Source organism: Kitasatospora sp. NPDC023176, assembly GCF_055560495.1.
In genome coordinates this window covers 20,873-78,161 of record NZ_JBVHIP010000013.1, presented here as the reverse complement: position 1 = coordinate 78,161, position 57,289 = coordinate 20,873, and the positions used below count along the sequence as shown (strand labels likewise).

General features: G+C 74.4%; 49 protein-coding genes (1 of these 49 only partly in view). 29 read left to right on the top strand and 20 right to left on the bottom strand.

Going from position 1 to position 57,289, the window contains the following annotated elements; translation table 11 throughout:
• A protein-coding gene (folP, locus tag ACZ3YL_RS19665) for a dihydropteroate synthase (RefSeq protein ID WP_465658817.1) crosses the window boundary here: on the bottom strand, window positions 1–401 show its 5' end (the start). Its footprint begins 412 nt before the window's first position; only the first 401 of its 813 coding nucleotides appear in the window; its start codon is at window positions 399–401; its stop codon lies beyond the left edge, outside the window.
• 180 nt (window positions 402–581) lie between these two features.
• Between folP and ACZ3YL_RS19660 the strand changes: the two genes are divergently transcribed.
• Together ACZ3YL_RS19660 and ACZ3YL_RS19655 are read left to right on the top strand one after the other, a co-directional pair.
• Complete coding sequence (locus ACZ3YL_RS19660; protein ID WP_188303541.1) at window positions 582–1,010, top strand: DivIVA domain-containing protein; 429 nt, start codon at window positions 582–584, stop codon at window positions 1,008–1,010.
• Window positions 1,007–1,606: a DNA-3-methyladenine glycosylase I gene (locus tag ACZ3YL_RS19655; protein WP_317620946.1), complete on the top strand. Its 600-nt coding sequence runs from the start codon at window positions 1,007–1,009 to the stop codon at window positions 1,604–1,606. The genes ACZ3YL_RS19660 and ACZ3YL_RS19655 overlap by 4 nt, the downstream gene beginning before the upstream one ends.
• A 2-nt stretch (window positions 1,607–1,608) precedes the next feature.
• On the opposite strand, the gene ACZ3YL_RS19650 is transcribed toward ACZ3YL_RS19655, so the two are convergent.
• On the bottom strand, window positions 1,609–2,409 hold the full coding sequence (locus ACZ3YL_RS19650) for an enoyl-CoA hydratase-related protein (RefSeq protein ID WP_380457860.1): 801 nt from the start codon (window positions 2,407–2,409) through the stop codon (window positions 1,609–1,611).
• A gap of 296 nt (window positions 2,410–2,705) precedes the next feature.
• On the opposite strand from ACZ3YL_RS19650, the gene ACZ3YL_RS19645 reads away from it, so the two are divergent.
• Window positions 2,706–2,873, top strand: coding sequence for a DUF3117 domain-containing protein (locus ACZ3YL_RS19645; protein ID WP_188303543.1), 168 nt, complete (start codon window positions 2,706–2,708; stop codon window positions 2,871–2,873).
• A 132-nt stretch (window positions 2,874–3,005) separates the two neighbouring features.
• On the opposite strand, the gene ACZ3YL_RS19640 is transcribed toward ACZ3YL_RS19645, so the two are convergent.
• On the bottom strand, window positions 3,006–3,638 hold the full coding sequence (locus ACZ3YL_RS19640) for an O-methyltransferase (protein WP_188303549.1): 633 nt from the start codon (window positions 3,636–3,638) through the stop codon (window positions 3,006–3,008).
• Between the two features lie 288 nt (window positions 3,639–3,926).
• Here ACZ3YL_RS19640 and sigE point away from each other — a divergent pair, with 288 nt between their 5' ends.
• The 4 genes from sigE to ACZ3YL_RS19620 all read left to right on the top strand — a co-directional run bounded on the left by sigE (window position 3,927) and on the right by ACZ3YL_RS19620 (window position 7,124).
• A complete protein-coding gene (gene sigE / locus ACZ3YL_RS19635; protein ID WP_188303550.1) occupies window positions 3,927–4,655 on the top strand; it encodes an RNA polymerase sigma factor SigE in 729 nt (242 codons plus the stop codon).
• On the top strand, window positions 4,652–5,686 hold the full coding sequence (locus ACZ3YL_RS19630) for an anti-sigma factor family protein (RefSeq protein WP_465658723.1): 1,035 nt from the start codon (window positions 4,652–4,654) through the stop codon (window positions 5,684–5,686). The genes sigE and ACZ3YL_RS19630 overlap by 4 nt, the downstream gene beginning before the upstream one ends.
• 124 nt (window positions 5,687–5,810) lie before the next feature.
• Window positions 5,811–6,245, top strand: a complete 435-nt coding sequence (locus tag ACZ3YL_RS19625; protein ID WP_188305308.1) for a sec-independent translocase — start codon at window positions 5,811–5,813, stop codon at window positions 6,243–6,245.
• A gap of 201 nt (window positions 6,246–6,446) precedes the next feature.
• On the top strand, window positions 6,447–7,124 hold the full coding sequence (locus tag ACZ3YL_RS19620; RefSeq protein WP_188305307.1) for a hypothetical protein: 678 nt from the start codon (window positions 6,447–6,449) through the stop codon (window positions 7,122–7,124).
• Between the two features lie 235 nt (window positions 7,125–7,359).
• On the opposite strand, the gene ACZ3YL_RS19615 is transcribed toward ACZ3YL_RS19620, so the two are convergent.
• From ACZ3YL_RS19615 to ACZ3YL_RS19600, 4 genes are all read right to left on the bottom strand, one after another.
• Window positions 7,360–8,520 carry an Mrp/NBP35 family ATP-binding protein gene (locus ACZ3YL_RS19615; RefSeq protein WP_465658721.1) on the bottom strand — a complete coding sequence of 387 codons (1,161 nt, stop codon included), beginning with the start codon at window positions 8,518–8,520 and terminating at the stop codon, window positions 7,360–7,362.
• A gap of 56 nt (window positions 8,521–8,576) precedes the next feature.
• Window positions 8,577–9,212, bottom strand: a complete 636-nt coding sequence (locus tag ACZ3YL_RS19610) for a DUF1003 domain-containing protein (RefSeq protein WP_188305305.1) — start codon at window positions 9,210–9,212, stop codon at window positions 8,577–8,579.
• The gene (locus ACZ3YL_RS19605) at window positions 9,202–10,506 is read right to left on the bottom strand and encodes a magnesium transporter MgtE N-terminal domain-containing protein (protein WP_188305304.1); all 1,305 of its coding nucleotides are present in this window, start codon (window positions 10,504–10,506) and stop codon (window positions 9,202–9,204) included. Before ACZ3YL_RS19605 ends, ACZ3YL_RS19610 begins: the two co-directional genes overlap by 11 nt.
• 138 nt (window positions 10,507–10,644) lie before the next feature.
• The gene (locus ACZ3YL_RS19600; RefSeq protein WP_188305303.1) at window positions 10,645–11,184 is read right to left on the bottom strand and encodes a hypothetical protein; all 540 of its coding nucleotides are present in this window, start codon (window positions 11,182–11,184) and stop codon (window positions 10,645–10,647) included.
• A gap of 218 nt (window positions 11,185–11,402) precedes the next feature.
• Here ACZ3YL_RS19600 and ACZ3YL_RS19595 point away from each other — a divergent pair, with 218 nt between their 5' ends.
• Window positions 11,403–12,329 (top strand): DMT family transporter, encoded by a 927-nt coding sequence (locus ACZ3YL_RS19595; RefSeq protein ID WP_188305302.1) that lies wholly within the window; start codon window positions 11,403–11,405, stop codon window positions 12,327–12,329.
• A gap of 15 nt (window positions 12,330–12,344) precedes the next feature.
• Here ACZ3YL_RS19595 and corA read toward each other — a convergent pair whose 3' ends face one another.
• On the bottom strand, window positions 12,345–13,466 hold the full coding sequence (corA, locus tag ACZ3YL_RS19590; protein ID WP_188305301.1) for a magnesium/cobalt transporter CorA: 1,122 nt from the start codon (window positions 13,464–13,466) through the stop codon (window positions 12,345–12,347).
• Window positions 13,467–13,894: 428 nt separating this feature from the next.
• Between corA and ACZ3YL_RS19585 the strand changes: the two genes are divergently transcribed.
• Window positions 13,895–14,536 (top strand): suppressor of fused domain protein, encoded by a 642-nt coding sequence (locus ACZ3YL_RS19585; protein ID WP_188305300.1) that lies wholly within the window; start codon window positions 13,895–13,897, stop codon window positions 14,534–14,536.
• Window positions 14,537–14,584: 48 nt separating this feature from the next.
• On the opposite strand, the gene ACZ3YL_RS19580 is transcribed toward ACZ3YL_RS19585, so the two are convergent.
• The 5 genes from ACZ3YL_RS19580 to ACZ3YL_RS19560 all read right to left on the bottom strand — a co-directional run bounded on the left by ACZ3YL_RS19580 (window position 14,585) and on the right by ACZ3YL_RS19560 (window position 20,104).
• Window positions 14,585–15,445 (bottom strand): PHP domain-containing protein, encoded by an 861-nt coding sequence (locus ACZ3YL_RS19580; protein ID WP_465658718.1) that lies wholly within the window; start codon window positions 15,443–15,445, stop codon window positions 14,585–14,587.
• 57 nt (window positions 15,446–15,502) lie between these two features.
• Entirely contained in the window at window positions 15,503–16,141 is a 639-nt protein-coding gene (locus tag ACZ3YL_RS19575) for a DUF6758 family protein (RefSeq protein ID WP_188305298.1), read from the bottom strand.
• Window positions 16,142–16,456: 315 nt separating this feature from the next.
• Window positions 16,457–16,615 (bottom strand): hypothetical protein, encoded by a 159-nt coding sequence (locus tag ACZ3YL_RS19570; RefSeq protein WP_188305309.1) that lies wholly within the window; start codon window positions 16,613–16,615, stop codon window positions 16,457–16,459.
• Between the two features lie 378 nt (window positions 16,616–16,993).
• Entirely contained in the window at window positions 16,994–17,872 is an 879-nt protein-coding gene (locus ACZ3YL_RS19565) for an alpha/beta fold hydrolase (RefSeq protein ID WP_465658716.1), read from the bottom strand.
• Between the two features lie 186 nt (window positions 17,873–18,058).
• Window positions 18,059–20,104, bottom strand: coding sequence for a DEAD/DEAH box helicase (locus ACZ3YL_RS19560; protein ID WP_465658714.1), 2,046 nt, complete (start codon window positions 20,102–20,104; stop codon window positions 18,059–18,061).
• Between the two features lie 699 nt (window positions 20,105–20,803).
• Between ACZ3YL_RS19560 and ACZ3YL_RS19555 the strand changes: the two genes are divergently transcribed.
• The gene (locus tag ACZ3YL_RS19555; protein ID WP_188303934.1) at window positions 20,804–21,532 is read left to right on the top strand and encodes a ferritin-like fold-containing protein; all 729 of its coding nucleotides are present in this window, start codon (window positions 20,804–20,806) and stop codon (window positions 21,530–21,532) included.
• Between the two features lie 9 nt (window positions 21,533–21,541).
• Here ACZ3YL_RS19555 and ACZ3YL_RS19550 read toward each other — a convergent pair whose 3' ends face one another.
• The 3 genes from ACZ3YL_RS19550 to ACZ3YL_RS19540 form a co-directional block, all read right to left on the bottom strand.
• A complete protein-coding gene (locus ACZ3YL_RS19550; RefSeq protein WP_188303933.1) occupies window positions 21,542–21,865 on the bottom strand; it encodes a hypothetical protein in 324 nt (107 codons plus the stop codon).
• 143 nt (window positions 21,866–22,008) lie between these two features.
• Window positions 22,009–22,236 (bottom strand): DUF3107 domain-containing protein, encoded by a 228-nt coding sequence (locus ACZ3YL_RS19545; RefSeq protein ID WP_188303932.1) that lies wholly within the window; start codon window positions 22,234–22,236, stop codon window positions 22,009–22,011.
• Window positions 22,237–22,370: 134 nt separating this feature from the next.
• Window positions 22,371–23,030 carry a TetR/AcrR family transcriptional regulator gene (locus tag ACZ3YL_RS19540; RefSeq protein WP_188303931.1) on the bottom strand — a complete coding sequence of 220 codons (660 nt, stop codon included), beginning with the start codon at window positions 23,028–23,030 and terminating at the stop codon, window positions 22,371–22,373.
• 218 nt (window positions 23,031–23,248) lie between these two features.
• On the opposite strand from ACZ3YL_RS19540, the gene ACZ3YL_RS19535 reads away from it, so the two are divergent.
• The 5 genes from ACZ3YL_RS19535 to moeZ all read left to right on the top strand — a co-directional run bounded on the left by ACZ3YL_RS19535 (window position 23,249) and on the right by moeZ (window position 29,970).
• A complete protein-coding gene (locus ACZ3YL_RS19535; RefSeq protein ID WP_223242027.1) occupies window positions 23,249–24,166 on the top strand; it encodes an alpha/beta fold hydrolase in 918 nt (305 codons plus the stop codon).
• Between the two features lie 307 nt (window positions 24,167–24,473).
• Entirely contained in the window at window positions 24,474–26,357 is a 1,884-nt protein-coding gene (locus ACZ3YL_RS19530; protein WP_465658712.1) for a DUF3492 domain-containing protein, read from the top strand.
• Window positions 26,357–27,460 (top strand): hypothetical protein, encoded by a 1,104-nt coding sequence (locus ACZ3YL_RS19525; RefSeq protein ID WP_465658710.1) that lies wholly within the window; start codon window positions 26,357–26,359, stop codon window positions 27,458–27,460. Before ACZ3YL_RS19530 ends, ACZ3YL_RS19525 begins: the two co-directional genes overlap by 1 nt.
• 113 nt (window positions 27,461–27,573) lie before the next feature.
• The gene (locus ACZ3YL_RS19520; protein ID WP_188306613.1) at window positions 27,574–28,563 is read left to right on the top strand and encodes an NAD-dependent epimerase/dehydratase family protein; all 990 of its coding nucleotides are present in this window, start codon (window positions 27,574–27,576) and stop codon (window positions 28,561–28,563) included.
• Window positions 28,564–28,791: 228 nt separating this feature from the next.
• Entirely contained in the window at window positions 28,792–29,970 is a 1,179-nt protein-coding gene (moeZ, locus tag ACZ3YL_RS19515) for an adenylyltransferase/sulfurtransferase MoeZ (protein WP_188306612.1), read from the top strand.
• Between the two features lie 94 nt (window positions 29,971–30,064).
• Here moeZ and ACZ3YL_RS19510 read toward each other — a convergent pair whose 3' ends face one another.
• A complete protein-coding gene (locus ACZ3YL_RS19510) occupies window positions 30,065–32,794 on the bottom strand; it encodes a lysylphosphatidylglycerol synthase transmembrane domain-containing protein (RefSeq protein ID WP_223242699.1) in 2,730 nt (909 codons plus the stop codon).
• A 134-nt stretch (window positions 32,795–32,928) separates the two neighbouring features.
• Here ACZ3YL_RS19510 and ACZ3YL_RS19505 point away from each other — a divergent pair, with 134 nt between their 5' ends.
• The 4 genes from ACZ3YL_RS19505 to ACZ3YL_RS19490 all read left to right on the top strand — a co-directional run bounded on the left by ACZ3YL_RS19505 (window position 32,929) and on the right by ACZ3YL_RS19490 (window position 41,669).
• On the top strand, window positions 32,929–33,306 hold the full coding sequence (locus ACZ3YL_RS19505; protein WP_465658707.1) for an MGMT family protein: 378 nt from the start codon (window positions 32,929–32,931) through the stop codon (window positions 33,304–33,306).
• A gap of 268 nt (window positions 33,307–33,574) precedes the next feature.
• The gene (locus ACZ3YL_RS19500; RefSeq protein WP_465658705.1) at window positions 33,575–36,976 is read left to right on the top strand and encodes an ATP-dependent helicase; all 3,402 of its coding nucleotides are present in this window, start codon (window positions 33,575–33,577) and stop codon (window positions 36,974–36,976) included.
• A gap of 82 nt (window positions 36,977–37,058) precedes the next feature.
• Window positions 37,059–40,292, top strand: coding sequence for a UvrD-helicase domain-containing protein (locus ACZ3YL_RS19495; protein ID WP_465658703.1), 3,234 nt, complete (start codon window positions 37,059–37,061; stop codon window positions 40,290–40,292).
• Window positions 40,293–40,484: 192 nt separating this feature from the next.
• Window positions 40,485–41,669 (top strand): PP2C family protein-serine/threonine phosphatase, encoded by a 1,185-nt coding sequence (locus ACZ3YL_RS19490; protein ID WP_188308018.1) that lies wholly within the window; start codon window positions 40,485–40,487, stop codon window positions 41,667–41,669.
• A 4-nt stretch (window positions 41,670–41,673) separates the two neighbouring features.
• Here ACZ3YL_RS19490 and ACZ3YL_RS19485 read toward each other — a convergent pair whose 3' ends face one another.
• A complete protein-coding gene (locus ACZ3YL_RS19485) occupies window positions 41,674–42,645 on the bottom strand; it encodes an endonuclease/exonuclease/phosphatase family protein (RefSeq protein WP_465658701.1) in 972 nt (323 codons plus the stop codon).
• 67 nt (window positions 42,646–42,712) lie between these two features.
• On the opposite strand from ACZ3YL_RS19485, the gene ACZ3YL_RS19480 reads away from it, so the two are divergent.
• From ACZ3YL_RS19480 to ACZ3YL_RS19455, 6 genes are all read left to right on the top strand, one after another.
• The gene (locus ACZ3YL_RS19480) at window positions 42,713–43,342 is read left to right on the top strand and encodes a PadR family transcriptional regulator (protein WP_188304947.1); all 630 of its coding nucleotides are present in this window, start codon (window positions 42,713–42,715) and stop codon (window positions 43,340–43,342) included.
• Between the two features lie 190 nt (window positions 43,343–43,532).
• Window positions 43,533–44,297 (top strand): ABC transporter ATP-binding protein, encoded by a 765-nt coding sequence (locus ACZ3YL_RS19475; RefSeq protein ID WP_465658698.1) that lies wholly within the window; start codon window positions 43,533–43,535, stop codon window positions 44,295–44,297.
• Window positions 44,294–47,194 carry an FtsX-like permease family protein gene (locus ACZ3YL_RS19470; RefSeq protein ID WP_465658696.1) on the top strand — a complete coding sequence of 967 codons (2,901 nt, stop codon included), beginning with the start codon at window positions 44,294–44,296 and terminating at the stop codon, window positions 47,192–47,194. Before ACZ3YL_RS19475 ends, ACZ3YL_RS19470 begins: the two co-directional genes overlap by 4 nt.
• Window positions 47,195–47,327: 133 nt before the next feature.
• Window positions 47,328–48,731 (top strand): dipeptidase, encoded by a 1,404-nt coding sequence (locus tag ACZ3YL_RS19465; protein ID WP_188304949.1) that lies wholly within the window; start codon window positions 47,328–47,330, stop codon window positions 48,729–48,731.
• 79 nt (window positions 48,732–48,810) lie between these two features.
• Window positions 48,811–49,752, top strand: a complete 942-nt coding sequence (nudC, locus tag ACZ3YL_RS19460) for an NAD(+) diphosphatase (protein WP_188304950.1) — start codon at window positions 48,811–48,813, stop codon at window positions 49,750–49,752.
• Window positions 49,753–50,002: 250 nt separating this feature from the next.
• A complete protein-coding gene (locus ACZ3YL_RS19455) occupies window positions 50,003–50,842 on the top strand; it encodes a GntR family transcriptional regulator (RefSeq protein ID WP_465658691.1) in 840 nt (279 codons plus the stop codon).
• Between the two features lie 45 nt (window positions 50,843–50,887).
• Here the strand turns inward: ACZ3YL_RS19455 and ACZ3YL_RS19450 are convergent, their stop codons facing one another.
• Complete coding sequence (locus tag ACZ3YL_RS19450) at window positions 50,888–51,145, bottom strand: mycoredoxin (protein ID WP_188304952.1); 258 nt, start codon at window positions 51,143–51,145, stop codon at window positions 50,888–50,890.
• 245 nt (window positions 51,146–51,390) lie between these two features.
• On the opposite strand from ACZ3YL_RS19450, the gene ACZ3YL_RS19445 reads away from it, so the two are divergent.
• From ACZ3YL_RS19445 to ACZ3YL_RS19430, 4 genes are all read left to right on the top strand, one after another.
• The gene (locus tag ACZ3YL_RS19445) at window positions 51,391–53,658 is read left to right on the top strand and encodes an ATP-dependent DNA helicase UvrD2 (RefSeq protein ID WP_465658688.1); all 2,268 of its coding nucleotides are present in this window, start codon (window positions 51,391–51,393) and stop codon (window positions 53,656–53,658) included.
• 283 nt (window positions 53,659–53,941) lie between these two features.
• Entirely contained in the window at window positions 53,942–54,400 is a 459-nt protein-coding gene (locus ACZ3YL_RS19440) for a hypothetical protein (RefSeq protein ID WP_188304954.1), read from the top strand.
• Window positions 54,401–54,568: 168 nt separating this feature from the next.
• Complete coding sequence (locus ACZ3YL_RS19435; protein ID WP_411292958.1) at window positions 54,569–54,937, top strand: WhiB family transcriptional regulator; 369 nt, start codon at window positions 54,569–54,571, stop codon at window positions 54,935–54,937.
• A gap of 77 nt (window positions 54,938–55,014) precedes the next feature.
• Window positions 55,015–55,335, top strand: a complete 321-nt coding sequence (locus ACZ3YL_RS19430; protein WP_188304955.1) for a hypothetical protein — start codon at window positions 55,015–55,017, stop codon at window positions 55,333–55,335.
• 174 nt (window positions 55,336–55,509) lie between these two features.
• Here ACZ3YL_RS19430 and ACZ3YL_RS19425 read toward each other — a convergent pair whose 3' ends face one another.
• Window positions 55,510–56,928, bottom strand: a complete 1,419-nt coding sequence (locus tag ACZ3YL_RS19425) for an ABC1 kinase family protein (RefSeq protein ID WP_465658685.1) — start codon at window positions 56,926–56,928, stop codon at window positions 55,510–55,512.
• Window positions 56,929–57,289: the final 361 nt, after the last annotated feature.

Here is a 57,289-nt window from a genome sequence, read left to right as displayed (position 1 = left end):
TGCGGCCGGGTGCGGGGCTCGGCGCCGCCCGCGTGGGTGCAGACCAGCCCGGCGTCGTACCGGGCGGCCACCTCGGCGAGCTCGGGGTCGACCCCGCCCCAGGCGTCGTTCAGCAGGTCCGCGCCCACCTCGCAGACCGCCTCGCCGACCTCGTGCCGCCAGGTGTCCACGCTGATCACCGCCTCGGGGTGGCGCTTGCGCAGCTCGGCCACGAACGGCACGGTGCGCCGCAGCTCCTCCTCGACCGTGACCTCGTCGCCCGGGCCGGCCTTCACCCCGCCGATGTCCAGGATCGCCGCGCCCTGGGCCATCGCGCGGTCGGCGGCGGCGAAGGCGGCCTCGTCGGCGAAGGTCGCGCCCTTGTCGAAGAACGAGTCCGGGGTCCGGTTCACGATGGCCATGATCACCAGCTCGTCGTCACCGAATTCGCGCGGTCCCAGGCGCAGTGCCACCGATGTCTCCTCCACAGCTCCTGCGGGTGCGATGATGGCCCCCGGCCTCACTAGGGACCATGCTGTCATGATCAGCCCGGTTCCCTGGCACCTCGGAGGAGGCCGACCGGGAGTTCGGGAGGACAGCTCGTGTTCTGGGTGATCGTGGTCGCCATGGCCGTCGTGGTCGGCGGCGCCGCGCTGGTGGCGCTCGGCGGGGGCGGCTCGATGCCGGAGGCGGTGCCGGACCGCATCGCCGCGCGGCTTCCGCAGGACCGACCGCTGAGCAAGACGGACGTGGACGAGCTGCGCCTGCCGATGGCCGTGCGCGGCTACCGGATGGACGAGGTGGACGACGTCCTGGACCGCCTCGGCGCCGAACTCGCCTACCGCGACTCGCGGATCGCCGAGCTGGAGGCCGCCGCCCACCTGCGCGGCGCGGTCGAGGCCGCCACCGCCCCCGACCCGGCCGCCGAACCGCTGCCCGGCCTGGAGCAGTTCGCCACGGTGGTCGAGCCCGCCGTGGCGCTCACCAAGGGGCAGGCCCCCGAGGACGCGAAGCCGGTGCAGGAGCGGTGACCGGGGCGGGCGACGGCGCCGTCCTCGGCGCGGACGGCCTGCGCCGCTGCGGCTGGGGCGACTCCACCGACGACTACCGCGTCTACCACGACACCGAGTGGGGCCGCCCGGTGCACGGCGACGACGCCCTGTTCGAACGGGTCTGCCTGGAGGCCTTCCAGTCCGGCCTGTCCTGGCTGACCATCCTGCGCCGCCGGGAGGGCTTCCGGGCCGCGTTCGCCGGCTTCGAGATCGGCAAGGTCGCCGAGTTCGGCGAGGCCGACAAGGAGCGGCTGCTCGCCGACGCCGGCATCATCCGCAACCGGGCCAAGATCGAGGCGGCGATCGCCAACGCCCGGGTCGCCCGCGACCTGGACGGCGGCCTGGACGCGCTGATCTGGCAGTTCGCCGCCGGCCCGGACCGGCCGGCCCCCCGCACGCTGGGCGAGGTGCCGGCCGTCACCCCCGAGTCGACGGCACTGGCGAAGACGCTGAAGAAGGCGGGCTTCCGCTTCGTCGGCCCAACCACCGCCTACGCCCTGATGCAGGCCTGCGGCCTGGTCGACGACCACCTGGCGGACTGCCACGTCCGCACCGGCGGGACGACGACGAAGTAGACCTAGCGGCCCACGTACTCGGGCTTCTCCTTGGCGATGAAGGCGCGCACCGCGATCCGGTGGTCCTCGCTCTCCCCGGCCAGGGTCTGCAACTCGTCCTCCTTGTCGAGCAGTTCGTCCAGGGAGTGGGAGGCGCCGTACGCCAGCGACTCCTTGATGGCGCCGTAGGCCACCGTCGGACCCGCGGCCAGCTCGCGGGCGAAGACCCGCGCGGTGGCGGCGAGTTCGTCGGCCGGCACGACCTTGGTGGCCAGGCCCAGCTCCATCGCCTCGGCGGCCTTGACCGTCCGGGGCAGCATCAGCAGCTCGGTGGCCTTGGCGTGCCCGACCAGCCGGGGCAGCGTCCAGGACGCGCCGGAGTCGGCGGTCAGGCCGATCCCGGCGAAGGCGGTGTTGAAGCCGGCCCGGTCGGAGAGGATCCGGAAGTCGCAGGCGAAGGCGAGCGAGGCACCCGCACCGGCCGCCACCCCACCGACCGCGGCGACGGTCGGCTTGCGCATCCCGGCGAGCGCGCGGGTCAGCGGGTTGTAGTGCTCGGCGACGGTCCGCAGCGCGCCCTCGCCGGTCTCCTCGAACCGCTTCAGCAGCGCCAGGTGCTCGTTCAGGTCCTGTCCGACGCAGAACGCCCGCTCACCGGCCCCGGTCAGCAGCACCGCCCGCACCGCCGGACTGCCGGCGGCCTCGGTCACGGCGTCGCGCAGCGCGACCTTGGTGGCGACGTCCAGGGCGTTCATCGCCTCCGGGCGGTTGATGGTGATGACGGCCAGGCCGCCGTCCAGCTCGTACAGCACGGAATCGGACATGGGCGAGGGCTCCCTAAACGATCGTTGCGTCGGTGGTCGTGCCAGGATGCCGGAGCGGAGGGCAGCCTGGGGAGTGTGAGGTATCGCACCTTCCGGTGGGGCCCGCACCGCCGCCGCGCCGGGGCTTATGACGCCAATTGCGGCGGTTCCGGCCGGTCCGGCCGTGGTTGCACCGAGAGTGATGTTGGTCATCAGGCCGTGGCATGCGGGATAATGGCTTCCGATCAATGCGTTCGATACCGGCGGTGGACGGACTGCCGGTGCGTAGCTGAGCGGTTGCAGGAAGGGGAACGAGCATGGCGGCCATGAAGCCGCGGACGGGTGACGGCCCGCTCGAAGTCACCAAAGAGGGGCGGGGCATCATCATGCGCGTTCCGCTCGAAGGCGGCGGACGCCTCGTGGTGGAGCTCACGCCTGACGAGGCCGACGCCCTGGGCGATGCCCTGAAGAAGGTCACCGGCTGACCGCAGCGGGTGCTCGTCGTCTCCTGGAGACGTACTGCCGGGCCCGGGTACGACATCACGTCGGCCCGGGCCCGTGCGTTCCCCTGGCGCCCGGCGCCCGGCGCTGTACGGGGGCCCGGCGTCGCACCGCGGTCAGCGCTTGACGGCGCAGAGCAGCCCGTCCGAGACCGGCAGCAGCGCGGGCAGCAGCGCGTCGCTCTCCCGGACGTCCCGGACGAGGTCCCGCACCGCGCCGGTCTGCGGGTCCTGCAGTTCCGGCTCGGCGAGCCGGCCCTCCTGGAAGACCCCCTCGAAGCAGACCATCCCGCCCGGCCGCAGCAGTCGCAGCGACTCCAGCAGGTACTCGCGGGACTCGGCCGGGTCGCCGTCGCAGAACACCAGGTCGTACTGGCCGTCGGCGAGCCGGGGCAGTACGTCCAGGGCCCGGCCCGGTATGAACCGCGAGCGGTTGGCCGCGAAGCCGGCCGCCTGGTAGGCCTCGCGGGCCAGCTGCTGGCGCACCGGCTCGGAGTCGACCGTGGTGAGCACGCCGTCCGGCCGCATCCCGCGCAGCAGGTAGACGCCGGACACCCCGGTGCCGGTGCCGATCTCGGCCACCGCCTTGGCGTCCAGCGCCGCGGCCAGCAGGCGCAGGCAGGCCCCGCCGCTCGGCCCGATGGCCCGTATCCCGGTCCGCGCGGACTGGGCCCGGGCGTAGGTCAGCACGGCGTCCTCGCCCACGTAGGTGTCGGCGAGGGCCGCGCGCGCGGGCCCGAACTCGCTGATGGCTGCCTCTTTCGGAGCCCCGGGTGGCGGCCCGGTGCCGGAGGATGTCGATATTTCCTGCCACAGATTACTGGCCGGGCGGGAACCGCGTACGGCGGCGGGCCGTTGTGACTGACGACCGGGTGCGCAAGACCGCGCGGGCACTTTTATCCGGGCTTGACGGGTGAGGTGGATATGGTGGTGGCCCTGCTGGGCAGAAGAGCCGACCGAGGAGGTGTGGCCGAGGGCGACGTCCCTGTGCGGCGGCACTCCCGCGGCACCGCGTCGGCCCGTACGCCGAAGCCCGTGATGAACCAGCCTGCGCACACCGACCTGGACCAGCCCGCCGCCGAGACGCCGGCCGCCGGTACCACCGAGGCCCCTGTTCTCGCGACCTTCGCCGAAGGTCCCGACGCGCAGACCTGGACTCCTCCCACGTGGGAGGAGATCGTCGAGGCCCACAGCGCCCGCGTCTACCGCCTGGCCTACCGCCTGACGGGCAACCAGCACGACGCCGAGGACCTCACCCAGGAGGTCTTCGTCCGGGTGTTCCGTTCGCTGTCGACCTACACCCCCGGCACGTTCGAGGGCTGGCTGCACCGGATCACCACCAACCTGTTCCTGGACATGGTCCGCCGCCGCCAGCGCATCCGCTTCGACGCGCTCGGCGAGGACGCGGCCGAGCGGCTCGCCTCCCGCGAGCCCAGCCCGGCCCAGCACTTCAGCGACACCCACTTCGACGCCGACGTGCAGCAGGCCCTGGACACCCTCGCCCCGGAGTTCCGCGCCGCCGTGGTGCTCTGCGACATCGAGGGCCTCTCCTACGAGGAGATCGCCGCCACGCTGGGCGTCAAGCTCGGTACCGTCCGCAGCCGCATCCACCGCGGTCGCTCCCACCTGCGCGCCGCGCTCAAGCACCGCGCCCCCGGCTCGGCCCCGGGCCGCGAGCGCCGCGGCGGCTCGGAGGAGCCGGTGCCGGTCGGTGTCGCCGCCGAGGTCGCGACTGCGCCCGGCGGGCGCGGACGGAGGCGATCGTGAGCGGAACCAGCTGGTCCGGCCCGGACCGTTCGGACGCATCCGAACGATCCTCGGCCTGGCGGAGCTGGGCACTGCCGGGCCGTCGCGGAGCCGCGGACCCGGTGATCGGCGAACCCGGCGAGCCCCTGCTGCCCGCCCTCCCGCTGCCCGCCGACACGGCACTGCGCGCGGTGCCCGTACGGCCCACCGAACCCGCGGCCGAGGAACACCACCTCGGCGACCGGCTGTCCGCCTTCCTGGACGGCGAACTCGGCCACGACTCCCGCGAGCGGGTCCTGGCCCACCTGGCGACCTGCCCGCAGTGCAAGGCCGAGGCCGACGAGGGTCGGTCCGTCAAGCACCTGCTGACCCGCACCGACAACCCCGGCCCCTCCTCCGCGCTGATGGCCCGGCTGATGGCCGTCGGCAGCCTCCCGGAGGACGCCCCGGCGGACGCCGGCCGGCCGCGCGGCCGAGGCCGCGACGACGACGACCTGCCCGGTGGCGGAATGGGCGCCACCGGGACGCTCGGCGGCAGCCGGCTCAACGGCGGCTCCTTCGGCCGCGGCGCCGGCGCCTCCTTCGGTGCGGGCGCGCTCGGCGCCGGCGCCCCCATCCCCGGGGTCGACCCGCGGGCCTTCGGCCGCGGCTCGGTGCTGCGACCGCTGATGGGGCGGCGCACCGACCGACCGGAGGCCGCCGCCCGGCCCGACCGCACCGCCGCCCGTCCCCAGCCCGCCGCGGCCGCCGTACGCCCCTCCGCGGCCCGTGGCCGCCGACTGGTGTTCGCCGCCGCCGGCGCCTTCTCGGTCGCCGCGGTCACCCTCGGCGGCGTCGGGGGCCTCACCCAGGGCGAAGAGCAGCACGGCACCACCGTCAGCCCGGTCGGCGGCAGCGGCACCAGCGGCCGCACCGGCCTGGTCCCGATGAACGCGCAGGTCCCGGTGGACTTCCCGGGCCGCCCGGTGGCCGCCACCCGCGGGGCCGAGCCGTCCTCGTCCCCGGAGCGCTACCCCGGCAGCATCGCCGCCCTGCGCCAGCAGATCCGTTAGCGCACCCTTCGCCTGCCCCGGCCACCGGCTGGTCTTTACCACGGGTTCATCACGCCGTGGACCAGGGACCCGCCGGTGGCCATTACCCTGTAGGAACCGTCGTCCGACGAGCTAGGGAGCAAAGGTGTTCAGCGACGTAGGTGGGCTGGAGATCCTGACCCTGATCGTGATGGCGATCATCATCTTCGGCCCCGACAAGCTGCCGAAGCTGATCCAGGACACCATGGGCTTCATCCGGAAGATCCGTTCCTTCGCCGACACCGCGAAGGAGGACATCCGCAGCGAGCTCGGGCCCGAGTTCAAGGACTTCGAGTTCGATGACCTCAACCCCAAGACCTTCGTCCGCAAGCAGCTCATGGGCGACCAGCAGGACCCGCTGGGGCTGAAGGACATGAAGGAGTCGCTCGACATCCGCTCCGTCCTGGACGACAAGCCGGCCGCGCCGGTGAACGGCCGGGCGGGCAGCGTGAGTTTCGAGAAGGCCGCCGCGGCGCCCGCCTCCACCGGCGCCCCGCTGCAGCCCGGCGAGCGGCCCCCGTTCGACCCCGACGCCACCTAGCAGCACCGACGCCACCGCCCCGCCCGGCCGCCGGACTGAGCGGGGCGGCGGCGTGCGCGCCGCTATTGTGCTGATTGTTCCCGCTGAGCCGTCCGTCACATCCGCGTCCGCGCGGACCAGGAACGGCCCCCGGGAACGCCGAGGTACGCCACCATGGGAGCGCGCCACGGCAGGCACACGTGCGTTTGAGGAGGCCCGGGGATGGACGCGACGAGTCAGGCGGGAGGGGCGACGGTCACGGCCGGCGGCCCGGTGGTCGGCGGGCAGGCAGGCCCGGCGGACCCGCTGGTGCCCTACCTGTCCGCCGACTTCCCCTGGTACGGCCTGGACGACGGCTGGACCGGCCGCCGCTTCCTGATGCAGGCCGGCGCCGGCGGCCCCCGCGGCGGGGCGGCGGGCAGCGTCGACTACGGCACCCTCGGCCACGGCGACGAGCCCGCCAAGCAGTTCGAGCCGCGCGACGTGCGGAAGTTCGCCGTCGTGGTCACCGTGGCCCGCCGGGACAGCCGCCGCAGCGCCGACAACACCGGCACGCTGGAGGCGACCTCCGCCTCCTCCGCCGCCTGGCTGGCCGGCTCCGGCCTGCTCGCCGCGACCTGGCCCGGCCAGCTGGACCGCATGCTGCGCCAGGACTGGCTGGACCAGCAGAGCAACCTGGCCTGGGACCTCGCCGACGACCTGGCCGGCCCCGGCTGGTCCACCCTGAGCCTGCCGGTCAACGGCCTGCCGCAGCCGTTCCGGTACCGCGAGTCGGAGTACGGCTGGGTGCTGGCGGGCGAGGCCCCCGGCGTGCTGCTCGGCGCCTTCGGCCGGGGCGTCAGCGCGTACGGCATCGGCTTCGCCACCGTCCCCGACCTGGGCGGCTACGCCCGCCCGTAGGGCCCGTGGAGACGCCGAGGGCCCGGGTGGACGTCCACCCGGGCCCTCAGCTGTTACTCGCCCGTGTTACTCGCCCGCTCGCCTCCGGGGCGCTCGGGTCCGGTGCCGACGGTCGGCGCTCCGGCGCTCGTACCTCGCTGGTCGCTTCTCCCTTTCGGCACCGGCGCGCCCCTTCGGCTCGGGGCGGGGGCTCGCCCGCTCGCCTGTTCGCCCGCTCGGGGCGGGTGTCACAGCCTCAGAACTTGTTCTTGGGCGTCAGGCCCAGCGACATGCCGGACAGGCCGCGCTGGCGGCCGCCGAGCTTGCCGGCCACGGCGCGCAGGGCGGCGCCGGCCGGGGAGTCGGGGGCGGCGAGCACGACCGGGCGGCCGTCGTCACCGCCCTCGCGCAGCCGGACGTCGATCGGGATCGAGCCGAGCACCGGGACGGTCGCGCCGACGGTGCGGGTGAGCGCGTCCGCGACGGTCTGGCCGCCGCCGGTGCCGAAGACGTCGATCATCTCGTCGCAGTGCGGGCACGGCATGCCGGACATGTTCTCGATCACGCCGACGATCTTCTGGTGGGTCTGCACCGCGATGGTGCCGGCCCGCTCGGCCACCTCGGCGGCGGCCATCTGCGGGGTGGTGACGATCAGGATCTCCGCGTTGGGGACCAGCTGGGCCACCGAGATCGCGATGTCGCCGGTGCCGGGCGGCAGGTCCAGCAGCAGCACGTCCAGGTCGCCCCAGTACACGTCGGCGAGGAACTGCTGGAGCGCCCGGTGCAGCATCGGGCCGCGCCAGACCACCGGGGCGTTGCCCGGGGTGAACATGCCGATCGAGATGACCTTCACGCCGTTCGCCTGCGGCGGCATGATCATGTCCTGGACCTGGGTCGGGCGGCCCTCGACGCCCAGCATGCGCGGCACGCTGTGGCCGTAGATGTCGGCGTCCACCACGGCGACCTTCAGCCCGTCCGCAGCCATCGCGGCGGCCAGGTTGACCGTCACCGAGGACTTGCCGACCCCGCCCTTGCCGGAGGCGACGGCGTAGACGCGGGTCAGCGTGCCGGGCTTGGCGAACGGGATCTCCCGCTCGGGGGCGCCGCCGCGCAGCAGCTGGGAGAGCTCCTTGCGCTGCTCGTCGCTCATCACGTCCAGCTCGACCTCGACGCCGGTCACGCCGGGCACCCTGCCGACCGCCTCGCGGACCCGGGTGGTGATGGTGTCGCGCATCGGACAGCCGGAGACGGTCAGGTAGACCGCGACGCTCACCACGCCGTCCTCGGCGATCCCGACCGATTTCACCATGCCGATTTCGGTGATCGGGCGGTTGATCTCCGGGTCGTTGACGGTCGCCAGCGCCTGGCGTACGGACTCCTCCGTGACGCCGGCCGCGACCTCTGTCTCGTTGGCCATGCCTTGATGGTACGGCGCCCGGCGAACCGCTTAACCGGCCGGTAGCGTGCCGAGGGTCACAACGGCTCGGCCGCGCCCCGTCGTTCGTCGATGTCCTTGAGCAGCGACTGGAGCTCGGAGCGGATGAAGTCCCGGGTGGCCACCTCGCCGAGCCCGTGCCGCAGGGCGGCGACCTCGCGGGCCAGGTACTCGGTGTCGGCGATGTTGCGGTCGCTGCGAGCCCGGTCCTGCTCCATGTTGACGCGGTCCCGGTTGTCCTGCCGGTTCTGCGCCAGCAGGATCAGCGGCGCCGCGTACGAGGCCTGCAGCGACAGCGCCAGGGTGAGGAAGATGAAGGGGTACTCGTCGAAGCGCACACCGGCCGGCAGCAGGGTGTTCCACCCTATCCACACCACGACGAACACCGTCATCCAGACGATGAACCGCCCGGTGCCGAGGAAGCGGGCGATCCGCTCCGACAGCACGCCGAAGGCCTCGGGGTCGTAGGACGGCAGGGTCAGCAGGCCCGGCCGGGCCGTGCGCGGCTGGTCGAGGCGGGCGCGGTTGGAGCCGGTGATGGGGGAGGTCTCCAGGCGATCCCGGCTGCTGCCCTCGCGGGTGCGCAGTTCGCGCAGCTGGCGCAGTTCCCGCAGTTCGCCCTGCAGGCGTCGGCGCGCGGAGTCGCCGGGTCGTCCGGTGCGGTCACCGTCCATCGGTCATCTCCTCCCTCTCGTCGTGCCGGGTGTCCTCGTCGTCCCGGGCGTGCAGCGCGGCGTCACGCCAGTCCTCGGGCAGCAGGTGGTCGAGCACGTCGTCGACGGTCACCGCGCCGAGCAGGTGGTCCGCCTCGTCCACGACCGGCGCGGCCACCAGGTTGTACGTCGCCAGGTAGCTGGTGACCAGCGGCAGCGGGGTGTCCGGCGGCAGCGCGTCCAGGTCGTCGTCCACCAGCGAGCCGACCAGGACGTACGGGGGCTCGCGCAGCAGCCGCTGGAAGTGCACCGCGCCCAGGTACTTGCCGGTCGGGGTCTCGTTCGGCGGCCGGCAGACGTACACCTGGGCGGCCAGTGCGGGCTTGTGGTCGCGGATCCGGATCCGGGCCAGCGCCTCGGCGACCGTCGCGTCCGGCTCCAGGACGATCGGCTCGGTGGTCATCAGACCGCCGGCGGTGTCCTCCTCGTACGACAGCAGGCGCCGGACCGGCTCGGCCTCCTCCGGCTCCATCAGCCCGAGCAGCCGCTCGGCCTCGTCGCCGGGCAGTTCGGAGAGCAGGTCGGCGGCGTCGTCCGGGTCCATCGCCTCCAGGACGTCGGCCGCCCGCTCCCCCTGGAGCTTGCCGATGATCTCGACCTGGTCGTCCTCGGGCAGCTCCTCCAGGACGTCCGCGAGCCGCTCGTCGGGCAGTGCGGCGGCCACCTCGGCGCGGCGCTTGGCGGACAGGTGGTGCATCACGCTGGCGAGGTCGGCCGGGCGCAGCTGTTCGAAGGTGGCGAGCAGGTTGGCCGCGCCCTGGTCCTGCTCGGGCAGCGCGAAGCCGGTGACGTCCTGCCAGTCCAGGGTGAGCCGCTCGCCCTTGCCCTTGCGCAGCCGGGAGGTCCGGCCGACCTGGACGAAGACCTTGCTGACCTCCCACTCGCGCAGCCTGGTCTGCACCATGCCGACGTCCAGCACGGTGACGTCCTCACCGGTCTTGGACCAGGTGACGGTGCGGTCCAGCAGCTCGGCGAGCACCAGGGTCTCGGACGGGCGCTGCTCGAAGCGGCGCAGGTTGATCAGGCCGGTGGTGAGCACCTGGCCGGACTCCAGGCTGGTCACCCTGGTCATCGGCAGGAAGATCCGGCGCCGGGCGACGACCTCGACCACCAGGCCGAGCACCAGCGGCGGGCGCCCGCCCAGACGCAGCGAGACGACCACGTCCCGGACCCGTCCGACCTGGTCGCCGTTCGGGTCGAAGACCGCGATGGCGGAGAGATGGGAGATGAAGACCCGGGTACCTGGCCCTGCCATGAACTCCCTCGACTCGCTCGACCTGCTCGACGCCGTACGGTGCGCGCCGCGGCGCACGTTCGGCCAAGGCTACCCGTGCGGCGTACGCCCGGCCCGGTGAGGCACCGTAGCGACCCGAGGAGTCCTGGGCGTGAACCTTTAACGGCGCTTGAACAGCAGTTTGGGCAGACCGGCCGGGATCGGGCGGCGGGTGGTGGCCGGGGTGGGCATCGGCTGGGCGGCGAGCGAGCCGTCCGGCATGGCGCCCGGGCGCTCGGTCAATGCGCCGGACGGCCGCAGCCGCAGCACCCGGCACTCGCGTGCCCAGCGCTCGGCGATGGTGTCGGTGTCGGGCGCGTTCAGCCGCTTGCCCTTGAGCTCCTCGACGGCGCCCAGCCAGGCCTCGCCGTTCGGCGCCAGCTCCACCACCTCGGCGTTCCAGCCGGTCAGCCGGCCGCCCTTGTCCTTGCTGCGCACGGTGATCACGGCGCCGGCGCCCGCGGTCAGGCCGTGCAGCGGCTGCTCGCCGCCGTCGCCGACCACCACCACCGCGCCGTCGTGCCAGGCGTGCCACAGCGGGCGGGACTGCGTCTCGCCGTCCGCGCGCACCCAGAGCAGCCCGGACTTCTTCGCGGCCTCCTCCAGCAGGGCCTGGTCGAGGAAGTCGTCGGCGGTGGGGGCGGCGGAGTTGCGGTCCATGGCGCACAGCGTACGGGCTTCCGGCCTGCCCCGGTCGGCCGGAGGTGCGCGGTGGTGACACCGGAGGTGCGCGGTGGTCACGCCGGACGCGCGCGGTGGTCGCGTCGGACGCGCGCGCTCCTTCCGGGGACGTCTCAGCTCCCGGGCGACAGTTCCATTACCGGGCCAAGGGCCTTACCGTATGAGCGCCCCACCCCTGTGACCAGCGAAGGAGCGCCGTGCCCGCCGCCCGGCCCGCGACCGCCCCCGCCCAAGCCGCCGCCGACCCGCGGCCCGCGCACCCGCTCCCCACCGTCGACCTGCTGCTGCTCGCCGTCTCGATCGGCGGCATCTCCTTCTCCGGCCCGCTGATCTCCGCCACCGCCGCGCCCGCGCTGGCCATCGCCTTCTGGCGCAACGTCATGTCGGTGGGCGCCCTGGGCCCGTACGCGCTGCTGCGCCACCGGGCCGAACTGCGCGGCATCGGGCGACGGGCGCTGCTGCTGGCGGTCGCCGCCGGGGCGCTGCTCGCGGTGCACTTCGCGCTCTGGATGCCCAGCCTGCGGATGACCTCGGTGGCCTCCGCCACCGCGCTGGTCACCACCACCCCGCTGTGGACGATCCTGCTGATGCGGCTGTTCGGCGTCCGCGCGCCCCGGATGGTCTGGCTCGGTACCGTCGTCGCCTTCGCCGGCGTGCTGGTGCTGACCGGCGTGGACCTCTCGATGTCCCCGCGGGCCCTGCTCGGTGACGCCCTGGCGCTCGCCGCCGGGCTGGCCGCGGCCGGGTACATGCTGCTCGGCGCCGAGGTCCGCAAGACCGTCAGCACCACCGCGTACACCCTGGTCTGCTACGCCACCACGGCGGTCGGCCTGCTGGTGATCTGCCTGGTCACCGGGACCGGGCTGTCCGGCTGGTCGGCCGGGGCCTGGTGGCAGATCGTGCTGCTGATGGTCACCGCGCAGTTGCTCGGGCACTCGCTGAGCAACCGGGTGGTGCGCACCCTCGGCCCGTCGGTCACCTCCACCGCGATCCTGCTGGAGACCCCGGGCGCGACCCTGATCGCCGCCCTGTGGCTGGGCCAGTGGCCCCCGGCGGCCGCCTACCCGGCGGTGGTGCTGATCCTGCTCGGTCTGGTCCTGGTGGCCCGCGGCGGGCGGCGCTGATCCCCTTGGGAGGGGCTACAGCCAGCCGTTGCGGCGGAAGCCCCGGTACATCCCGACGCAGATCAGCGTGATCGCGCCGAGCACCATCGGATAGCCGTACGCGTGGTGCAGTTCGGGCATGTAGTCGAAGTTCATCCCGTACACGCCAGTGATCATGGTGGGCACCGCGAAGATCGCCGCCCAGGCGGTGATCTTGCGCATGTCCTCGTTCTGCGCCACCGACACCTGCGCCAGGTTCGCCTGCAGCAGCGAGTTCAGCAGCTCGTCGAAGCCGTGCACCTGCTCGGTGACCCGGGCCAGGTGGTCGGCGACATCCCGGAAGTACTTCTGGATGTCCGGGTCCACCAGGCGCTGCAGCGGCTCGGACAGCTGCTGCATCGGGCGCAGCAGCGGCGCCACCGCGCGCTTGAACTCCAGTACCTCGCGCTTGAGTTGGTACACCCGGCCGACGTCCGCGGTGCGCGCGCCCTTGGCCGAGAAGACGCCGTACTCGATCTCGTCCACGTCGTTCTGCAGCCGCTCGGCGACCAGCAGGTAGTTGTCCACCACGTGGTCGGCGATCGCGTGCAGCACCGCGGCCGGGCCCTTGGCGAGCAGCCCGGCCTCGTCCGCGTCCGCCTCCAGCCGGTGCCGCAGCTCCTGGAGCGAGCCGTGGCCGCCGTGCCGCACGGTGATCACGAAGTCCCGCCCGGCGAAGACCATCAGCTCGCCGGTCTCCACCACCTCGCTGGTGGGCGTGAGTTGGTCGTGCTCGACGTAGCGGATGGTCTTGAAGACGGCGAACAGCACGTCGTCGTAGCGCTCCACCTTGGGCCGCTGGTGGGCGTGCACCGCGTCCTCCACCGCGAGCGGGTGCAGGCCGAACCGCTGGGCGATGCCCTCGAACTCGTCGCCGGTCGGCTCGTGCAGCCCGATCCAGCTGAACGACCCTGCGGTGTCCGTGAGTTGGTGTGCCGCCTTGACCCGGCGGGCGGCCTCGCGCGGGCTGCAGGCCTCACCGTTGCGCCGGCCGTGCTGATAGACGGCGCAGTCCACGACCGCCGAGCCGCTGCCCTCGGGCACGGCGTCGTACGCCCCGGTGACACCCCGACGGCGGTTGGTGCGGACGGCGGCGCGCAGGCTGTTGATCATCGACATGGCAGGCTCCCTGAGGCAGGAGCCGTCGCACGGCGGCGCGGAAGGGCCGCAAGCAGGGCCGTGGTGCGACGGCGAGGAACACCGGTGAAGGGGATGAGGGGTGCTCTCCCGGCCGGTCCGTCCGCCGCCGATCCGCGCCCGGGCCACTACGGCTGGATCAGCCGGTACGGCCTACGAGGCGAGGGATGCGGGGAAGTCGGGGCCGGGCAGAGCTGCCGGTACTGCATGGTCGGCCGGTATCCACCGCAACCACCTCCTTCGCGCCGCCGCCCCGGGACGTTCGATCCCGGTGGCCAGTCGCTCACCCTAACAGCTGGCCGGACATCGGCGCCCCGGAGTTTCCCCGCCCGTTGCCCGCGGAGTTTCCCCGCCCGGTGCCCGTACGCCCCCGCGCGGACCGGAAAGCGGCCCGGGTTACGCTCACCGGCATGGCGCACGACTTCCCGTCCTTCGGCGACCCCCACGGCGGCAGCTCCCCGGAACTCACCCGGGAGGCGGTGCTGGCCGCCGTCGAGGCCCGGCTGATCTCGACCTTCGGCGAGCCGAGCGGCCGCGCCGCCGTCACCTTCCTCGGCACCGACCGGATCGAGGTGCTGCGCTTCGGCCCGGACGACGAGGCACTGGTCCGCTACGCGACGCTCGGGATGTCCGCCGCCCCGATGGCCGACCCGACCGCGCCGGTCGCCGACCAGCTGCGCGGCCCGCGCGTCGAACTGGTGCTGACGGTGCGCGGCGGGCGCGACGGCGTGCTGCGCAGCCTCGCCACCTTCGCCGCGACCCCGCAGGTCGAGGGCCTGGTGGTGGCCCCGGGCGGCTCGCTGGACCTCGGCGCCCCGCTCTGGGACGGCGCCCCCTTCACCTCGGTGCTGGCCGCCGAGCCGGGCGGCCTGGTCGAGGACCTGGAACTGGCCGAGCCCGCCGAGCCGGTGCGCTTCCTGCCGCTGCTGCCGATGACGCCCAACGAGGCCGGCTGGAAGCGGGTGCACGGCGCGGCCGCGCTGCAGGAGCGCTGGCTGAACCAGGGCACCGACCTGCGCGACCCCCAGCGCCGCGGCGTCACGCTCGACTGAGCCCCGGCGAAGGCGGGGGCACCCGCGCCCGCCCGCCCCGCCGCGCGGTCAGCGCTCGATCGGCTTCGCCCCGGTGGCCTGGGCGAGCAGCGCCTCGTACACCTCGGGGTCGGTGGTGTGCTCGCCGAGCCGGACGGTCTTGCGGCTGCCGTGGTAGTCGCTGGAGCCGGTGACCAGCAGGCCGAGGTCGCCGGCCAGGCCGCGCAGCCGCTGCCTGGTCTCCTCGTCGTGGTCGGTGTGGTCGACCTCCAGCGCGGCCAGTCCGGCCGCCGCGAGGTCGGCGATCACCTGGTCCGGGACGGTCCGGCCGCGCTTGACCGCGCCGGGGTGGGCGAACACCGGTACCCCGCCGGCCGCCCGGACCAGCCGGACCGCCCGCACCGGGTCGGTCTCGTGCTTGCGGACGTCCGCCCGGGCGCCGTTGGCCAGCCACTCGGGGGTGAAGGCGTCCGAGACGGTGGCCACCACGCCCGCCTCGACCAGTGCGCTGGCGATGTGCGGCCGCCCGACCGAGCCGGCCCCGGCGATCCGCTGCACCTGCTCCCAGCTGATGTCCGCGCCGAGTTCCCGGCAGCGTTCGACGACCGCCCGCCCGCGCCGGAAGCGGTCGGTGCGCACCAGCTCCCGCTCGCGCGCGAACTCCGGCTCCTCGGGGTCGAACAGGTACGCCAGCAGGTGCATGCTGACGCCGTCCACCACGCAGGACAGCTCGGCGCCCGGGACGACGGTCAGCCGGGCGCCGTCCGGCAGCGCGTGCACCGCCCCGGCGGCCTCGGCGTGGCCGGCGACGGTGTCGTGGTCGGTGAGCGCGACCACGTCGAGGCCGGCGGCGACCGCCGCCGCGACCAGCTCGGCCGGGCTGTCGGTGCCGTCGGAGGCGTTGCTGTGGGCGTGCAGGTCGATGCGCACGGGGCGGACTCCTGGGGGCTCGTGGGTGCCGCCCAGGATAGGCCGTTCAGGGGTCGGTCAGCCGAGGAGCTGGGGGGACAGCGCCCCGCAGGGCAGCAGGTCCAGTTCGGCGCCGGCCTCGCGCAGGTCGGTGAGCACCAGTTCGTCGTACATCACCAGGGCGGACTGCTCGGGCCACGCGACCGCCCAGAGCCAGAGCCCGCGGGCCTCGCCGACGAACACCGCGCGGTCGGCCGGGGCGTCCGGGACGTGGAACATCGGGGTGGGCCGACCGGCGGCCATCAGCTTGGCGTCGGCGGGCTTGTAGAGGCCGACCGAGTCGCCCGGGTCGGGGCCGGGCAGTCCGGCGTAGCGGGCGCCGAGGCCGACCCCCAGTTCCTCGGCGACCAGCACCAGTTCGCCGAAGCCGCCGAGCGGGGCGGGACCGGAGCAGGCGACGGCGGTGGCCCGGGCGCCGGAGACGTCGTCGCCGACGTGGGCGATGCCGGTGTACAGCCAGCCGACCGGGAGCGGCCAGGGCAGCCAGACGGGGACCTGCGAGCGGGCGACGGCGACTCCGAGGGCTTCCACACTCGGGGGCAGCACCGGCTGCATCGGGTGCACGGCTCCGTGCCGGCCGCATTGCCAGGTGTCCGAAAAAAGACCGGGGGCGCGGACCCGACCGGCGCACCTCGGGCAGCTAGGCTCGCCCCTCATAGCCGACAACGCTCCTCCCTCCGGACCGCCGCGTCAAGGATGATCACCCGTACGGACGGCTCGGCGGCACCTGTCGGTGGTGACGCCCGGCCGGCGCGGGGCGCGGGCGGTTCCCGTTGGGGGATGTCCCGTGGCGGGCGGTGGCAAACGTTCCGGGGGGCTGGGCCGGGGCCGGGGCTGGGGCCGGACGCACTGACGCCCCGTCAACGGCGATCGCGGTGACGGGGCGTCAGTCGGGTATCGGCACGTCCGGATCGGACGCTCCCGGCTCGTCGGCGGCGGGTGGGGCCTCCCGGTCGGAGGCGCCGCGCAGGGTCAGACGGTCGGGCACGGGCGGATGAGCAGGCGTTCGCCGGTGCGGGCGGCGTCCTGGACGAGTTCGCGGACGGTCTCGGCATCGGCTATCACGCGGTCGGTCGCGGAGCCGTTGGCGTCGTCCAGTCGAAGGATCTCGAAGCGCATGGGCTTGGTCATGGGCGTCTCCTTTCCGGGCCCCGACGGGCGGGGCGATTGCGGCTGAGTCGGTATCAGCCCTTTCGGGGTCCTACGGATCCGGCGCTGCGGCCGGATCGGGCGGGGCGTACGTGCGGCGGTCTGCTGCGGCAAGGGCTCCCCCTGCTTGCCTGGTGCGTCCAGTGCCTCGTGAACCACGGTGCCGTGGTGGTGCTACCGGGCCGTTGCCCGTCCGTAACGTCCAGGTTTCGACTGAAAGGCACCCCGGTGGGGGTCGTCGATGATTCCCGGACAGAATCAAAGATTACCGTAACTAACGACTTTTGTCCTGCGCTGAGCCCGGTCGAACCTCCGAAAGTGGTTCAGACCACTCCAAGCGGGGCGCCGGTCAGGGGCCGCTCAGGCCCAGAACGCGGCCAGCGCGTCGGCCGTGGCGGCCGGCCGCTCGGCGTTGGGGGAGTGGGCCGCACCCGCGACGACCACCCGGCGGGCGCCCAGCCGCTCCGCCATCGCGGTCTGCTCCGGCACCGGCCAGGCGTAGTCCCGCTCCCCGGACAGCACCAGCACCGGCAGCGCCCCGGCCGCCACCGCGGCCAGCTCGTCCACCCGGTCCGGCGCGGCCACCAGGTGCCCGCCCGTGACGGCCAGCGAGCGCGGCACGTTCGCCACCCAACGGCGGTGCAGGAACTCCGCGACGTCCGGCGCCAGGACGGGCTTCGGCTCCTCGCTGCTCTCGTCCATCTGCCGCATGACCTGCCAGATCTCCTCCAGGCCCATGACCGGCAGGACGTCCAGCAGCAGCTTGGTCCGGGCCGCCTCGGCCGGGTCGATCGCCCCCGGCCCGGTGGCCATCAGGGTCAGCGAACGCCACGGCAGCGGGCCCTCGGTGGCGGCCGCGAGCACCGCCTCCCGGACCACCTGGCCGCCGAAGGAGTGCCCCAGCAGGTGCACCGGCCCGCCCTCCGCGGCCAGCACCCCGGTCAGCGCCCGGACGTCGGCGCCCAGCTCCGCCACGGCGTACGCCGCCGCGTCGTCCGGCCCGCCGGTCTCGTACTGGCCGCGCTGGTCCACGGCCGTCACCCGGTACCCGGCGGCCGCGAGCGGTTCGAGCAGCGCGATGAAGTCCTCCTTGCTGCCGGTGAACCCCGGCACCAGCAGCGCCGACCCGCGCACCGGCCCGACCGGCTCCGCCCGCAGCGCCGCGAACTCCCCGCGCGCGGTCGGCACGCGCTCCGCTCGGGCACAGCCGGGCAGGGTCAGGAACGGCGGAGTACTCATGAGCGGTTTCCCTCCCGGGGCAGGCGACGCCCCGAGCCTATGCCGTCCCGGCGCCCCTTCCACGAGCCGGGACATCCGGGAACGCCCGGGGCGGCGGGAGGGCGGGGCGCCGGCTCGTCGGACCGGAACGCCCGAGGGGGCGGCCGGACCGTGATGGTCCGGCCGCCCCCTCGGGGGTGGGGCGGGTCAGCCTTCCGGAGTGGCTTCCGGGGCGGCCGCGGCCTTGCGGGTGCGGGTCCGCTTGCGCGGGGCCGGCACCTCGGTCGCCGGAGCCTCGGTCGCCGGGGCCTCGGCGACCGGAGCCTCCGGGGCGGTCTCGGCGACGGCCTTGGGCTTGCGGGTCCGGGTGCGGGCCGGCTTCTCCACGGCCGGAGCCTCGGTCGCCGGAGCCTCGGCGGCTTCGACGGTCTCGGTGACCTCGGCCTTGGGCTTGCGGGTCCGGGTGCGGGCCGGCTTCTTCTCGGCCGGGGCCTCGGCCGGGGCCTCGGTCACCGCGGCCGCCTCGACGGTCTCGGCGACCTCGACCGTCTCCGCCTTGGGCTTGCGGGTCCGGGTGCGGGCCGGCTTCTTCTCGGCCGGGGCCTCGGCCGGAGCCTCGGTCACCGCGGTGGCCTCCACGACCTCGGCGACCTCGACCGTCTCCGCCTTCGGCTTGCGGGCACGGGTCCGCCGCGGCTTCTCCTCGGCCACCGGCTCGGCCGCGACCACCGCGGCCTCGACGACCGCGGCAGCCTCGGCCACGACCTCGGCCGCGGCCACCGGGGTGACCTCGCCCGCGGCGGAGCCACCGCGCGAACGGCGGCGACGGCGGCGCGGAGCGGCCTCGCCCTCGGCACCCTCGACGGCCGGGGCCGCCTCGGTCACCGCGGCGGTGACGGCCGCCTCGCCCTCGGCGCCGAGCTCCGAGCCACGGCGGGTGCGACGGCGCTCACGGGTGCGGCGCGGCTTCTCCTCCTCCGCCGGGGCCTCGACGGCCGGGCGGCCCGAGTCGCTCCGCCCACCACGGCCACCGGCGCGCCCGGAGCGGGCGCCCCGCCCGCCGGTCTCGCCGAGGTCCTCGATCTCCTCCGCGCCGAGCCCGGCCCGGGTGCGCTCCGAGCGCGGCAGGACACCCTTGGTGCCCGGCGCGATCTTCAGCAGCTCGTACAGGTGCGGCGAGGTGGAGTAGGTCTCCTCCGGCTCGTTGAACGGCAGGTCCAGCGCCTTGTTGATCAGCTGCCAGCGCGGGATGTCGTCCCAGTCCACCAGGGTGACGGCGGTGCCGGAGGCGCCGGCCCGGCCGGTGCGGCCGATCCGGTGGAGGTAGGTCTTCTCGTCCTCGGGGCACTGGTAGTTGATGACGTGGGTGACGCCCTCGACGTCGATGCCGCGGGCGGCCACGTCGGTGCAGACCAGGACGTCGACCTTGCCGTTGCGGAAGGCGCGCAGCGCCTGCTCGCGGGCGCCCTGGCCGAGGTCGCCGTGGACGGCGCCGGCCGCGAAGCCGCGCTGGGTCAGCTGGTCGGCGACGTCGGCGGCGGTGCGCTTGGTGCGGCAGAAGATCATCGCCAGCCCGCGGCCGTCGGCCTGCAGGATGCGCGAGACCGTCTCGACCTTGTCCAGGGAGTGGGCACGGAAGATGTGCTGCTCGGTGTTGGCGACGGTGGCGCCGGTGTCGTCCGGGGCGGCGGCCCGGATGTGCGTGGGCTGGCTCATGTACCGGCGGGCGAGGTTGATGACCTGGCCCGGCATGGTGGCCGAGAACAGCAGGGTCTGCCGCTTGGCCGGCAGCATGGTGATGATCTTCTCGACGTCGGGCAGGAAGCCCAGGTCGAGCATCTCGTCGGCCTCGTCGAGGACCAGCGCGCGGACCTTGGACAGGTTCAGCTTCTTCTGGCCGGCGAGGTCCAGCAGTCGGCCCGGGGTGCCGACCACGATGTCGACGCCCTTGTTGAGCGCCTCGACCTGCGGCTCGTACGCCCGGCCGCCGTAGACCGCGAGCACGCGGACGTTGCGGACCTTGCCGGCGGTCTGCAGGTCGTTGGTGACCTGGGTGCAGAGCTCACGCGTCGGGACGACGATCAGCGCCTGCGGGAAGTCGGAGAGCTGCTCCTCGGTGGCCCGGCCGGCGTCCACGTCGGCGCGCACGATGGCCCGCTCGATCAGCGGGAGGCCGAAACCGAGGGTCTTGCCGGTGCCGGTCTTGGCCTGGCCGATGACGTCGTGGCCGGTCAGCGCGACCGGGAGGGTCATCTCCTGGATGGGGAAGGGATGGACGATGCCGACGGACTCGAGGGCCTCGGCGGTCTCCGGGAGGATCCCCAGGTCCCGGAACGTCGTCTTGATGGGTTCAGCGGTGGTGGACAGGGTGCTGCCTCTTCCGTTTTCGGAGGGGCCGAGAGCGAGCGGCGGGCGGGCAGCCGCGCGGCTGCGTACGGGCCTGGGCGGCCCTGATGACAGCTGCGCGGACGCACAACCGCGCCGGTCCCTGCGGCCGGCCGGTGCGCGCGGCCCGATGACGGGGCGCGTCGCCGGCGGCGTCGGGGAAATTCCCGTGAGGGACCTGCGCGGGACCTCCGCCAGGTGGGCGTGGTCTCGGCGGCCCTCGCTCGGCCACTGATGCGGTGCCAAGGCTTGAAGTCCAAGCCATGGTCGGAGCCGATCGGCTCTCCGACCGGGCATCCGCGTACGTGAGTACCCGTGCCTCCGGTGCGGACACGTCCGAGGGACGCGCTGCCGCTAGGGAGCGGGCTCGTGCGGGCCACCGAGACGGCGGTGACACCGTGCGAACACGACGGGGCTCCGTACCACCATACAGTCAGCCGACGACTCGAACACGTGACGCGTCTGACATTGCCCCCGGCGACCGGCCCCTGATCGGCCGATCCGGCAGGTCACCCGGGTGCGGTCGGTGGTGGGGCGGCCGCTCCCCCGGGACTAAGGTGGCGGGTCATGGAGACCCAAGGTGAGACGCAGGACGGCACGGGCGGCTCGATCGGCGACTGGGCCACGTGTTCGGCCGAGCCGGGCTACCGCGCGGCGGTACTGGACCTGCTCGGCGCGCTCGCGTACGGCGAGCTGAGCGCCTTCGAGCGGCTCGCCGAGGACGCCAAACTGGCGCCCGACCTCGCCGACAAGGCGGCCCTGGCCCGGATGGCCTCCGCCGAGTTCCAGCACTACCAGCGGCTGCACGACCGGCTCGCCGAGATCGGCGCCGACCCGCAGGAGGCCATGCGCCCCTTCGTCGAGCCGCTGGAGCTGTTCCACCGGATGACGGCGCCCTCGGACTGGCTGGAGGGCCTGGTCAAGGCCTACGTCGGGGACGCCATCGCGACCGACTTCTACCGCGAGGTGGCCGTCCGGCTGGACGACGACACCCGCGACCTGGTGCTCGGCGTCATGTCCGACACCGGCCACGGCCAGTTCGCCGTCGACAAGGTCCGCCAGGCCATCGAGGCCGACCCGCGGGCCGGCGGACGCCTCGCCCTCTGGGGCCGGCGGCTGATGGGCGAGGCGCTCAGCCAGGCCCAGCGGGTCGTCGCCGAGCGGGACGCGCTGTCCAACCTGCTGGTCGGCGGCGTCCAGGTGCAGGGCTTCGACCTGGTCGAGGTCGGCAAGATGTTCAACCGGATCACCGAGGCGCACACCCGGCGGATGGCCGCCCTCGGCCTGGCCAGTTAGCTCCCCGCGTCACACCGGCCGGTGCCGCCGCGCGCGGTGGGCGCCGGCCCGGTGCGGGTGGTGCCGGTGCGCCGGGGCCCGCCCGGCGGCGAGGTCAGGCCGGGCCAGCAGCGAGGTGAGCACCCCGGCGGCCAGCGCCGAGAACGCCACCGCGACCACCGGGTGGCGCCCGTCCAGGCAGAAGTGCGCGAGTACCCCGCCGAGCAGCGCCGCGGCCGTCGCCGTCCCCGCCACCAACGGGCGGGAGGCCCGGAAGTACCCCGGCAGGCCGAGCAGCGCGGCCGCGGCCGCGACCAGGCCGACCAGGGCGAAGACGATCGATTCGACCAGCAAGGCGGCCTCCCCGGGGGACGGACGTGCGGCACCGGCGCCGCACCTGTCGCCGTACCCAGGCCGACCTGGCCGTACACGCGACGGTGCCCCGCTCCCGGGGAGGGAACGGGGCACCGGTTCGGACCCTTTTCGCGGGCGGCGCCTCAGGCGGTGCCGAAACCGACCTTGCGGACGGCCTGCTCGCCGATCTCCACGTACGCCAGGCGCTCGGCCGGGACGATGACGCGGCGGCCGTGCTCGTCGGTGAGCGAGAAGAGCTTGGTGGAGCCCTCCAGCGCCTTCGCGACCGCGCTCTCGACCTCATCGGCAGTCTGCGAGCTCTCGATCACGATCTCGCGGGGCGCGTTCTGCACGCCGATCTTGACCTCCACGGCTTCCGTCCCTCCGGGGTTGCAGCCTCCACGCGCGGTCATCGGAGCGCCTGGGACAAGCGACCGCGGCGACCGCGCCGTACGGCTTCACCATAGAGCACCCGATCACCGCCCAGGCGAAGGTCAGCGGATCGTCAGCGCTGAGCGGAACCCTCCGGGGCGAGGTCGCCCGGGTGCATCGGGAAGCCCTTCAGGCCCCGCCAGGCCAGGCTGGCGACCAGCCGCACCGCCTCGTCGCGCGGGATCTCCAGCCCCTGCGACAGCCAGTACCGGGCGGTGATCTGGGCCAGGCCGCAGACCCCGGCGGCCAGCAGCTTGGACTCCGCCTCCGGCAGGTCGGTGTCCTCCTGGATGACCTTGCTGACCAGCGTCGCGCTCGCCTCGGAGGCCCGCTCCACCCGCTCGCGCACGGCCGGCTCGTTGGTCAGGTCCGACTCGAAGACCAGCCGGAAGGCACCGGACTCGCTGGAGACGTAGTTGAAGTACGCCTCCATCGTCGCGGCCACCCGCAGCTTGTTGTCGGTGGTGGTGCCCAGCGCCTCGCGGGTCGACTCGACCAGGGCGTCGCAGTGCTTGTCCAACAGCGCCAGGTAGAGGTCCAGCTTCCCGGGGAAGTGCTGGTAGAGCACCGGCTTGCTCACCCCGGCACGGTCGGCGATGTCGTCCATGGCGGCCGCGTGGTAACCCTGCGCGACGAACACCTCCTGGGCGGCACCGAGCAGTTGTTCACGGCGGGCGCTTCGCGGCAGGCGGGCACCGCGCGGGCGCTCCTGCGCCTCTTGGATGGCCGTCACGGCGCTCCTCACTTCGGGGTTGATCGGGGCTGGCAAGAGGGCCGATTCTACTTTTCGGTAACCGCGTCGGCCCTTGGTGAACGCGAGAAAAGCTGCCCGCCCGCTTGTCAGGAGCCCACAATACGGCGCTGACCTCGGCGTCGGCAGTGGTGTGACGAGGGATGGGACGGCCGGACCGCCCCGCCGCCCCTGGCCGGGGCTCACTACCATCGTCCACCATGAGCAGCGCTGAGCAGCAGGTACGTACGGTCGAGGTCCCCGGTGCGGTGCTCGCGGTGCACCGGCCCGCCGGGGCGGCCCGGATGCCGGGGGGCGGCACCGACGGGCGCGAGCCCGGGCTCTTCGTGCACGGCCTGGGCGGCTCGGCCGGCAACTGGAACGACCTGATGGACCGGCTCGACGGCCTCGTCGACGGCGAGGCCGTCGACCTGCCCGGCTTCGGCCGCTCCGGTCCGCCCGCCGACGGCAACCTCAGCCTCTCCGGCCACGTCCGCGCCGTCATCGGCTACCTGGAGGCCTCCGGCCGCGGCCCCGTCCACCTCTTCGGCAACTCGCTCGGCGGCGCCGTCGCCGTCCGGCTCGCCGCCCTGCGCCCCGACCTCGTCCGCAGCCTCACCCTGGTCTCGCCCGCCCTGCCCGAACTGCCCCCGCAGCGCTCCGCCTGGCCCACCGGCCTGCTCGCCGTGCCCGGCCTGCCCGCCCTGCTGCGCCGGCTGCCGGCCGGCCGGCGCGACGCCGAGGCCGCCACCGAGGACCTGCTGCGCCTGGTCTACGGCGACCCGGCCGGACTGAGCCCGGCCGCCCGGGCCGAGGCGGTGGCCGAGTACCGGCACCGGCTGGAGCTGCCGCACGCGATGCCGGCGCTGGTCGGTTCGGCCCGCGGCATCGTCTCCGCGTACACCGAGCGCGGCGACCAGGCGCTGTGGCGGCAGGCCGAGCAGGTGGAGGCGCCGGTGCTGCTGGTGTACGGGCTGCGCGACCGGCTGGTCGCCTACCGCTCGGCCCGCCGGGCCTGCGCGGCCTTCGCCGACGCCCGGCTGCTGGTGCTGCCGGAGTCCGGGCACGTGGCGATGATGGAGCACCCCGACGCGGTCGCCCGGGCCGTGCGCGAGCTGATCGCGGCCGCCGCCCGCTGAGCGGACCGGACCCTACGGCGCGGCCCCTCACCCGTCGACGGGTGAGGGGCCGCGCCGTATAGCGCGCGTCAACGGCCCGGTCCGGGCCGAGGTCACGGGGGTTCACTCGTTCAGGTGGCAGCCAGGCATGTGACCGATGGGCGGCCGGAAGCCGGTCCTACCGTTCTGCTGCCGGACCGAACAGGTGTGGGGGAGAGCCGCAGACACCGGGCCACTGGGTGGGTGACAAGCGACAGCAAGGGTCCCGGCGTTCGGCCCCGCGGCTCCGGTCGCCCCTGGGAGGGGCAGCAACCCTAGGAGGTCTCCCGTGCGCGTCGCCCTGCTCACCGAGGGTGCCCGTCCGCATCCCGACCGTGGCGCCGGACCGTGGTGCGACCGGCTCGCCGAGGGCCTGCCGGAGCACGAGTTCGAGCTGTACCTGCTCACCGGCCCGGACGGCCCGGGCGGTGTCGCCCGGCTCCCGGCCGCCCGGCACGGCGCCCGCTACCTGCCGGCGCCGGGGCGCCGGCCGCGCGGCCGGGCGCCCGGGGCGCTGCGCGGACGCCACTACGCCCAGGCGTACGAGGAACTGGTGCGGGCGCTGGTGCTGCCGGGGGAGCGGGCCGGCTTCGGGGCCGGGCTGTACCGGCTGGCGGCGCTGGCCCGGGAGGACGCGGGCACGCTGCCCGCGTTCCTCGCCTCCGTCCACGCCCGCCGGGTGCTGGAACGGGCCTGGCGGCTGCCCGGCGCGGACACCTCGGCCGGACAGCCGCTGGTGCGCGACGTGCTGGTCGCCGCGGACCTGCTGGAGCAGTGCCTGCGCCCGCTGTCCGCGCCCTGGTACGGCACCGGGCCCGGCGGCCTCGGCGGCGCCGACCTGTGCCACGTGGTCGGCGGCGGCCCGGCCGCGCTGCCCGCCCTGGTGGCCCGGCAGCTGCACGGGGTGCCGTTCGTGGTCACCGAGCACGGCCTGCACCTGCGCGAGCAGTACCTCGGCTGCCCGCCCCGAGCCGAAGGGCACGCGGGTGCCGAACGGGTGGGCCCCTCCTGCCCGCCGGCGGGCAAGGAGGGCGAGCGACAGGCGAGCGACGCGCGCCGGAGCCCGGGGGCACCTCCCAGCCGCCAGACCGGGGGAGACCGTCGGCATCGGCTTCGAGCGCCCGGAGGCGGGCGGGCGGGTCACGAGGCGCCCTCCCTCCCCCAGCCCTCGGCCGGGGGCACCCGCACGCCGGTCCGGGCGCTGCTGCTGTCCTTCTTCCGGGCGCTCACCGAGGAGACCTACCGGCAGGCCGCGATACTCACCCCGGGCAGCGCCCACGACCAGCAGTGGCAGCGCCGCTGCGGGGCCGATCCGGCGCGCACCCGGGTGGTGTACGAGGGCATCCCGGGGGTGGACCGCCCGGCCGCCGGGCCGGAGCCCCGGCGGCCCACCCTGGTCTGGGCCGGCGCGCTGGAGCCGGGCCGGGACACCGAACTGATGCTGCACGCCTTCGCCCGGGTGCGCACCGAACTGCCCGCGGCCCGGCTGGTGGTGCACGGCGAGGAGGCGGCCCTCGGCTACCGGGCGCACTGCGCGGCGGTCGCCGAGCGGCTGGGGGTGGCCGGCGCGGTGGACTTCGCCGGGCGGCCCGGCTCGCTCGCCGAGGCCTGGCAGGGCGGCACGGTGGCCGTCTTCTCCGCGCTCTCCCAGCGCAGCCCTCGGCTACTCGCCGACGCCATGCTCAGCGGCCGGGCCGTGGTCTCCACCGACGTCGGGGTGGCCCGCGAGGTGGTCGGCCCGACCGGGCTGCTGGTGCCCGCCCGCGACCCGGGCGCGCTGGCCGGGGCCTGCCTGGCGCTGCTGCGCGACGAGGAGCGGCGCTCCCGGCTGGGCCTGGCCGGGCGGCTGCGGGCGCAGGAACGCTTCGCCGTCGAGCCGGTGATCAGCGCCTTCCGGGAGATCTACCTGGAGCTGGTCTCGCAGTACCCGGCCTTCCCCGGGGGCGGCGCCGAGGACGGCCGGGCGCCGCGCCCGTTCGCCCGCCCCGCCGAGTACTGGCTCAGCGACGGCCCGCGCGGTGACCGGGACGACCGGGACGAGGCCGGGGACGGGGGCGGGGACGGGGTCGGGACGGCCGGGGAGGACGGTGGCGAGGCCGTCGGGCCGGGCCCGCGCCGGCTCCGCCCCGATCCGGCGAGACCCGCCGGGCCGGCCCTCGCGGAGGCCGTCTGATGTCCGGCCCGGTCCGGGCCCGTCCGCGGACTCCCGGCGGCGCCGCGCCCGCGGGCGGGGGCCCGAGCGCCGACCCGGTGCGTGAGGTGATGGCCGAGCACCGGGAGCTGTGCGAGCGCGCCGTCGACCCGCTGGAGATCGCCGCCGGGCTGGAGGAGGCCGGTTACGGCCCGGACGCCGTCGCCCGCTGCCGGCACGCCGACCTGTTCTCGCTGGCCGAGGAGCTGTACGCCCGGGTGCCCCGCCGGCCGCCCGCGCCGGAGCCGGCCGGGCCCCGGGAGTGCGGGGCCGCCGCCCGGGCGGCGCTGACCGCCGCCGCGCTGGCCGCGCTGCCCTGCGCCGGGGTGGTGGCGCTCGGCACCCGCTGGCCGGTGCTGCTGACCGCCGCCGTCCCGCTGGTGCTGCTGCCCGCGCTGACCACCCCGGACCCGGCCGCGCCCGGCCCACCGCCGTACGGCCCGGCCCGTACGCCGCCCCGGCCGGCGGGCTCCGGCCCGCGCCCGGCCGCCTTCGGGCAGGGGCTGGGCCTGGCCGCGCTGCTGCTGCTCCCGCTGGCGGCGCCGGGCGGGGACCGGCCGCTGGCCGCCGCGCTGGTGCTGGCCGCCGCGGTGTCGGCGGGCTCGGCCGAGCGGGCGGCCCGATGGTACCGGCAGGTCGGCCGGGGGCATTTCGGGGCGGCCCGCACGCTGGCCGGGTTCCGGGCCCGGATGCGGCCGGTGCTGCCGGTCGCGGTCGCCCTGCACCTGGCGGTGCTCGGGGTGCTGACCTACGCCGCGCTGGCCGTCCTGGCCGTCGTCGCGCCGCGCCCAGGGCCCGGCCACGGCGGCGGGCTGCTGCACCTGGCCGCCGAGCGGGCCGGCCCCGCCGCGTGGGCGGCGCAGGGCGTGCTGGGCCTGCTGCTGGTGCTGCCCGCGCTGCTGGCCCGCTGCGGCCGGGCGGCGGTCGCCGCGCTGGGCGCCGTGGCCGGGCCCGCCGCCGCGGCGGTGCCGCTCGCCCTGGGCCGTTCCTGGCCGTCGGCCGTGCTGCTGGGCGGCGGTGCGGTCGCGGCGGTGCTGCTGGCCCACGGCTGGGCGGTGCTCGGCCGGGCGGGCTCGCACCGCTGAGCCCGCCCGATGGACCTCCGCCCGATGAGTTCCTGTCAGATCTCGTTCGCTGTTCTCGCTGTTTTCAGTCCGCCAGGTCGTCCTCGACCTCGCTTCATGGAAGGACGCCCCCGATGAGGGTGCTGCTGCTGGGCGCCGACGGCTTCATCGGCCGCCGGGTGACCGATCGTCTGCTGATGGACCAGGAGTTGCAGGTGACGGTGCTCGGCCGGCGCGACTCGGCCGACATCCGCTTCGACCTGACCACCGGGAGTCCGGGCGCGCTGGCCCGCTTCCTGGACGCGGTCGCGCCGCAGGTGGTGATCAACTGCGCGGGCGCCACCTACGGCAGCTCGCGGACCCTGATCCGGTCGAACACGCTGGCCGTCGCGACGGTCTGCGAGGCGATCCGGCGCAGCCGGGAGCCGGCCCGGCTGGTGCACGTCGGCTCGGCCGCCGAGTACGGGCCGGTGCCCGGCGGGGTGCCGGTGTCCGAGCAGGCCGAGCCGCGGCCGGTCGGCCCGTACGGGGTGTCCAAGCTGGCCGGGACGGAGCTGGTGCTGGCCTCCGGGCTGGACGCGGCGGTGCTGCGGGTGTTCGACGTGGTGGGCCCGGGGGCGCCGACCGCCTCGCTGTTCGGGCGGCTGGCCGAGGGCCTGCGGCGGGCGCTGGAGCGGGACGAGAGCCAGGTGCGGATGCCGGACCTGTCCGGATACCGGGATTTCGTGGACGTGCGGGACGTCGCCCGGGCGATCCAGATGGCGGCGGTCTCGGCCGCCACCGGGGTGATCAACGTCGGCAGCGGGCACGCCGTACGGGCCCGGGACGCGGCCCAGCTGCTGGTCCGGGCGTCGGGCTTCGAGGGGTCGATCGTGGAGGAGAACCGGCAGGTCCTGCTGCCCGCGCAGGTGGGCGGACCGGGCGGCGACCACCTGCCCGGCCACCACCTGCCGGGCCACCGCGCGGAGGGCCACCGGCCGGAGGGCCGCCCCGCCCCGGGCGAGCCGGTGCCGTGGCGGCAGGCGGACGTGCGCACCGCCCGGGACCGTCTCGGCTGGCGGACACAGGTGCCGCTGGAGGAGTCGCTCGGGGACGTCTGGCTGGAGACGGCCTGTCGGGTCTGAGGCCGGCGCGGGGGTGCCCCGGGCCCGTCACCACGGGCCAGGGGCACTTTCGGGGGGCCGGCGGGCGGTTCCACGATCCGGCGCGGGCCGTCTCGCCCATCGGACGAGCTGTCTCGGAATACCGGTGGGGCGTGACACTGTTGGCCTAGAGAGCCACCTGAGTGGCGGTGCAACAACCCCGTCCGAGGCTGGCCCCGGCCGCCTGAACAAGACCCCATCGGAGTCCCCGTGTCGTTGCCACCCCTGGTCGAGCCGGCTGCCGAGCTCACCGTTGACGAGGTCCGCAGGTACTCCCGCCACCTGATCATCCCGGATGTCGGGATGGCCGGGCAGAAGCGGCTGAAGAACGCCAAGGTGCTGTGCGTCGGCGCCGGCGGCCTGGGCTCGCCCGCGCTGATGTACCTGGCCGCGGCCGGTGTCGGCACGCTGGGCATCGTCGAGTTCGACGTGGTCGACGAGTCGAACCTGCAGCGCCAGATCATCCACGGCCAGGCCGACATCGGGCGCTCCAAGGCGGAGTCGGCGCGCGACTCGGTCCAGGAGATCAACCCCTACGTCGAGGTGGTCCTGCACGAGGAGCGCCTCGACAACTCCAACGTGATGGAGATCTTCGCCGGCTACGACCTGATCGTGGACGGCACCGACAACTTCGCCACCCGGTACCTGGTGAACGACGCCGCGGTGCTGCTCGGCAAGCCGTACGTGTGGGGCTCGATCTACCGCTTCGACGGCCAGGCCAGCGTGTTCTGGGCCGAGCACGGGCCCTGCTACCGCTGCCTCTACCCGGAGGCCCCGCCGCCGGGCATGGTGCCGTCCTGCGCCGAGGGCGGCGTGCTGGGCGTGCTGTGCGCCTCCATCGGCTCGATCCAGGTGAACGAGGCGATCAAGCTGCTGGCCGGCATCGGGGACCCGCTGGTCGGCCGGCTGATGATCTACGACGCCCTGGAGATGAACTACCGCCAGGTGAAGGTCCGCAAGGACCCGGACTGCGCCGTCTGCGGGGAGAACCCGACGGTCACCGAGCTGATCGACTACGAGGCCTTCTGCGGCGTCGTGTCGGAGGAGGCGCAGGCCGCCGCCGCCGGGTCGACCATCACCTCCAAGCAGCTCAAGCAGTGGCAGGACGACGAGGAGGACATCTACCTCATCGACGTCCGCGAGCCCGGTGAGTACGAGATCGTCAACATCCCCGGCGCGGTGCTGATCCCGAAGAACGAGTTCCTCATGGGCGACGCCCTGGAGAAGCTGCCGCAGGACCGGAAGATCGTGCTGCACTGCAAGTCGGGCGTGCGCTCGGCCGAGGTGCTGGCCGTGGTCAAGGCCGCGGGCTTCGCCAACGCCGTCCACCTGGGCGGCGGGGTGCTCGGCTGGGTGAACCAGATCGAGCCGCACAAGCCCGTCTACTAGAACGACGGATGCGTAGAGGGGCCCGCTGCTCGGCGGGCCCCTCTACGCATCTCCGTCCGCTCGGACGGTCCGTCCGTCCGGACCGTCCGTACGCTCAGAGCGCCTGCTTGCGCTGCAGCACGTTGTAGGCGATCCAGCCCGGCAGCACCGGCAGCCAGAAGGTCAGCGCCCGGAAGAGGAACACCGCCGGGGTGGCGACCGCGGGGGAGACGTCCGCGACGGTCAGCGCACCGATCAGGGCGACCTCGACCGGGCCGATGCCGCCCGGGGTGGGGATCGCCGAGCCGGCCGCGTTGGCGGTCAGGAAGACCACCGCGACGGCCGAGAAGCTGACGTCGCCGCCGAAGGCCTGCACCGAGAAGTCCAGGCAGGCGGTGAAGCACAGGGTCAGCAGCAGGATGCCGCCGAAGCCGGTGACCAGCTTGCTGGGCGTCTGCATCAGGTCGAGCATCCGCGGCACCACGCCGAAGAACAGCGAGCGCAGCCGGCCCAGCACGAAGCGGCGCAGCGGCGCGACCGCGGCCACCACCAGGGCGAGCACCGCGGCGGTCAGCACCCCGATGATCACGGCCCGGGAGGCGGAGAGGTCGCCGTTGGTCTGGCTGCCGGTGATCAGGCCGAAGCTGAACAGCAGCAGCAGGTGCCCGGCCAGGCCCGCCAGCTGGGAGGCGCCGACCGAGGCGACCGCCTGGCCGGGGCGGATGCCGGCCTTCTGCAGGTAGCGGGTGTTGAGCGCGATGCCGCCGATCGCGGCGGGGGCGACCAGCTTCACGAAGGAGCCGGCCAGCTGGGCCGCGACGGTGCGCCGGAACGGCAGCCGCTCGGGGACGAAGCCGGTCAGGCTCATCGCGGCGGCGACGTAGCTGAACGCGGCCGCCAGCAGGGCCGCCGCCGCCCAGGCCCAGTTCATCTGGGAGAGCTTGAGCTGGGCGGGCTTGATGGTGGTCAGCGCCAGGTAGGCGGCGAAGGTGAGCGCGATCACCATGATCAGGCTCTTCGGCTTCAGCCGTTCCAGCTTGGCCGGCTCCATCGGCGCCTCGGGGGCGATCTGCAGGATCTGGCCGCGGATGCGGCTGAGCAGGTCCTCGCCGGCCGCCGCGATGTCCTCCTCGGCCTGCTCCTGGGTGCGCTCGCCGGCCGCGACCTGCTCCAGGGCCTTGGCCCGGGCGGCGGCCTTGCGCTCCTTGGTGAGCTTGGCGAGGTCGACCCGGGTGGAGCGGCTCATCCCGACCGGCTGGAGCAGCGGCAGCGCCTGGGCGACCCGGTCCGCGCCGAGCACCGCGTTGGCGGTGGCGACGGCCCGCTCGGGGCCGATCCGCAGGGCGAAGGTGGTGAGCAGCTGGGCGACGTCGATGCGCAGGGTCAGGTCGGTGGCGGCGATGTCGCCGCCGGACAGGTTGACCAGGCAGGCGGCCTTCCCGTCCACCACCAGCAGCGATTCGCCGGTCAGCCGGCGGTGGGCGATCCGGCGCTCGTGCAGGGCGGCCACCGACTGCCACAGCGAGGCCATCACCCGGTCGGTGACCTCCTCGTCGGCGAGCTCGTCCAGGGTGCGGCCCTCGACGTTCTCGTACACCAGGATCGCGGCGTCCGGGCCCAGCTCGGAGGTGGCCACCAGCTGTGGCGCCCGGGCGCCCGAGGCGGCCGCGGCGTACGCGATCAAGGCCTCCTGCTCCAGCGCCTGGCGCAGCGACTGGGGGCTGCGCCGCACGGCCACCGAGCGCAGCCGCAGCCGCCGCCAGGCCCGGTAGAAGAAGCCGGAGGCCTGCTGCTCGCGGTCGATGATGTGGACGTCCAGCGGCGGGCCGTCCTGCTGGGTGACGTAGTAGCGGCGGGTGCCGCCGGGGGCGTCCGGGGCGCGGTGGGCGCCGTCCGGGGTGAAGCCGACCTTGCGCAGGCCGATCATCAGGTGCTGCCCGGTGGGCCGGATGTTGGGGGAGCCGATCGCGTACAGCGTGCCGTAGGCGACGGACCAGCCGATCAGCACGGTGAGCATCAGCGACAGGGGGGTGGTGTAGCCGCCGAGCAGCTCGGTGACCCCGCTGAAGACGACCACCACCCACAGGGCCACCCGCCAGCGCGGTCGGCTCGACATGCCGACGGCGGTCATGTAGGCGATCACCGGGGCGAGGTAGCCGTGCACCGGGTCGGTGAGGCTGCCGTTGCTGTCCAGCGGCAGCCGGGTCAGCGCCGTCCTGATGTGCTCGGAGGCGCCCTCGGCCACCCACCAGTCGATGCCCAGCGAGACGCCGTACGCGAGCACCGAGGCGAGCACGCCGTCGGCGACCCGCAGGCCGTCGCGTTTGATCAGCCGCTCGACGGCGAAGGCCAGCGGCACGGCCAGTACCGCGACGCTGGAGATCAGCCCGGTGATGGTGGACAGCACCGCGGAGAAGTGCGGCGCGTTGGTGGCGATGTCCTGCTCGATGCCGGTGGTCGTCGAGGTCGCGATGCCGGCCAGGACGAAGACGGCGACTATCCCGAAGACCCCGGTCAGGAAGCGGATCAGGTCGGACGGGCGGTGCGCGCGGGCGGCGAGCAGCGGCTCGTCGACGTCCAGGTGCGGGGCCTCGTCCAGCGGGTCGTGGTACTCGGTCCGCGGGGCCGGCGGCGCCGGGGCGGGCGGCTCCGGCGCGGACGCGGGGGCCTGCTCGGGGGACTTCTCGGGCGTGGGGGTCTTGATCGTCAGGTCCTTGATCAGGGAGACTTCCGGCGTCGGCCCGCTTCCGGGCCGCCCTTCGGACTCGTCACCGGGCGCCGGGGGCACGGCGGAGCCGGACTCGTCGGAGTCCCCGTCCATGCCCACGGTAGCCGTCCCGGTCATCTGGTCTTGTCCTCGTATCACCACTCACCGCCCCGAAGATGGTGGCATGCCCCGACCCCCCGTGTCGGACAGGGGCCGGATCGGGCGCGGCGGGTCGTTCGTACGGGGCCGCGCGCGCGTCCCTGTAAGGAAGAATGCCGCAGGTGACGGACGTAACAGACGACGGCGGCCCGGACGCCCTACCGCCGTTCGCCGAACTGGTGCTCGATCTGACCGAGCGGATTCCACCCGGCCGGGTGATGACCTACGGCGACGTCGCCGAGTACCTCGGCCAGGGCGGCCCCCGCCAGGTCGGCCGGGTGATGGCCCTGTACGGCGGCTCGGTGCCCTGGTGGCGGGTGATCCGCGCGGACGGCCGCTTCCTGCCCGGCCACGAGCACCGCGCCCTCGCCCACTACGGCGAGGAGGGCACCCCGCTGCGCGAACTCGCCGACCCGCCCCGGGTCGACCTCAAGCGGGCCCGCTGGGACGGGACGCAGTCTTCACCGAAACCGCCGCGCGGACGGGATTGACGGGGCAGGGTCGTAGGCTCGATGCGGGCGGGCCCCACCGGCCCGCCCCGGCCATGCCCCTCTGCACCACCCAGGAAGATCGTCCGTGAGCGAGCGAAGCGAGCGAGCCGTCGAAAGGCGCGCATGGGTTGACGCCCCTGCCGGGCGAAGCGAGGCGGGCGCGTGAGCGAGCGAGCCATTGAAAGGCGCGCATGGGTTGACGCCCCTGCCGAGCGGAGCGAGGCGGGCGCGTGAGCGAGCGAAGCGAGCGAGCCATTGAAAGGCGCGCATGGGCGAACGCCCCTGCCGAGCGAAGCGAGGCGGGCGCGTGAGCTCCCCCTACCGGCTCGTGCGCAGCCCGCTCGTCCAGCCCGAACCGCCCGTGCTGGACGCCTACCAGCGCGCCGTGGTCGAGCACACCGGCGGCCCGCTGCTCGTCCTCGCCGGACCGGGCACGGGCAAGACCACCACCCTGGTCGAGGCGGTCGCCCGGCGGATCCAGGACGGCACCGACCCCGAGAAGATCCTCGTCCTCACCTTCAGCCGCAAGGCCGCCGTCGAACTGCGCGACCGGATGTCCGGCCGGCTCGGCGGCACCGCCGCCGCCCCGCAGGCCACCACCTTCCACTCCTTCTGCTACGCCCTGCTGCGCGCCCACCAGGACCCGGAGGACTACGCCGAGCCGCTGCGGCTGCTCTCCGGGCCCGAACAGGACGTCATGGTCCGCGAACTGCTGGCCGGCGGCGCCGAGGACGCCAAGCACGGCCTGGGCCGGATCGCCTGGCCGCTCGACCTGCGCGCCTGCCTGACCACCCGCGGCTTCGCCGACGAGGTCCGCGCCGTCCTCGCCCGCAGCCGCGAACTCGGCCTCGGCGAGGCCGAACTCGAACGCTTCGCCCAGGGCGTCCAGCGCCCCGACTGGGCCGCCGCCGCCCACTTCCTCGCCGACTACCTCGACGTGCTCGACCTGCGCGGCGTCCTCGACTACGCGGAACTCGTGCACCGCGCCGTGCTGCTCGCCGAACGCCCCGAGACCGGCGAGGAACTGCGCCGGCGCTACGAGGTCGTCTTCGTCGACGAGTACCAGGACACCGACCCCTCCCAGGTCCGGCTGCTGCGCCGGCTCGCCGGCGGCGGTCGCGACCTCGTCGCCGTCGGCGACCCCGACCAGTCGATCTACGCCTTCCGCGGCGCCGACATCAACGGCATCCTCGACTTCCCCCAGACCTTCCGCCGCGCCGACGGGACCCCCGCCGAGGTCAAGGTGCTGCGGGTCTCCCGCCGCTCCGGCGCCGTCCTGCTCGCCGCCTCCCGCGAACTCGCCCGCCGGATGCCGATGGGCCGGCTGCCCGCCGACAAACTCGCCCAGCACCGCGCCCTGCTGCCCTCCCGCGAAGGCGGCCGGGTCGAGGTGTACACCTACCCCACCCCCGGCGCCGAACTCGACTCGATCGCCGACCTGCTGCGCCGCGCCCACCTGGAGGACGGCGTGCCCTGGGGCGAGATGGCCGTGCTCGTCCGGGCCGGCGCCCGCTCCATCCCCGGCGTGCGGCGGGCGCTCGGCGCGGCCGGCGTCCCGCTGGAGATCGACGGCGACGACCTGCCGCTGCGCGAGGAGCCGGCCGTCGCCCAACTGCTGCTCGCGCTGCGGGTCTGCGCCGAGCAGGCCGCCCGCGACAAGCAGGGCCTCCTCGACGCCCCCGACCAGGACACCCCCGACTCCGACACCCCCGGCCCGGACGCCACGGAGCCCCTGACCGTCGAACTGGCCCACACCCTGCTGACCGGCCCGCTCGGCGGCCTCGACGGCTCCGACCTGCGCCGCCTCGGCCGCGCCCTGCGCGAGGAGGAACGCGCCGCGCTGCGCGCCGACGGCCGCCCCGCCGCCGCCCCGCGCCCGGCCGGCGAACTGATCCGCGAGGCCCTCGCCGAACCCGAGCGGCTGATCGCCCTCGACCCGGCCACCGCCCGCCGCGCCCGCGACCTCGGCACCCTGCTGCGCAAGGTCCGCGAACAGCTGGCCGGCGGCTGCACCGCCGAGGAAGCCCTGTGGGAACTGTGGGACGGCAGCCGCCGCTGGCGCGAACGCCTCGAACGGGCCGCCCTGCGCGGCGGCGCCGCCGGCCGCAACGCCGACCGCGACCTGGACGCGCTGTGCGCCCTGTTCGAGACCGCCGCCCGCGCCGAGGAACAGGTCACCGGCCACCGCAGCGCCCTCGACCTGCTCGCCGAACTCGAAGCCCAGGACATCGCCGCCGACACCCTCACCGTCCGCACCGTCCGCCCCGAGGCCGTACGGCTGATGACCGCCCACCGCTCCAAGGGCCTGGAATGGCGCCTGGTCGTCGTCGCCGGCGTCCAGGACGGCCTCTGGCCCGACCTGCGCCGCCGCGGCTCCCTGCTGGAAGCCGACCGGATCGGCCGCGACGGCCTCGCCGAACCGCTCTCCCCGGCCGCCCTGCTCGGCGAGGAACGCCGGCTCTTCTACGTCGCCGCCACCCGCGCCAAGGAACGGCTGATCGTCACCGCCGTCAAGGCGCCCGCCGACGACGGCGACGAACCCTCCCGCTTCCTGCGCGAGCTCTACCGCGAGGACGTCGACCCCAGGACCGGCCGCGTCGTGCGCCGCACCCCGCCCGTCACCGTCGAGGACGTCACCCACCGCCCGCGCCGGCCGCTGTCGGTGGCCGCCCTCGTCGCCGAACTGCGCGCCGTCACCGTCGACCCCACCCGCTCGCCCGAACTGCGCCGCGCCGCCGCCGAACGCCTCGCCGTCCTCGCCGCCGCCTCCGACGAGGACGGGCTGCCGCTGGTGCCCGCCGCCCACCCCGACCGCTGGTGGGGCCTGGACGACGCCACCGCCGCCCCCGAGCCGCTGCGCAGCGCCGACGCGCCCGTACGGCTGTCCGGCAGCGGCCTGGAACAACTGGAGAACTGCTCACTGCAGTGGTTCCTGGACAAGGAGGTCAAGGCCCGCAGCGCCGGCAGCGCCGCCCAGGGCTTCGGCAACGTGGTGCACGCCCTCGCCGACGAGGTCGGCTCCGGCCGCACCCCCGCCGACCTCGCCGTCCTGATGGCCCGCCTGGACACCGTCTGGGACGCCCTCGCCTTCGACGCCCCCTGGAAGTCCCAGCAGGAGAAGACCGAGGCCCGCTCCGCCCTGGAACGCTTCCTCAACTGGCACGTCCTGGAACGCGGCCGCGACCTGGTCGCCACCGAGCACGGCTTCGACGTCACCCTCGACGTCGGCGGCGTCTCGGTGCGCATCCGCGGCTCGATGGACCGGGTCGAGAAGGACCACGCCGGACGCGCCTACGTGGTCGACTTCAAGACCGGCAAGCAGATCCCCACCGACAAGTCCATGCCCGAGCACAAGCAGCTCGCCGTCTACCAGCTCGCCGTCCGGGCCGGCGCCCTCAACGAACTGCCCGGCTTCACCGAACACCCCCCGGCCACCGGCGGCGCCGAACTCGTCCACCTGCGCGAGGCCGCCGCCAAGGCCGACCTGGACGCCCCCAAGGTGCAGCGGCAGGAACCGCCCGAGGGCGACCCGTGGATCGAGGACCTGCTCGCCGAGGCCGCCGGCAAGGTCCTCGCCGAACGCTTCGTCCCGCAGACCGGCAGCGGCTGCGACCGCTGCTCCTTCCGCCGCAGCTGCTCCGCCCAGCGCGACGGGGCGCAGCTGCTCTGAGCGCCCGCTCGCCTCGGGGCGGGTGCTCTGAGCGCCCGCTCGTGAAGTGAAGCTTGTCCGTCGCTCCGGTTACGGTTGCGGGGTGACCGCCGTGCTCAGCCATCCCGACCAGCTCAAGGAGCTGCTGGGCATCCCGTTCAACCGGGAACAGATGGCCGCCATCGGCGCCCCGCTCGCCCCGGCCGTGATCGTGGCCGGCGCAGGCTCCGGCAAGACCACCGTGATGGCCGCCCGGGTCGTCTGGCTGGTCGGCTCCGGCGCCGTACGGCCCGAGGAGGTGCTCGGCCTCACCTTCACCAACAAGGCCGCCGGCGAACTCGCCGACCGCGTCCGCACCGCCCTGCTCCGGGCCGGCGTCACCGACCGGGACGAGGCCGAACCGCTCGGCGAACCCGAGATCTCCACCTACCACGCCTTCGCCGGCCGGCTGCTCAAGGAACACGGCCTGCGGATCGGCATCGAACCCGACGTCCGGCTGCTCGCCGACGCCACCCGCTTCCAGCTCGCCGCCAAGGTGCTGCGCACCGCCCGCGGCCCCTTCCCCGCCCTCACCGGCACCTTCGCCAACCTCGTCGCCGACCTCACCGCCCTGGACGGCGAACTCGCCGAGCACCTGGTCGAGCCCGCCACGCTGCGCGCGTACGACGAGGAACTGCTCGACACCCTCGCCACCGTCAAGCTGAGCAACGACGACCTGCGGGCCGTCCCCGCCACCGCTCGCGCCCGGCTGGAACTGCTGCGCCTGGTCGAGGACTACCGCCGCCGCAAGCAGGGCGCCGGGCTGATGGACTTCGGCGACCAGATAGCCGCCGCCGCCCGTCTCGCCCAGCAGCGCCCCGAGGTCGGTGAACTGCTCCGCGGCCAGTTCAGGGTCGTCCTGCTGGACGAGTACCAGGACACCTCCGTCGCCCAGCGCCTGATGCTCGCCGGACTCTTCGGCGGCGGCCCCGACGGCAAGGGCGGGGGCCACCCGGTGACCGCCGTCGGCGACCCCTGCCAGGCCATCTACGGCTGGCGCGGCGCCTCCGTCGCCAACCTCGACGACTTCCCCCGGCACTTCCCCCAGGCCGACGGCCGCCCCGCCGACCGCTACGCGCTCAGCGAGAACCGCCGCAGCGGCGGCCGGCTGCTCGCCTTCGCCAACGAACTCGCCGCCCCGCTGCGCGCCCTGCACGAGGGCGTCGAGGCGCTGCGCCCGGCCCCCGGCGCCGAACTGGACGGCTCCGTGCGGGCCGCGCTGCTGCCCACCCACGCCGAGGAGGTCGACTGGCTCGCCGACTCCATCGCCCACCTGGTGCGCACCGGCACCGCGCCCGGCCGGATCGCCGTGCTGTGCCGCGGCGGCGCGGCCTTCCCCGACATCCACGCCGCGCTCGTCGCCCGCGAGGTGCCGGTCGAGGTGGTGGGCCTCGGTGGGCTGCTGCAACTGCCCGAGGTGGCCGACCTGGTGGCCGTCTGCGAGGTGCTCCAGGACCCGACCGCCAACGCCGCCCTGGTGCGGCTGCTGATCGGCCCGCGCTGGCGGATCGGCCCGCGCGACCTCGCCCTGCTCGGCCGCCGCGCCGCCGAACTGGTGCGCACCGAGCGGCCCGAGGGCGTCGAGGCGCTGGCCGCGGCCGTCGCCGAGGCCGACCCGACCGAGGTGGTCTCGCTGGCCGACGCGGTCGAGACCTTCCTCCAGTCGGACCAGCCCGACGACCTGCCGTTCTCCGCCGAGGCCAGGGTGCGCTTCGCCCGCCTCGCCACCGAACTGCGCGAGCTGCGCCGCGCGCTCGCCGACCCGCTGATGGACGTGCTGCACCGGGTGCTGACCGCCACCGGCCTGGAGGTCGAACTCGCGGCCTCCCCGCAGGCGCTGGCCGCCCGGCGGCGGGAGACCCTGCACGCCTTCCTGGACGTCGCCGCCTCCTTCGCCGACCTGGACGGCGACCCGGGCCTGGCCGCCTTCCTCGGTTTCCTGCGCGCCGCCCAGGAGTACGAGCGCGGACTGGACAGCAGCCTGCCCGGCGGCGAGGACACCGTGAAGGTGCTCACCGCGCACAAGTCCAAGGGCCTGGAGTGGGACGTGGTGGCCGTCCCCGGCCTGGTGAAGGGCGCGTTCCCGTCCGGCTCCCCGCGTGAACGCTGGACCAGCACCAAGCGCGTGCTCCCGCACGCCCTGCGCGGCGACCGCGCGACCCTGCCCGACGTGCGGGGCGGCTGGACGGCCAAGTCGATGGCCGCCTTCAAGAAGGAGCTGGCCGAGCACTCCGGCACCGAGGAACTGCGCCTGGGCTACGTGGCGTTCACCCGGCCGAAGTCCCTGCTGCTGGCCTCCGGGCACTGGTGGGGGCCGAGCCAGAAGACCGTCCGCGGGCCGTCCGCCTTCCTGGAGCAGCTGCGCGCGCACTGCGAGCAGCCCGGCGCCGGCGAGGTCGAGCACTGGGCCGAGCAGCCGGAGAAGGGCGCCGAGAACCCGGCGCTGGCCGCCGCCGTCGAGCGCCCCTGGCCGCTGCCGCTGGACCCGGCCGCCCAGCACGCCCGCCGCCGGGTCGCCGAAGTGGTGCGCGCCGGGATCGCCGGCGCGGTACGGGCGGACCCGGCGTCTCAGGGCGGGCCCGGGCCCGAACCGATGGCCGTCGAGGACCGGCGCCAGGTCGCCTCCTGGGACCGCGATCTGACCGCGCTGCTGGGGGAGTTGGAGCGCTCCCGGCGCACCGCCCGCGAGGTGCCGCTGCCGGCCGCGCTGTCCGCCACCCAGCTGATGCGGCTGGCCGCCGATCCGGACGGCTTCGCCCACGACCTGGCCCGCCCGATGCCGCGCCCCCCGCAGCCCGCGGCCCGGCGCGGCACCCGCTTCCACGCCTGGGTGCAGTCCCGGATCGAGCCGCTGCTGCTGATCGAGCCCGGCGCGCTGCCCGGCGCCGACGACGACGGCATCGAGGACGAGCAGGACCTGGAGCGGCTCAAGGAGGCGTTCCTGCGCACCCCGTATGCCCGGCGCCGGCCGTACCGGGTGGAGGCGCCGTTCCAACTGGTGCTGGCGGGGCGGGTGGTGCGCGGCCGGATCGACGCGGTCTACCGGGACGGTGACGGGGTGTCGGAATCCGGTGGTGCGTCACGCTACGAAGTGGTGGACTGGAAGACCCACCGGGAGGAGACCGCCGACCCGCTGCAGCTCGCGGTGTACCGGCTGGCCTGGGCCGAGCAGGTGGGCGTTGATCCCGAGCAGGTCACGGCGTCGTTCCTGTACGTCCGCAGCGGGCGGATCGTCCGACCGGAAGGACTTCCCGACCGAAAAGAGTTGGAACGGCTCCTGATCGGGAACAGTGACTAATGAGTCACGCAGAGCACCCGAGTCATCGCGCCGACGCCCGAAACCTGTGCGTCGTGCACGTTTCGCGCCTATTGTGGGGTCGGTAACCGGTCAACCCCGTATTCCGGCCGCCAGCGAGGCCCGCATTCCCTGACCCTCAGTCATCACCGCAGGTGCCCCCGGCATCGGCGCCTTCTGCTGGAGAGACCGAAGTTGAGCGCGACCGGATGGATCAGAGAGCGGTTCACCGGGCCGACCCCGGGACCCGCTCCGGGCACGACCGGCACCTGGCCGAGGACGGCGCTCGCGCTGCCCTTCATCGGCATGGCGCTGATCGTCGCCCTCGACTACCTCAGCGGCACCGAGGTGACGGTCGAACCCGCCCTCACCGCCGTACCCGCACTGGCCGCCGTGGTCAGCCACCGCACCTGGTACCCGCTCGTCATCGGGCTGGGCACCGAGGCGGCGGCCTTCCTGATGGCCTTCCGCAGCGACGCGCTCGGCGAGTCCGTGCACGCCGCCAGTGTCATCGCGATCCTGCTGGTCGCCACGATCGGCTGGGTCAGCGCCACCCTGAGGCTGCGCCAGGAACGCGCCCTGGCCGACGCCCAACTGGTCGCCTCGATCGCCCGCAGGGTCCTGCTGCGGCCCGTCCCGGAGCGGGTCGGCAGCGTGCGCGCCGCCGTCCACTACGAGGCCGCCGCCGCCCACGCCCGGATCGGCGGCGACCTGTACGAGGTCGTCAACACCCGGCACGGCGTCCGGGCCGTGGTCGGCGACGTGCGCGGCAAGGGCCTGGGCGCGGTCGAGACCGCCGCCGCCGTCCTCGGCGCGTTCCGCGAGGCCGCCCACCAGGAGCCCGCCCTCGACCGGGTGGCCGGCTGGCTGGCGGTCAGCCTGGACCGCGCCCTGCACGAGAACGACCACCCGGGCGTGGAGGAGGAGTTCGTCACCCTCGTCCTGATCGGGGTCGGACCGGACGGCACCGCCGAACTCGTCAACTGCGGCCACCCATCGCCGCTGCTGCTGCGCGGCGGCCTCGTCCAGCCGCTCGAACTCGCCGAGACCGTACCGCCGTTGGGTGTCCTCGACCCGGCCGACGTCCGCCCCCCGGTGCACCGGGTCCCGCTGCACGGCGACGACCGGGTGCTGCTGTTCACCGACGGGGTGATCGAGGCCCGGGACCGCTCCGGCGCCTTCTACCCGCTCGCCGAACGCTTCCCGCGCTGCGCCGACGGCCGCCCGGCCGACGTCCTGCAGCGCCTGCACGAGGACGTGGTGCGCCACGTCGGCCGCCAACTCGGCGACGACGCGGCCATGCTGCTCCTGCAGTACGACCCGACCCCGCCCGCCCTCGCCCACCTGCCCCAGCAGGCGGGCGTCCTGACCAGCCGGTAACGCCCTACAGCGACACCCGGACCAGCAACGGCCGATGGTCCGACACCCCGGCGTGCGGCGCCGCCGCCGGGCCCACCGCCGCGCGCGGCACCCCCACCGCCAGCACGTGGTCGAACTGCACCGCCGGCCGGTGCGCGGGATAGGTCGGCGTGCGCGCCAGGTCGTACCAGCCCTGGAGCCGGGCCCGCGGCTCGCGCACCCGCCGCCGGCGCGGCTCCGCCAGCGCCGGCCGGGCCCGCCGGGCCGCCCGCAGCTCCCGCACCCGCGCCCGCGGCGCGGTGCGCTCCAGCGCCGTCGCCCCGCCGAGCACCGTGCGCGGCACCGCGCCGATCAGGTTGAAGTCCCCCAGCACCAGGTACGGCTGCGGCAGGTCGGCGATCCAGCGCCGGATCCCGGCCAGCTGCGCCATGTTCCAGCCGGGCACGAAGGACAGGTGCGCAGCCACCACGGTGAACGGCCCGCGCTCGCCCTCCAGCACCGCGGCCAGCGCCGCCCGCGGCTCGTCCGGCACCGGCGTCAGCCCGCGCCGCCCGGCCACCCGCAGCGGCAGCCCGAACGGCGCCGGGGCGAACCGCCGGGCCCGCCAGTGCCGCACCGGCAGCCTGGTCAGCAGGGCCGTCCCGTACGAGGGCGCGGCGCCGTCGCCGATCTCGGCCGGCCCGTACACCCGCAGTCCGTTCGGCCCGGACGGCTCCCGCACCCAGCCCGCCACCGGCGCCGGGCGCCCGTGCAGCGCGGCGGCGAAGCGCCAGTCGCCGGCGCCCATCGCCGCGGCCGCCACCGCCGCCTGGTCGGTGCCGCCCGAGCGCCCCTGGTGCCGGTCCACCTCCTGCAGGGCCAGTACGTCGGCGTCCAGTGCGGCCACCGCCTGCGCCAACGGGCCTCCGGCGTCGGCCGGGTAGGGCAGTGGCGCGCCGTCCGGGGCGAGCGGCTGACCGTGCAACAGGTTGAAGGTGGCGATGCGCAACTGGCTCACACCGCACGACGGTACCGGAGGGGGCTCGGCTTGAGGCCGTGGGGCATACCGGGTATACATACTGAGTATGTCCATCCGCCACGGTCTGCTCGCCCTGCTCGACCAGGGCCCCCGCTACGGCTACCAGCTGCGCACCGAGTTCGAGGCGCGCACCGGCGCCACCTGGCCGCTCAACGTCGGGCAGGTCTACACCACGCTGTCCCGACTCGAACGCGACGGCCTCGTCGAAGCCGCCGGCGAGGACGAGGAGGGCCACCAGTTCTACGCCGTCACCGACGCCGGCCGCACCGAACTGCGGGCCTGGTTCGACACCCCGGTGCCCCGGACCAGCCCCCCGCGCGACGAACTGGCGATCAAGCTCGCCATGGCCGTCACCGTCCCCGGGGTGGACGTCTCCGCCGTCGTCCAGGGCCAGCGCCGGCACAGCATCAAGGCGCTCCAGGACTACACCCGGCTCAAGGGCCGCGCCCTGGCGGGCGAGACCAGACCCGGCACCGTGCCCTCGGAGAGCAACGAACTCGCCTGGCTGCTCGTCCTCGACCAGCTGATCTTCCAGACCGAGGCCGAGATCCGCTGGCTCGACCACTGTGAGACCCGGCTCGCCCAGCAGGCCGAACTCCAGCAGGCCCGCGCCGCCGAGGCCGCCCGCGACGGCGCCGCGAAACCCAAGCGGCTCGGCCGCCGCAGCAACGCCTAGAGCCGCCGCGGCCGCGCCAGGCCACCCGGAACCACCACTCGCGGCAGCCGTGCCCGGCCACCCGGAACCACCACTCGCGGCAGCCGTCCCCGGCCACCCGAAACCACCCGCCGCCGCGGCCGCGCCCCGCCACCCGAACCACCGGCGGGCGCCGCGGCGCCGAACCCGTACCCAGCACAAGGGGGGAACCGTGTCCCACACCCAACAGTCCCGGCCGACACCGGTGCTGCACCTGGAGAACGTCACCCGCGTCCACGGCCAAGGCGCCGCCGAGGTCCAGGCCCTGCGCGGCGTCGACCTCAAGGTCCACCCCGGCGAGTTCGTCGCCGTCATGGGCCCCTCCGGCTCCGGCAAGTCGACCCTGCTCACCCTCGCCGGCGGCCTGGACAGCCCGAGCACCGGCCAGGTCCTGGTCGAGGGCGTCGCCCTCGGCGGACTCACCCGCAAGAAGCTCGCCCAGGTCCGCCGCCGCTCCGTCGGCTACGTCTTCCAGGACTACAACCTGATACCGGCCCTCACCGCCGCCGAGAACATCTCGCTGCCGCGCGAACTCGACGGCCTGTCCGCCCGCGCCGCCCGCCGCGAGGCCCTCGCCGCCCTGGAGGAACTCGGCATCCCCGAACTCGCCGACCGCTTCCCCGACGACATGTCCGGCGGCCAGCAGCAGCGCGTCGCCATCGCCCGGGCCCTGATCGGCGACCGCCGCCTCGTCCTCGCCGACGAACCCACCGGCGCCCTCGACTCCACCACCGGCGAGGCCGTCCTCGCCGTCCTGCGCGCCCGCTGCGACGCCGGCGCCGCCGCCATGATGGTCACCCACGAAGCCCGGCACGCCGCCTGGGCCGACCGCGTCGTCTTCCTGCGCGACGGCCGGATGGTCGACGAGTCCGTCAGCCAGGACGCCGCCAGCCTGCTCGTCAGCGCCGCCGCGAACAGCAAGCAGGTGGACGAGTGAAGCTCAGCGCCTGGCGGCTCGCCCTGCGCATCGCCCGCCGCGACGCCCTGCGCGCCAAGGGCCGCAGCGCCCTGGTCATCGCGATGGTCGCGCTGCCCGTCCTCGGCGTCACCGGCGCCGACGTGTTCTACCGCAGCTCCACCCTCGAACCCGCCGAACGGGTCGTGCGGATCATGGGCCAGTCCGACGCCGAACTCAACCTGAGCGAACGCGGCGCCGCCGTCAAGCAGGCCCCCAACCCCGACGAAGGCGCCATCACCGACAACCCCAAGTACGAGGCCAAGGACGGCGCCGCCCCCGTCTACACCCCCGCCCAACAGCGCTCCCTGAACACCGAACCCGGCGAGCTGGCACGGCAGTTGCTCCCACCCGGCAGCACCCTGGTGCCCGACCAGGCCGGCCCCAGCACGGCGGCGAGCAGCGCCGAGGGCCTGCTCACCACCCAGACCAGCGAAGCCGACCTGACCGACCCGGTCTGGAACGGCCGGGTCAACGTGGTCCAGGGCCGCGCCCCCGCCAACGACCACGAGGCCGCCGTCACCCGCGAGTTCCTCAACCGCTCCGGCCTCAAGCTCGGCGACCGCACCACCGTGCGCGGACTGGAGTCCACCCCCTTCACCCTCACCGCCGCCGTCGAGTTCCCCGGCGACCTCAAGGCCACCGAACTCATCGCCCGGCCCGGCGCCCTGATCGGACCGCTGGCCGGCGCCCCCGGCACGGACCAGGGCCAGAACCCCGGCCAGGCTCCCGGCCCCGGCCACGCCAAGGGCTCCGACACCGCCACCCGCTGGCTGGTCAAACTCCCCGCCGGCGCCACCCTCGACTGGGCCAAGGTCACCGAACTCAACGGCTACGGCTTCACCGTCGCCTCCCGCACCGTCCTGCTCGACCCGCCCGCCCGCGCCGACGTCCCCTACTACGTCCAGATGGACCAGCACAGCGGCGGCGCCACCGCCTTCCTCGACCGCACCTCCGTCGTCATCCTCGGCACGGTCGCCGGCATGGCCCTGCTGGAGATCGTGCTCCTCGCGGGCCCCGCCTTCGCCGTCGGGGCCCGGCGCTCCCGGCGGCAGCTCGGCCTGCTCGCCGCGGCCGGCGGTGACCGCGCCAACGTCCGCGCGGTCGTCCTCGGCGGCGGCGTCGTCCTCGGCGTCACCGGCGCCGCCATCGGCCTGGGCCTCGGTGTCGCCCTGGTCGCCCTGCTGCGCACCCAGGCCGAGGACTACGCCGGCCAGCGCTTCGGCCACTTCAACCTGCAGCCGCTCGACCTGCTCGGCGTGCTCCTGGTCGGCCTGGTCACCGGACTGCTCGCCGCCGTCGTACCCGCCGTCCAGGCCTCCCGCCAGGACGTCGTCGCCGCGCTCACCGGCCGCGACTCGCTCAAGCCCCCGAGCCGCCGACTCGCCCTGCTCGGCCTGCTGATGCTCGCCGGCGGCACGGCCCTCGCCCTGCTCGGCGCCACCAGCGGCTTCGCCAGCCGCAGCCTCGCCGTCCTCGGCGGCTCCGCCATCGCCGAGCTCGGCATGGTCGCCCTCACCCCGTACCTGGTCGGCCTGTTCGGCAAGCTCGGCCGCTGGCTCTCGCTCGGCCCCCGGCTCGCCCTGCGCGACTCCGTCCGCCACCGCGGCCGCACCGCGCCCGCCGTCGCCGCCGTGATGGCCGCCGTCGCCGGCTCCGTCGCGGTCAGCATCTACCTCGCCAGCTACGACGACCAGCAGCGCCGCGAATACGTCGCCGCCGGCCCCGCCGGCGCCATCATGCTCGGCGGCTGGATCGGCGACAACGACGCCAAGCTGCTGCCCCAGCTGCGCGACACCGTGGAACGCGCCATCCCCGACGCCGGCCCGCGCGCCGACGTCGCCCGGGTCACCTACAAGGGCGACTGCTCGGGGGGCCGGTCCTGCGGCTACGTCCGGGTCGAACTGCCCGCGGAACTGCGCTGCCCCGCCTACGAGGGCGACACCGTGCGCACCAACGAGGAGATCAACCGGATCCTCTCCGCCGACCCGCGCTGCCAGGTCCGCGAACACGGCGGCAACCACTTCAGCACCCTGACGGCCGGCGACGCCACCCTCCTGCGCAACCTCTACGGCGTCACCGACCCGGCCGCCGACCAGGCCCTCGCGGCCGGCAAGGCCGTCGTCTTCGACCCGCGTTACGTCAAGGACGGCAAGCTCGTCATCGAGACCAGCGAGCCGGTCGACTACAACGCCAGCGGCGGCACGACCATGACCAAGCCCGTGCGCACCGAGCACACCGTCGACGCCGTCCTCGCCCACCCCACGGTCCCGGCCCCCGGCCAGGCCGTGCTCAGCCCCGACGCCGCCACCCGGCTCGGCCTCGGCACCACCCCGGCCGGCTCGGTCTGGCTGCCCGCCAACGCGCCCACCGACGCCGCCGAGCAGAAGGCCAACGGCGCACTGGCCAAGGTCAGCGAGCGCAGCCAGTTCTCGGTGGAGCGCGGCTACCAGTCCCGGGCCGGACTGATCGGCCTCGGCCTGTCCGGCTTCGCCGCCCTGGTCGCCCTCGGCGCCGCCGGCATCGCCACCGGACTGGCCGCCGCCGACTCCCAGCGCGACCTGACCACCCTCGCCGCGGTCGGCGCCGAACCGCGCATCCGGCGCTCGCTGTCCGGCTTCCAGTGCGGGGTGATCGCCGCCATGGGGGCCCTGCTCGGCACCGTCTGCGGCGTCCTGCCGGCCGTGGCCCTGCGCAAGGTCCAGGGCCTGGCGGGCACCGTCCCCGGGATGAGCCCCCAGGAGATCGCCGACAGGTCGTCGGTGGTCTTCCCCTGGCCCACCGTCGCCGCCACCGTCGTGGTGCTGCCACTGCTCGCCGCCGGCCTGGCCGCGGTCCTCACCCGCTCGCGGATCTCGCTGCTGCGCCGCACCGGCTGAGGCCCGTAGCGCTCTCCCGTCACCCCCGTGCGCCCTTCCCGGCGGCGGGGGTGACGGAGGTTACAGCCCCGACCGCGTCCGGCAACCGGAGGGCCGGGGCGGGCACCCGCACGGGCGAACTACAGTCGTCGGTATGACGAGAACCCCGGACAGCGCCGTCCGCTCCTACATCGACCAGCACCAGGCCGCGTTCCTCGCCGACCTCTCCGAGTGGCTCGCCATCCCCTCGGTCTCCGCCGATCCGGAGCGCGCCGGCGACGTGCGGCGCTCCGCCGACTGGCTGGCCGCCAAGCTGCGCGACACCGGTTTCCCGGTGGCCGAGGTGTGGGAGACCGACGGGCTGCCGGCGGTGTTCGCCGAGTGGCCGTCCGGGGACGAGTCCGCGCCGACCGTCCTGGTCTACGGGCACCACGACGTGCAGCCCGCCGCCAAGGAGGACGGCTGGGACACCGAGCCGTTCACCCCGACCGTGGTCGGCGACCGGCTGTACGCGCGCGGCGCCGCCGACGACAAGGGCCAGGTGTTCTTCCACACCCTGGGCGTGCGCGCCCACCTGGCCGCCACCGGCCGCACCGCGCCGGCCGTCAACCTCAAGCTGCTGGTCGAGGGCGAGGAGGAGTCCGGCTCGCCGCACTTCGCCGACCTGGTCCGGCGCGAGGCCGGCCGGCTGGCCGCCGACGTGGTGGTCATCTCCGACACCGGCATGTGGTCCGAGACCACGCCGACCGTGTGCACCGGCATGCGCGGCCTCGCCGACGCCCAGCTCGACCTGTACGGGCCGGACACCGACATCCACTCCGGCTCCTTCGGCGGCGCCGTCCCCAACCCGGCCCAGGTCGCGGCCGAGCTGGCCGCCGCCCTGCACGACGCCGACCGCCGGGTCGCGATCCCGGGCTTCTACGACGGGGTCGTGGAGCTGACCGAGCGCGAGCGCGAGCTGTTCGCCGAGCTGCCCTTCGACGAGGCGCAGTGGCTGCGCGTCGCCAAGTCGTACGGCACCCGCGGCGAGGCCGGGTACTCCACCCTGGAGCGGGTCTGGGCCCGTCCGACCGCCGAGGTCAACGGCATCTGGGGCGGCTACACCGGCCCCGGCGGCAAGACCATCGTGCCGTCCTCGGCCCACCTCAAGCTGTCCTTCCGGCTGGTCGCCGGACAGGAGGTGGAGAAGGTCCGCGAGGCGGTCCGGGCCTGGGTCGCCGAGCAGGTCCCCGAGGGCATCCGGCACGAGCTGGTCTTCCCCGGCGCGACCCGGCCCTGTCTGACCCCGCTGGACCACCCGGCGCTGCAGTCCACCGTCCGCGCGATGGGCCGCGCCTTCGGGCAGAAGATCCTCTTCACCCGCGAGGGCGGCTCGGGTCCCGCGGCCGACCTCCAGGACGTGCTGGGCGCGCCGGTGCTGTTCCTCGGCATCTCGGTGCCCTCGGACGGCTGGCACTCGGTCAACGAGAAGGTCGAACTGGACCTGCTGGCCAAGGGCGTCGAGACCGCCGCCTACCTGTGGGGCGACCTGGCCGAGAACTTCAGGCCCGGCGCGTGAGCGAGCTCTCGCGCTCGCTTTCGCACCATGGCAGTCAGATCACTCATCCGGATGATTCACCACGTGGGGATGGAACGAAGTGAGCACCGTGCCTGAGACCGAGCGTCCGCGGGCCCTGGCCCTGGCCAGGGCCGGGGTGGACCGGGCGGCCGAGCACCGGGTCGACGAGCCCTGGCTGGCGGCCGCCTGGAGCCACCCCGCCACCCGGGTGCTGCCGATCGCCGGGGGCGAGGCCTTCGTCGTCGACACCGCCGAGGGCACCGAACTCGTCCTCCTGCCCTCCTTCGAGGCGCCGCAGACCGGGGACCGCTACTTCCTCGGCACCGACGCGGAGGGCGTCTCCTACTTCGCTCTGGCCGGCGAGAGCCTGCCCGGCCGGCTGGACGGCGACGCCCGCCCGGCCGGACTGCGCGAGGTCGGCACGATGCTGTCCGACCGCGACGCCGGCCTGCTGGTGCACGCCGTCGCCCTGGAGCACTGGCACCGGCTGCACAGCTTCTGCTCGCGCTGCGGCCACCCGACCGAGAAGGCCGGCGCCGGGCACGTGCGGCGCTGCACCTCCTGCGCGGCCGAGCACTACCCGCGCACCGACCCGGCGGTGATCATGGTGATCACCGACGAGCAGGACCGCTGCCTGCTCGGCCGCCAGGCGCTCTGGCCGGAGGGCCGCTGGTCCACGCTGGCCGGTTTCGTCGAGCCGGGGGAGTCGATCGAGCAGGCGGTGGCGCGCGAGGTGCACGAGGAGGCGGGGGTGCGGGTCGGCGAGGTCCACTACGTCGCCAGCCAGCCCTGGCCGTTCCCGTCCAGCCTGATGCTCGGCTTCACCGGCAAGGCCCTGCCCGGCGGCACCGACATCACCGTGGATGGCGAGGAGCTGGCCGAGGCGCGCTGGTTCTCCCGCGAGGAGCTGCGGGCCGGAATGGAGGCCGGTGAGATCCTGCCGCCCTCCGGCATCTCGATCGCCCGCCACCTGGTCGAACTCTGGTACGGCGAGCCGCTGCCGTCGGCGGCGCGCTGGTAATCCTGTACGAATTCCCGGTACTGCCGTGCACTGCTGTGCACTTCTGTGCCTGAGGGGGCGTGCGGCTTATGCCGCGCGCCCCCGATTTCCTTTCCAAGCCCTTCCCGAATCCCTCACGACCAGCTGTTCGTGGCCGGACGGGCCAGTTCTGCTACCGCAGGACACTTCCGGGCCCCCACCGTCAACCCGCGCGGACGACATTGCCGGAAACGGCTGAAACCGCGTCACCGCGCTCGCTACATTCACTCGGGTGACAATCCCCCGGGGCACCGCCCAATCCCCCAAATACCAGCGCCTCGCCGCGGACCTGCGCCGCCGGATCGCCGAGGGCGAGTTCACCACCGACGCCGCCCTCCCGGTCGAGAGCGAACTGGAACGCCAGTACGGCGTCGCCCGCAACACCGTCCGGCTGGCCGTCGACGTCCTGGTCAACGAGGGCCGACTCGTCCGCCTCCAGGGCAAGGGCACCTACCTGCGCGAACACCCCGTGCTCGACCACCGCGCCTACGGACCCACCCTGCCCCCCGCGCCGCGCGACTGCCTCGCCGCGCCCTCCACCGTCTACCTCGGCGAAGCCGCCGAAGCCGGGCGCGAACTCAGCACCGACTTCGAGATGATGATCGTCCGGGCCCGCGTCGACATCGCCGAACGCCTCGGCCTGCGCCCCGGCGAGGCCATCGTGGTCCGCCGCCAGCTGCGCCTGCTCGACCGTGAGCCGTACTCCATCGAGGAGAGCCACTACCGGGCCGGACTCGCCGCCGGCACCCCGCTGATGGAACCCGACCCCGTCGACGGCGGGGACGAAGCCGTCCTCGCCACCCTCGGCCGCACCGAGATCGGCGCCGTCGACCACCTCGTCGCCCGGATGCCCGGCCCCGAGGAGGCCCAGTGGTTCCAGGGCGGCCCCGGCGTCCCGCTCATGGTCCAGACCCGCGTCACCTACGACCGGCGCGGCCCCGTCCGGGTCATCGAGACCCGCTACTCCGCCGACCGCAGCCGGCTCGTCTACGGCATCGGCGACCTCGGCGCGCGCACCACCCTGCCCGCCCCCGCCGCCCCGGTCGACCCGGCCCGGGCCGACGCGCCGTGACGCGTGCCGACCCGTGGTCGCGGTCCACCGCCCGCCACCGCCGTCTCAGGCGGCCAGGGCCTTCTTGACCTGGATCAGGCTCGGGTTGGTCATCACGACCCGCTCGCCGCCGCCCACCGGCTGGACCAGCACCGTCGGCACCGTCTGGTTGCCGTTGTTCACCGACTCGACGAACGCCGCCGACGCCGGGTCCTCCTCGATGTTGATCTCGGTGTAGCCGATGCCTTCACGGTCCAGCTGGCTCTTGAGCCGGTTGCAGTAACCACACCAGGTCGTGCTGTACATCGTCACGGTGCCGGACATCGAGGGGGCTCCTTCGAAAGAGGGGTTCGTACGGTCTCACACCCGCAACGTCCACCGGGCGGCAGGCATTCCGACCGGAACCCGAAGGGGCGCGGACCGGGCGTGGACCGGGCGCGGACCTGCACTCGGACCTGCACGCGGACCGGCTCCGCAGGGGTGGATCCCCACGAGAGCGGAGCGATCATCCTGCGATCACACCGGGCCTGTGGACAACCCCGCCCGGGTTGTCCCGGCGGGCTGAGAGGATGGAACGCATGCAGGATGACCTCTTGAGCGGCAGCCCCTACGACGGCCCCCACGGCTCCCCGTGGGCCGACCCCGGCGTCGCCACGGGCCCCGACGCCGTGCTCGCCGGGCTCGATCCCGAACAGCGCGCCGTCGCCACCGCCCTGCACGGCCCCGTCTGCGTCCTGGCCGGCGCCGGCACCGGCAAGACCCGCGCCATCACCCACCGCATCGCCTACGGCGTGCGCAGCGGCGTCTACCAGCCCCAGCAGGTCCTCGCCGTCACCTTCACCGCCCGCGCCGCCGGCGAGATGCGCGGCCGACTGCGCCAGCTCGGCGCCGACGGCGTCCAGGCCCGTACCTTCCACGCCGCCGCCCTGCGCCAGCTCCAGTACTTCTGGCCCCGCGCCATCGGCGGCCCGGTGCCCCAGCTCCTCGAACGCAAGGTCCAGCTCGTCGCCGAGGCCGCCGGCCGCTGCGGACTGCGCGTCCAGCGCACCGAACTGCGCGACCTCACCGCCGAGATCGAATGGGCCAAGGTCACCCAGACCGCCCCCGAGGACTACCCCGCCGCCGTCGCCAAGTCCGGCCGCGACGCCCCCCGCGACCCCGCCGAGACCGCCCAGGTCTACCGGGTCTACGAGGAGACCAAGAGCCGCCGCGGCAACATCGACTTCGAGGACGTCCTGCTGCTCACCGCGGCCATCCTGGAGGACCGCCCCGACATCGCCGACCAGGTCCGCAGCCAGTACCGGCACTTCACCGTCGACGAGTACCAGGACGTCTCCCCGCTCCAGCAGCGCCTGCTCGACCGGTGGACCGGCCCCGACGGCGGCGCCAGCCTCTGCGTCGTCGGCGACGCCAGCCAGACCATCTACTCCTTCACCGGCGCCACCCCCGACTACCTGCTCAACTTCCGCAGCCGCCACCCCCAGGCCGCCGTCGTCAAGCTCGTCCGCGACTACCGCTCCACCCCCCAGGTCGTCCACCTCGCCAACGGGCTGCTCTCCCAGGCCCGCGGCGAGGCCGCCCGCCACCGCCTGGAACTCGTCTCCCAGCGCGAGGCCGGCCCCGAACCGGTCTACACCGAGTACGAGGACGAACCCACCGAGGCCGAGACCACCGCCCGCCGGATCAAGGACCTCCTCGCCGCCGGCGTGCGCGCCAGCGAGATCGCCGTCCTGTTCCGCACCAACGGCCAGTCCGAGGTCTACGAACAGGCCCTCGCCGACCTCGGCGTCCCCTACCAGCTCAAGGGCGCCGAACGGTTCTTCGAGCGTCCCGAGGTCCGCGACGCCGGCGTCCTGCTGCGCGGCGCCGCCCGCGCCGCCGCCGACCCGCTCACCGCCGGCGCCCCCGACCTCGCCGGCCAGGTCCGCGCCGTCCTCGCCAGCCGAGGCTTCACCCCCGAACCGCCGGCCGGCTCCGGCGCCGTCCGCGACCGCTGGGAGTCCCTCGCCGCCCTCGTCCGCCTCGCCGAGGAGTTCGAGCGCACCCGCACCGCCGAGGGCCTGGGCACCGACCTCGCCGCCTACGTCGCCGAACTCGACGCCCGCGCCGCCGCCCAGCACGCACCCGCCGTCGAAGGCGTCACCCTCGCCTCCCTGCACGCCGCCAAGGGCCTCGAATGGGACGCCGTCTTCCTCGTCGGCCTCACCGAGGGCACCCTGCCGATCATCTACGCCAAGACCGACGAACAGGTCGAGGAGGAGCGCCGCCTCCTCTACGTCGGCGTCACCCGCGCCCGCAAGCACCTCAGCCTCTCCTGGGCCCTCTCCCGCTCCCCGGGCGGCCGCGCCTCCCGCAAGCCCAGCCGCTTCATGGACGGGCTGCGCCCCGGCTCCGCCGCCCCGGGCGCACGCACCGGCGCGCGGGGCGGCCGGGGGAGCATCGAGCCCGGCGAGCGCTCCGCCGGCCGACGGGTCCGCGGCCCGGTCAAGTGCCGGGTCTGCGACAAGCCGCTCACCGACGCCGTCGAACGCAAACTGCGCCGCTGCGAGGACTGCCCGTCCACGATGGACGAGGCGCTGTACGAACGGCTGCGCGAGTGGCGGGCCGGCCAGGCGAAGAAGCAGGGCGCCCCGGCCTACGTGGTGTTCACCGACGCGACGCTGATGGCGATCGCCGAGGACGTGCCCGCCAGCCGCCAGGACCTGGCCCTGATCTCGGGGGTCGGCGCCATGAAGCTGGACAAGTACGGGGCAGCCGTGCTCTCGTTGTGTGCGGGGGAGGAGCCCGAGGAGGATCCGGACGGCGTCGAGGACGACGGTCCGGTCGATCCGGCTTGAGCCGGCACGGGCGCGGTCCAGGGGACTGCTCGGGGGACTTCACAACCGCCGCGGAAGGTCGCGCGGATCGCGCCGTCGATGGCGTCCCGTGAACTCGCGTGAAAAATAGTTTGCGCGGCATACCGGGAGCGCAATAGCCTGCCGGAGCGGTCAAGGGGACGCGGTCGCACGGGGTGACACCTGTGCCGATCCCCCTCGCCACACAGCTTCACCGAGACAGACATCCGAACATTCGGAGCCAGGGGAACCAGGCTCCGCGAGACGCCGAGAGGAGGCGAAGACAGTGGGAAACATCATGATCACCAAAATGACTGGCCAGACCGTTGTCGCTGCCTCCCTGCGTGCCGCCCGTCTGCGGGCGCACGCCGAGCTCGGTGGAACCGGTCTGGGTCTCGGCACCACCGGTGTCTCCGTCGCCTCCGCTGTCAGTGGTCTTGGACACACTGATCTGTGCCTCGCGGGCGGCAGGAGTGTCGAAGGCACCGCTGTCGAGACCGGTCTGTCCCGTGACTGGGCGCCGGTCGGCACGTCGCGTCCCGAGTGCGACGAGCGACCGCTCCAGGCACCGAAGTCAGCCGTAGTCGCCGCCATGCATGGCGACTATGCGCAGGTCATCGGTGCCGGGAACGCCCAGAAGCAGAACAAGCAGCAGATCAACCAGGTCCTGGCCGCCTTTACCGGCGCCAAGGCCATCCGGATGTGGGCCTTCCGCGGCCCTGAACCCTGGAGAGAACGAACCTGAGTCAGCCTCAGGTCGGCACCTCCAGGGCCGCGGAACCCGTCACACCGGGATCCGCGGCCCTTCTGTTTTGTCCGGTACGCAAGACCACCCAGGCCCTCCGGGGCCTCCGGCCCAGCCCCACCAGTCCACTGGGCCGGAACCACTGAGAAGACGAGGAAGACGCCAACAGTGTCCACGGTCATCACGCCGCCCATCCCGTCCGTACCGCCGACAAGCCAGATCAACGAGGCCGACCAGGCCGACCCTCCGGAGGTTCCGTTCATGCAGCTCAACTCGATCGAGCAGGCCGAGGCGCTCGGTCTCCCCATCCCGTGCCGCGCCTTCGACCCGGAGGTCTTCTTCGCCGAGACGCCCGCCGACGTCGAGTACGCGAAGTCCCTCTGCGGCACCTGCCCGGTGAAGGAGGTCTGCCTGGCCGGCGCCCTGGAGCGGCGCGAGCCGTGGGGCGTCTGGGGCGGCGAGCTCTTCGTCCAGGGCGTCGTCGTGGCCCGCAAGCGGCCGCGTGGCCGTCCGCGCAAGACCGAGGTCATGGCGTGAACCCCGCCCACGAAGCCAGGGCGGTCCGCCGGGGAGAGCAGCCCCCGCTGGACAGCGCCCTCCGCCGATCCGTACGGATGGCCGCCGCCAAGGCCGACGCAGCAGCCCGCACCATTTCATTCCCGAGCACGCACCACGAGCAGGACCACCACATGACCCCCGCCGCCATCGATCCGACCGTCCGCGCTGAGCAGACCACCGAACTTCAGATCCAGAACAGGACCCTCGAAATGCAACTCCTGCATGAATCCCTGGCCCGTGCCCATATGCAAGACAGGCTCCACGAGGCGGAGGAGCAACGCCTCGTCAGCCGGGTCGTCCGGGCCCGCAGGCTCCGGCAGCGGGCTGAGCGGGCCTCCCTCCGGGCCCGCAAGGCGCTCGCCGTCGCGCTGATGTGACGCGCCGGACGCAGGCGGCTCGCCGCCGATCCGACTGACCCCCGTCGTGCCGCAGGCCGCCCCCCGTTCCGGGGAGCGGCCTGCGGCCGTTGTCGTGGGCTGTTGTCGTGGGCCGGCGCCGTCGGCTGCGGCGGGCCGACGTGGTTGGCGTGGCCGTCGTGGCTGTGGGGCGGCTCAGGGGCGGGTGGGCTTGGTGCTCTTCCTGGCCGCCGTGCCGGTGCGCTTCGCGGGGACGGCCACCGGCTCGGCCGGCTCCGCGGGCCGCTCACCGGCGAACTCGGGCAGCCACTCCAGCATCTCGGCCCGGAACGGTGCCTTGGCGCCCAGCTGGCACAGCACCCCGATGGTGCTCAACGTCACCCGGTGGATCAGCAGGTACGAGGGCGGCAGGTTCAGCTGCTTGCCCAGGTTGTAGGCGGGCGAGCGCGGATCGGCGATCCGGGCCGCCTGGGCCCGCATCCAGGCCCGGGTGAAGTGGAAGCTGTCCACCGCGGCAGGCTCGATGATCGGCAGCAGGTAGTCCAGCACCGCGTCCGGATCCAGTTGGACCGAGGGCTTCACGAAGCCCTCCTCACGCAGCATCTTCAGCACGCCTGCCGCGTCCCCGTCCAGGGCCATCCGCAGCGAGGCCCCGATCGGCGCGGGCAGCCCGCCGGGCAGCCGGTCCACCGTGCCGAAGTCCAGCACACCCAGGCGCCAGCCCTCGACCGGGCCGTCGTCCTTCAGCAGCCGGAAGTTGCCCGGGTGCGGATCCGCGTGCAGCAGACCGGTCCGGGACGGCCCGGCGAACAGGAACCGGGCCAGCAGCCGGCCGGCGCGGTCGCGCTCCTCCTGAGTGCCGTTGGCGATCACCTCGGCCAGCGGGGTGCCGTCCATCCACTCGGTGACCAGCACCTGGTCGGCCTGCGCCACCACGACCGGCACCACGATGTCCGGGTCGCCCGCGAACTCCTCGGCGTGCCGGCGCTGGGCCTGGGCCTCCAACTCGTAGTCCAGCTCCTCCGAGACGCGCTCGCGCAACTCGGTGATCAGCGGCTTGATGTCCAGCCCGGGGATCAGCGGGCCGAGCAGCCAGGCGACCCGGCTCAGCTGGGAGAGGTCGGCGAGCAGCGCGTCCCCCGCGCCCGGGTACTGCACCTTCACCGCGACCCGTCTGCCGTCGTGCCAGACCGCCTGGTGCACCTGGCCGATCGACGCGGCCGCCGCCGGGCGGTCGTCGAACTCAAGGAACAGCTCGCGCCAGCCGTCCCCGAGCCGCTGGGCGAGCGCCGTGTGCACCTTGGCGGCGGGCATCGGGGGAGCGGCGTCCTGCAGTTTGGTGAGCGCGGCCCGGTACGGCCCGGCGACCTCCTCGGGCAGTGCGGCCTCGAAGACGGAGAGCACCTGCCCGAACTTCATCGCCCCGCCCTTGAGCTCGCCCAGGACCTTGAACAGCTGGTCGGCGGTCGCCTGCTGGAGCTCGGCCGTCACCACTTCGGCGGACCGGCCGCCGATGCGCTTGCCCAGCCCGAGCGTGGCACGGCCGGCTATCCCCAGCGGCAGCGCGGCGAGCCGTGCTGTGCGGGTCACTGCCTTGCGCGGAAGATCGCTCACCCGGGCCTCCAATCCCCTGGCCCCCCGACGCCGGACGGCCCACCATCACTAGGCCATTGTGCCCGCTTCGCGGGCTGCTTCCGGCGGTATTTCTCGGGGGCCGGGGGGCGGTGACCCCCGGGGCACCTTGTTGACGCTCCGGGGGCCCGCCCCCTCCCCCCTCCCCCGCCCGCCCACCCTCCTCCTCCCACCTCACTCGCCGCCTGCCCACCCACCTCCCACGATCGCCCCGCACCTCGGAACAGCGGCTCCCGCTTCTCCGGCCCGCGCCCTGCCCCCAGGCAGGGCGCGGGCCATGGGCTCGCCTGGCCATGGGGTCGCCGGGGCCAGGGGGCGCCGGGCCAAGGGCGCGCCAGGGCCG

Coding starts and splice junctions, on each gene's coding strand:
- ACZ3YL_RS19445 (WP_465658688.1), top strand. CDS start 51,391: ATGGAACGCATGCAGGATGACCTCTTGAGCGGCAGCCCCTACGACGGC.
- ACZ3YL_RS19520 (WP_188306613.1), top strand. CDS start 27,574: ATGAGGGTGCTGCTGCTGGGCGCCGACGGCTTCATCGGCCGCCGGGTG.
- ACZ3YL_RS19480 (WP_188304947.1), top strand. CDS start 42,713: ATGTCCATCCGCCACGGTCTGCTCGCCCTGCTCGACCAGGGCCCCCGC.
- ACZ3YL_RS19500 (WP_465658705.1), top strand. CDS start 33,575: ATGGGCGAACGCCCCTGCCGAGCGAAGCGAGGCGGGCGCGTGAGCTCC.
- ACZ3YL_RS19615 (WP_465658721.1), bottom strand. CDS start 8,520: ATGGCCAACGAGACAGAGGTCGCGGCCGGCGTCACGGAGGAGTCCGTA.
- ACZ3YL_RS19570 (WP_188305309.1), bottom strand. CDS start 16,615: ATGACCAAGCCCATGCGCTTCGAGATCCTTCGACTGGACGACGCCAAC.
- ACZ3YL_RS19575 (WP_188305298.1), bottom strand. CDS start 16,141: ATGAGGGGCGAGCCTAGCTGCCCGAGGTGCGCCGGTCGGGTCCGCGCC.
- ACZ3YL_RS19585 (WP_188305300.1), top strand. CDS start 13,895: ATGGCGCACGACTTCCCGTCCTTCGGCGACCCCCACGGCGGCAGCTCC.
- ACZ3YL_RS19450 (WP_188304952.1), bottom strand. CDS start 51,145: ATGTCCGGCACCGTGACGATGTACAGCACGACCTGGTGTGGTTACTGC.
- sigE (WP_188303550.1), top strand. CDS start 3,927: ATGAACCAGCCTGCGCACACCGACCTGGACCAGCCCGCCGCCGAGACG.
- ACZ3YL_RS19650 (WP_380457860.1), bottom strand. CDS start 2,409: ATGTCCGATTCCGTGCTGTACGAGCTGGACGGCGGCCTGGCCGTCATC.
- ACZ3YL_RS19565 (WP_465658716.1), bottom strand. CDS start 17,872: ATGAGTACTCCGCCGTTCCTGACCCTGCCCGGCTGTGCCCGAGCGGAG.
- ACZ3YL_RS19505 (WP_465658707.1), top strand. CDS start 32,929: ATGCCGCAGGTGACGGACGTAACAGACGACGGCGGCCCGGACGCCCTA.
- ACZ3YL_RS19535 (WP_223242027.1), top strand. CDS start 23,249: ATGAGCAGCGCTGAGCAGCAGGTACGTACGGTCGAGGTCCCCGGTGCG.
- corA (WP_188305301.1), bottom strand. CDS start 13,466: ATGTCGATGATCAACAGCCTGCGCGCCGCCGTCCGCACCAACCGCCGT.
- ACZ3YL_RS19645 (WP_188303543.1), top strand. CDS start 2,706: ATGGCGGCCATGAAGCCGCGGACGGGTGACGGCCCGCTCGAAGTCACC.
- ACZ3YL_RS19555 (WP_188303934.1), top strand. CDS start 20,804: ATGGAGACCCAAGGTGAGACGCAGGACGGCACGGGCGGCTCGATCGGC.
- ACZ3YL_RS19600 (WP_188305303.1), bottom strand. CDS start 11,184: ATGGACCGCAACTCCGCCGCCCCCACCGCCGACGACTTCCTCGACCAG.
- ACZ3YL_RS19560 (WP_465658714.1), bottom strand. CDS start 20,104: ATGACCCTCCCGGTCGCGCTGACCGGCCACGACGTCATCGGCCAGGCC.
- ACZ3YL_RS19525 (WP_465658710.1), top strand. CDS start 26,357: ATGTCCGGCCCGGTCCGGGCCCGTCCGCGGACTCCCGGCGGCGCCGCG.
- ACZ3YL_RS19465 (WP_188304949.1), top strand. CDS start 47,328: ATGACGAGAACCCCGGACAGCGCCGTCCGCTCCTACATCGACCAGCAC.
- ACZ3YL_RS19610 (WP_188305305.1), bottom strand. CDS start 9,212: ATGGACGGTGACCGCACCGGACGACCCGGCGACTCCGCGCGCCGACGC.
- ACZ3YL_RS19605 (WP_188305304.1), bottom strand. CDS start 10,506: ATGGCAGGGCCAGGTACCCGGGTCTTCATCTCCCATCTCTCCGCCATC.
- ACZ3YL_RS19430 (WP_188304955.1), top strand. CDS start 55,015: ATGGCCGCCGCCAAGGCCGACGCAGCAGCCCGCACCATTTCATTCCCG.
- ACZ3YL_RS19510 (WP_223242699.1), bottom strand. CDS start 32,794: ATGACCGGGACGGCTACCGTGGGCATGGACGGGGACTCCGACGAGTCC.
- ACZ3YL_RS19620 (WP_188305307.1), top strand. CDS start 6,447: ATGGACGCGACGAGTCAGGCGGGAGGGGCGACGGTCACGGCCGGCGGC.